This window comes from Blautia sp. An81 (assembly GCF_002161285.1).
Lineage (GTDB): Bacteria > Bacillota > Clostridia > Lachnospirales > Lachnospiraceae > Blautia > Blautia ornithocaccae.
Genome location: NZ_NFHH01000002.1, coordinates 172,152 through 227,564, shown reverse-complemented (window position 1 = coordinate 227,564; position 55,413 = coordinate 172,152). Strand labels below are relative to the sequence as shown.

At 45.8% G+C, this 55,413-nt stretch carries 68 protein-coding genes and 3 pseudogenes (2 of these 71 running past the window's edge); 27 read left to right on the top strand and 44 right to left on the bottom strand.

The annotated features are described in order from the left end of the window. The 11 genes from B5G33_RS03060 to B5G33_RS03010 all read left to right on the top strand — a co-directional run. A protein-coding gene (locus B5G33_RS03060; RefSeq protein ID WP_087416689.1) for an AAA family ATPase crosses the window boundary here: on the top strand, window positions 1-1,156 show its 3' portion. It extends 659 nt beyond the left edge of the window; 1,156 of the gene's 1,815 nt are visible here — the last part of the coding sequence; the start codon falls outside the window, past its left edge; it ends in the stop codon at window positions 1,154-1,156. 19 nt (window positions 1,157-1,175) lie between these two features. Further along, on the top strand, window positions 1,176-1,427 hold the full coding sequence (locus tag B5G33_RS03055; RefSeq protein WP_242974469.1) for a helix-turn-helix transcriptional regulator: 252 nt from the start codon (window positions 1,176-1,178) through the stop codon (window positions 1,425-1,427). 4 nt (window positions 1,428-1,431) lie between these two features. Then, on the top strand, window positions 1,432-3,549 hold the full coding sequence (locus tag B5G33_RS03050) for a nitric oxide reductase activation protein NorD (protein WP_204247328.1): 2,118 nt from the start codon (window positions 1,432-1,434) through the stop codon (window positions 3,547-3,549). 23 nt (window positions 3,550-3,572) lie between these two features. After that, window positions 3,573-4,259, top strand: a complete 687-nt coding sequence (locus B5G33_RS03045) for a hypothetical protein (protein ID WP_087416687.1) — start codon at window positions 3,573-3,575, stop codon at window positions 4,257-4,259. Window positions 4,260-4,341: 82 nt separating this feature from the next. Further along, window positions 4,342-4,869, top strand: coding sequence for an AbrB/MazE/SpoVT family DNA-binding domain-containing protein (locus tag B5G33_RS03040; protein ID WP_158229573.1), 528 nt, complete (start codon window positions 4,342-4,344; stop codon window positions 4,867-4,869). Window positions 4,870-4,884: 15 nt separating this feature from the next. Then, on the top strand, window positions 4,885-5,421 hold the full coding sequence (locus tag B5G33_RS03035) for a sigma-70 family RNA polymerase sigma factor (protein ID WP_158229572.1): 537 nt from the start codon (window positions 4,885-4,887) through the stop codon (window positions 5,419-5,421). A gap of 7 nt (window positions 5,422-5,428) precedes the next feature. Continuing rightward, a complete protein-coding gene (locus tag B5G33_RS03030; protein WP_087416685.1) occupies window positions 5,429-5,677 on the top strand; it encodes a hypothetical protein in 249 nt (82 codons plus the stop codon). Further along, entirely contained in the window at window positions 5,674-6,237 is a 564-nt protein-coding gene (locus tag B5G33_RS03025) for a hypothetical protein (RefSeq protein ID WP_087416684.1), read from the top strand. Before B5G33_RS03030 ends, B5G33_RS03025 begins: the two co-directional genes overlap by 4 nt. 2 nt (window positions 6,238-6,239) lie before the next feature. Beyond that, entirely contained in the window at window positions 6,240-6,779 is a 540-nt protein-coding gene (locus B5G33_RS03020; RefSeq protein WP_087317431.1) for a hypothetical protein, read from the top strand. A gap of 14 nt (window positions 6,780-6,793) precedes the next feature. Continuing rightward, the gene (locus B5G33_RS03015; RefSeq protein WP_087317433.1) at window positions 6,794-7,372 is read left to right on the top strand and encodes a hypothetical protein; all 579 of its coding nucleotides are present in this window, start codon (window positions 6,794-6,796) and stop codon (window positions 7,370-7,372) included. Between the two features lie 23 nt (window positions 7,373-7,395). Next, on the top strand, window positions 7,396-7,656 hold the full coding sequence (locus tag B5G33_RS03010; RefSeq protein WP_087317435.1) for a hypothetical protein: 261 nt from the start codon (window positions 7,396-7,398) through the stop codon (window positions 7,654-7,656). A 129-nt stretch (window positions 7,657-7,785) separates the two neighbouring features. Here B5G33_RS03010 and B5G33_RS03005 read toward each other — a convergent pair whose 3' ends face one another. Further along, window positions 7,786-8,010: a hypothetical protein gene (locus B5G33_RS03005; protein ID WP_242974467.1), complete on the bottom strand. Its 225-nt coding sequence runs from the start codon at window positions 8,008-8,010 to the stop codon at window positions 7,786-7,788. Window positions 8,011-8,146: 136 nt separating this feature from the next. Beyond that, window positions 8,147-8,434, bottom strand: a pseudogene (locus B5G33_RS03000) (Y-family DNA polymerase); the annotation flags it as partial. A gap of 414 nt (window positions 8,435-8,848) precedes the next feature. On the opposite strand from B5G33_RS03000, the gene ligA reads away from it, so the two are divergent. The 9 genes from ligA to B5G33_RS02955 all read left to right on the top strand — a co-directional run bounded on the left by ligA (window position 8,849) and on the right by B5G33_RS02955 (window position 15,097). Then, window positions 8,849-10,846 (top strand): NAD-dependent DNA ligase LigA, encoded by a 1,998-nt coding sequence (gene ligA, locus B5G33_RS02995; RefSeq protein ID WP_242974461.1) that lies wholly within the window; start codon window positions 8,849-8,851, stop codon window positions 10,844-10,846. Window positions 10,847-11,001: 155 nt separating this feature from the next. Beyond that, entirely contained in the window at window positions 11,002-11,691 is a 690-nt protein-coding gene (locus B5G33_RS02990) for a DUF3990 domain-containing protein (protein WP_204247327.1), read from the top strand. 3 nt (window positions 11,692-11,694) lie between these two features. Then, window positions 11,695-11,943 (top strand): hypothetical protein, encoded by a 249-nt coding sequence (locus B5G33_RS02985; RefSeq protein WP_054353166.1) that lies wholly within the window; start codon window positions 11,695-11,697, stop codon window positions 11,941-11,943. Window positions 11,944-12,020: 77 nt separating this feature from the next. Then, complete coding sequence (locus B5G33_RS02980; RefSeq protein ID WP_087163006.1) at window positions 12,021-12,527, top strand: NADAR family protein; 507 nt, start codon at window positions 12,021-12,023, stop codon at window positions 12,525-12,527. Continuing rightward, window positions 12,524-12,916, top strand: a complete 393-nt coding sequence (locus tag B5G33_RS02975) for a DUF4262 domain-containing protein (RefSeq protein ID WP_158229571.1) — start codon at window positions 12,524-12,526, stop codon at window positions 12,914-12,916. The genes B5G33_RS02980 and B5G33_RS02975 overlap by 4 nt, the downstream gene beginning before the upstream one ends. Window positions 12,917-12,924: 8 nt before the next feature. Further along, complete coding sequence (locus B5G33_RS02970; RefSeq protein WP_087416682.1) at window positions 12,925-13,371, top strand: LPD11 domain-containing protein; 447 nt, start codon at window positions 12,925-12,927, stop codon at window positions 13,369-13,371. A gap of 66 nt (window positions 13,372-13,437) precedes the next feature. Further along, window positions 13,438-14,169, top strand: a complete 732-nt coding sequence (locus tag B5G33_RS02965) for a YodL domain-containing protein (RefSeq protein ID WP_087416681.1) — start codon at window positions 13,438-13,440, stop codon at window positions 14,167-14,169. 19 nt (window positions 14,170-14,188) lie between these two features. Then, entirely contained in the window at window positions 14,189-14,857 is a 669-nt protein-coding gene (locus tag B5G33_RS02960; RefSeq protein WP_158229570.1) for a macro domain-containing protein, read from the top strand. 6 nt (window positions 14,858-14,863) lie between these two features. Beyond that, window positions 14,864-15,097 carry a hypothetical protein gene (locus tag B5G33_RS02955; protein WP_087416679.1) on the top strand — a complete coding sequence of 78 codons (234 nt, stop codon included), beginning with the start codon at window positions 14,864-14,866 and terminating at the stop codon, window positions 15,095-15,097. Window positions 15,098-15,134: 37 nt separating this feature from the next. Here the strand turns inward: B5G33_RS02955 and B5G33_RS22710 are convergent, their stop codons facing one another. From B5G33_RS22710 to B5G33_RS02910, 9 genes and pseudogenes are all read right to left on the bottom strand, one after another. Then, a complete protein-coding gene (locus tag B5G33_RS22710; RefSeq protein WP_087416678.1) occupies window positions 15,135-15,290 on the bottom strand; it encodes a helix-turn-helix domain-containing protein in 156 nt (51 codons plus the stop codon). Between the two features lie 81 nt (window positions 15,291-15,371). Next, window positions 15,372-16,022, bottom strand: coding sequence for an ABC transporter ATP-binding protein (locus B5G33_RS02945; protein ID WP_087416677.1), 651 nt, complete (start codon window positions 16,020-16,022; stop codon window positions 15,372-15,374). A gap of 2 nt (window positions 16,023-16,024) precedes the next feature. Then, entirely contained in the window at window positions 16,025-17,989 is a 1,965-nt protein-coding gene (locus tag B5G33_RS02940) for a hypothetical protein (protein WP_087416676.1), read from the bottom strand. A gap of 89 nt (window positions 17,990-18,078) precedes the next feature. Continuing rightward, a pseudogene (locus B5G33_RS02935) lies at window positions 18,079-18,305 on the bottom strand (helix-turn-helix domain-containing protein). A gap of 119 nt (window positions 18,306-18,424) precedes the next feature. After that, window positions 18,425-19,639, bottom strand: a complete 1,215-nt coding sequence (locus tag B5G33_RS02930; protein WP_242974459.1) for an ATP-binding protein — start codon at window positions 19,637-19,639, stop codon at window positions 18,425-18,427. Between the two features lie 104 nt (window positions 19,640-19,743). Next, window positions 19,744-20,589 (bottom strand): tyrosine-type recombinase/integrase, encoded by an 846-nt coding sequence (locus tag B5G33_RS02925; RefSeq protein ID WP_087416674.1) that lies wholly within the window; start codon window positions 20,587-20,589, stop codon window positions 19,744-19,746. A 243-nt stretch (window positions 20,590-20,832) separates the two neighbouring features. Further along, the gene (locus B5G33_RS02920) at window positions 20,833-21,318 is read right to left on the bottom strand and encodes a hypothetical protein (RefSeq protein ID WP_087416673.1); all 486 of its coding nucleotides are present in this window, start codon (window positions 21,316-21,318) and stop codon (window positions 20,833-20,835) included. Further along, the gene (locus tag B5G33_RS02915) at window positions 21,315-21,620 is read right to left on the bottom strand and encodes a hypothetical protein (RefSeq protein ID WP_087200876.1); all 306 of its coding nucleotides are present in this window, start codon (window positions 21,618-21,620) and stop codon (window positions 21,315-21,317) included. Before B5G33_RS02915 ends, B5G33_RS02920 begins: the two co-directional genes overlap by 4 nt. A 19-nt stretch (window positions 21,621-21,639) precedes the next feature. Further along, a complete protein-coding gene (locus B5G33_RS02910) occupies window positions 21,640-21,870 on the bottom strand; it encodes a DUF5348 domain-containing protein (protein ID WP_087162982.1) in 231 nt (76 codons plus the stop codon). Between the two features lie 468 nt (window positions 21,871-22,338). On the opposite strand from B5G33_RS02910, the gene B5G33_RS02905 reads away from it, so the two are divergent. Continuing rightward, the gene (locus B5G33_RS02905; protein ID WP_087416672.1) at window positions 22,339-23,184 is read left to right on the top strand and encodes a hypothetical protein; all 846 of its coding nucleotides are present in this window, start codon (window positions 22,339-22,341) and stop codon (window positions 23,182-23,184) included. An 82-nt stretch (window positions 23,185-23,266) separates the two neighbouring features. On the opposite strand, the gene B5G33_RS02900 is transcribed toward B5G33_RS02905, so the two are convergent. The 7 genes from B5G33_RS02900 to B5G33_RS02870 are packed head-to-tail and all read right to left on the bottom strand — an operon-like array spanning window position 23,267 to window position 30,334. Further along, entirely contained in the window at window positions 23,267-23,671 is a 405-nt protein-coding gene (locus B5G33_RS02900; protein ID WP_087416671.1) for a winged helix-turn-helix domain-containing protein, read from the bottom strand. Beyond that, on the bottom strand, window positions 23,661-24,050 hold the full coding sequence (locus B5G33_RS02895) for a metal-dependent transcriptional regulator (protein WP_087416670.1): 390 nt from the start codon (window positions 24,048-24,050) through the stop codon (window positions 23,661-23,663). Before B5G33_RS02895 ends, B5G33_RS02900 begins: the two co-directional genes overlap by 11 nt. 12 nt (window positions 24,051-24,062) lie before the next feature. Next, window positions 24,063-25,772, bottom strand: coding sequence for an ABC transporter ATP-binding protein (locus tag B5G33_RS02890; RefSeq protein WP_087416669.1), 1,710 nt, complete (start codon window positions 25,770-25,772; stop codon window positions 24,063-24,065). Continuing rightward, the gene (locus tag B5G33_RS02885; RefSeq protein ID WP_087416668.1) at window positions 25,765-27,528 is read right to left on the bottom strand and encodes an ABC transporter ATP-binding protein; all 1,764 of its coding nucleotides are present in this window, start codon (window positions 27,526-27,528) and stop codon (window positions 25,765-25,767) included. The genes B5G33_RS02890 and B5G33_RS02885 overlap by 8 nt, the downstream gene beginning before the upstream one ends. 3 nt (window positions 27,529-27,531) lie before the next feature. Next, window positions 27,532-29,004 (bottom strand): ABC transporter ATP-binding protein, encoded by a 1,473-nt coding sequence (locus tag B5G33_RS02880; RefSeq protein WP_087416667.1) that lies wholly within the window; start codon window positions 29,002-29,004, stop codon window positions 27,532-27,534. After that, complete coding sequence (locus B5G33_RS02875) at window positions 29,001-29,726, bottom strand: energy-coupling factor transporter transmembrane component T (protein WP_087416666.1); 726 nt, start codon at window positions 29,724-29,726, stop codon at window positions 29,001-29,003. Before B5G33_RS02875 ends, B5G33_RS02880 begins: the two co-directional genes overlap by 4 nt. After that, entirely contained in the window at window positions 29,723-30,334 is a 612-nt protein-coding gene (locus tag B5G33_RS02870; protein WP_087416665.1) for an MptD family putative ECF transporter S component, read from the bottom strand. Before B5G33_RS02870 ends, B5G33_RS02875 begins: the two co-directional genes overlap by 4 nt. Before the next feature lie 186 nt (window positions 30,335-30,520). Between B5G33_RS02870 and B5G33_RS02865 the strand changes: the two genes are divergently transcribed. Then, window positions 30,521-31,495, top strand: a complete 975-nt coding sequence (locus B5G33_RS02865) for a helix-turn-helix transcriptional regulator (protein WP_087416664.1) — start codon at window positions 30,521-30,523, stop codon at window positions 31,493-31,495. Window positions 31,496-31,549: 54 nt separating this feature from the next. Here B5G33_RS02865 and B5G33_RS02860 read toward each other — a convergent pair whose 3' ends face one another. Then, window positions 31,550-31,738, bottom strand: a complete 189-nt coding sequence (locus tag B5G33_RS02860; RefSeq protein WP_087416663.1) for a helix-turn-helix domain-containing protein — start codon at window positions 31,736-31,738, stop codon at window positions 31,550-31,552. A gap of 1 nt (window position 31,739) precedes the next feature. Further along, window positions 31,740-32,180, bottom strand: a complete 441-nt coding sequence (locus tag B5G33_RS02855; protein WP_087416662.1) for a sigma factor-like helix-turn-helix DNA-binding protein — start codon at window positions 32,178-32,180, stop codon at window positions 31,740-31,742. Window positions 32,181-32,633: 453 nt separating this feature from the next. On the opposite strand from B5G33_RS02855, the gene B5G33_RS02850 reads away from it, so the two are divergent. Further along, window positions 32,634-32,936 (top strand): helix-turn-helix transcriptional regulator, encoded by a 303-nt coding sequence (locus B5G33_RS02850; RefSeq protein ID WP_242963817.1) that lies wholly within the window; start codon window positions 32,634-32,636, stop codon window positions 32,934-32,936. Between the two features lie 130 nt (window positions 32,937-33,066). On the opposite strand, the gene B5G33_RS02845 is transcribed toward B5G33_RS02850, so the two are convergent. From B5G33_RS02845 to B5G33_RS02805, 9 genes are all read right to left on the bottom strand, one after another. Further along, window positions 33,067-33,468: a hypothetical protein gene (locus tag B5G33_RS02845; protein ID WP_087416660.1), complete on the bottom strand. Its 402-nt coding sequence runs from the start codon at window positions 33,466-33,468 to the stop codon at window positions 33,067-33,069. A gap of 4 nt (window positions 33,469-33,472) precedes the next feature. Then, window positions 33,473-34,405: a ParM/StbA family protein gene (locus B5G33_RS02840; RefSeq protein WP_087416659.1), complete on the bottom strand. Its 933-nt coding sequence runs from the start codon at window positions 34,403-34,405 to the stop codon at window positions 33,473-33,475. A gap of 205 nt (window positions 34,406-34,610) precedes the next feature. Continuing rightward, on the bottom strand, window positions 34,611-34,964 hold the full coding sequence (locus tag B5G33_RS02835; protein WP_087416658.1) for a GntR family transcriptional regulator: 354 nt from the start codon (window positions 34,962-34,964) through the stop codon (window positions 34,611-34,613). Next, window positions 34,957-35,184 (bottom strand): helix-turn-helix domain-containing protein, encoded by a 228-nt coding sequence (locus B5G33_RS02830; protein ID WP_087416657.1) that lies wholly within the window; start codon window positions 35,182-35,184, stop codon window positions 34,957-34,959. The genes B5G33_RS02835 and B5G33_RS02830 overlap by 8 nt, the downstream gene beginning before the upstream one ends. Further along, window positions 35,174-35,464, bottom strand: coding sequence for a metalloregulator ArsR/SmtB family transcription factor (locus B5G33_RS02825; RefSeq protein WP_087416656.1), 291 nt, complete (start codon window positions 35,462-35,464; stop codon window positions 35,174-35,176). The genes B5G33_RS02830 and B5G33_RS02825 overlap by 11 nt, the downstream gene beginning before the upstream one ends. Before the next feature lie 5 nt (window positions 35,465-35,469). Further along, window positions 35,470-37,050, bottom strand: a complete 1,581-nt coding sequence (locus B5G33_RS02820; RefSeq protein WP_087416655.1) for a hypothetical protein — start codon at window positions 37,048-37,050, stop codon at window positions 35,470-35,472. Next, window positions 37,034-37,756 carry an ABC transporter ATP-binding protein gene (locus B5G33_RS02815; protein WP_087416760.1) on the bottom strand — a complete coding sequence of 241 codons (723 nt, stop codon included), beginning with the start codon at window positions 37,754-37,756 and terminating at the stop codon, window positions 37,034-37,036. Before B5G33_RS02815 ends, B5G33_RS02820 begins: the two co-directional genes overlap by 17 nt. Window positions 37,757-37,771: 15 nt before the next feature. Beyond that, window positions 37,772-37,972 (bottom strand): hypothetical protein, encoded by a 201-nt coding sequence (locus tag B5G33_RS21580; RefSeq protein WP_087416654.1) that lies wholly within the window; start codon window positions 37,970-37,972, stop codon window positions 37,772-37,774. 102 nt (window positions 37,973-38,074) lie between these two features. Then, complete coding sequence (locus tag B5G33_RS02805; RefSeq protein WP_087416653.1) at window positions 38,075-38,611, bottom strand: hypothetical protein; 537 nt, start codon at window positions 38,609-38,611, stop codon at window positions 38,075-38,077. A gap of 294 nt (window positions 38,612-38,905) precedes the next feature. On the opposite strand from B5G33_RS02805, the gene B5G33_RS02800 reads away from it, so the two are divergent. Beyond that, window positions 38,906-39,187, top strand: coding sequence for a hypothetical protein (locus tag B5G33_RS02800; protein ID WP_087416652.1), 282 nt, complete (start codon window positions 38,906-38,908; stop codon window positions 39,185-39,187). A 67-nt stretch (window positions 39,188-39,254) separates the two neighbouring features. Here the strand turns inward: B5G33_RS02800 and B5G33_RS02795 are convergent, their stop codons facing one another. The 11 genes from B5G33_RS02795 to B5G33_RS02745 form a co-directional block, all read right to left on the bottom strand. Further along, window positions 39,255-39,437: a hypothetical protein gene (locus B5G33_RS02795; RefSeq protein WP_242974455.1), complete on the bottom strand. Its 183-nt coding sequence runs from the start codon at window positions 39,435-39,437 to the stop codon at window positions 39,255-39,257. A gap of 31 nt (window positions 39,438-39,468) precedes the next feature. Continuing rightward, the gene (locus B5G33_RS02790) at window positions 39,469-39,975 is read right to left on the bottom strand and encodes a hypothetical protein (RefSeq protein WP_087416651.1); all 507 of its coding nucleotides are present in this window, start codon (window positions 39,973-39,975) and stop codon (window positions 39,469-39,471) included. After that, complete coding sequence (gene srtB, locus B5G33_RS02785) at window positions 39,972-40,745, bottom strand: class B sortase (RefSeq protein ID WP_087416650.1); 774 nt, start codon at window positions 40,743-40,745, stop codon at window positions 39,972-39,974. The genes B5G33_RS02790 and srtB overlap by 4 nt, the downstream gene beginning before the upstream one ends. Beyond that, window positions 40,742-41,956 carry a CHC2 zinc finger domain-containing protein gene (locus B5G33_RS02780; protein ID WP_204247326.1) on the bottom strand — a complete coding sequence of 405 codons (1,215 nt, stop codon included), beginning with the start codon at window positions 41,954-41,956 and terminating at the stop codon, window positions 40,742-40,744. The genes srtB and B5G33_RS02780 overlap by 4 nt, the downstream gene beginning before the upstream one ends. 60 nt (window positions 41,957-42,016) lie before the next feature. Continuing rightward, a complete protein-coding gene (locus B5G33_RS02775) occupies window positions 42,017-42,955 on the bottom strand; it encodes a hypothetical protein (protein ID WP_087416649.1) in 939 nt (312 codons plus the stop codon). An 81-nt stretch (window positions 42,956-43,036) separates the two neighbouring features. Then, window positions 43,037-45,271: an SF1B family DNA helicase RecD2 gene (recD2, locus tag B5G33_RS02770; RefSeq protein ID WP_087416648.1), complete on the bottom strand. Its 2,235-nt coding sequence runs from the start codon at window positions 45,269-45,271 to the stop codon at window positions 43,037-43,039. Then, a complete protein-coding gene (locus B5G33_RS02765; RefSeq protein WP_087416647.1) occupies window positions 45,234-45,650 on the bottom strand; it encodes a DUF7768 domain-containing protein in 417 nt (138 codons plus the stop codon). Before B5G33_RS02765 ends, recD2 begins: the two co-directional genes overlap by 38 nt. Further along, window positions 45,650-46,693, bottom strand: a complete 1,044-nt coding sequence (locus B5G33_RS02760) for a YqaJ viral recombinase family nuclease (protein ID WP_242974453.1) — start codon at window positions 46,691-46,693, stop codon at window positions 45,650-45,652. Before B5G33_RS02760 ends, B5G33_RS02765 begins: the two co-directional genes overlap by 1 nt. 10 nt (window positions 46,694-46,703) lie before the next feature. Next, window positions 46,704-47,843: a transposase gene (locus tag B5G33_RS02755; protein WP_087416646.1), complete on the bottom strand. Its 1,140-nt coding sequence runs from the start codon at window positions 47,841-47,843 to the stop codon at window positions 46,704-46,706. Then, entirely contained in the window at window positions 47,840-48,088 is a 249-nt protein-coding gene (locus B5G33_RS21575; RefSeq protein WP_087200770.1) for a hypothetical protein, read from the bottom strand. Before B5G33_RS21575 ends, B5G33_RS02755 begins: the two co-directional genes overlap by 4 nt. Window positions 48,089-48,273: 185 nt before the next feature. Next, complete coding sequence (locus tag B5G33_RS02745) at window positions 48,274-48,480, bottom strand: hypothetical protein (protein ID WP_087416645.1); 207 nt, start codon at window positions 48,478-48,480, stop codon at window positions 48,274-48,276. Window positions 48,481-48,677: 197 nt separating this feature from the next. Between B5G33_RS02745 and B5G33_RS02740 the strand changes: the two genes are divergently transcribed. The 3 genes from B5G33_RS02740 (at window position 48,678) to B5G33_RS02725 (ending at window position 50,783) form a co-directional block, all read left to right on the top strand. Next, the gene (locus tag B5G33_RS02740) at window positions 48,678-48,995 is read left to right on the top strand and encodes a helix-turn-helix domain-containing protein (RefSeq protein WP_015573094.1); all 318 of its coding nucleotides are present in this window, start codon (window positions 48,678-48,680) and stop codon (window positions 48,993-48,995) included. Between the two features lie 377 nt (window positions 48,996-49,372). After that, complete coding sequence (locus tag B5G33_RS02730; RefSeq protein ID WP_087416643.1) at window positions 49,373-49,564, top strand: DUF3173 domain-containing protein; 192 nt, start codon at window positions 49,373-49,375, stop codon at window positions 49,562-49,564. Window positions 49,565-49,601: 37 nt separating this feature from the next. Next, entirely contained in the window at window positions 49,602-50,783 is a 1,182-nt protein-coding gene (locus B5G33_RS02725; protein ID WP_015573092.1) for a site-specific integrase, read from the top strand. A 456-nt stretch (window positions 50,784-51,239) separates the two neighbouring features. Here the strand turns inward: B5G33_RS02725 and B5G33_RS22550 are convergent. The 4 genes and pseudogenes from B5G33_RS22550 to B5G33_RS02705 all read right to left on the bottom strand — a co-directional run. Further along, a pseudogene (locus tag B5G33_RS22550) lies at window positions 51,240-51,645 on the bottom strand (plasmid recombination protein); the annotation flags it as partial. Between the two features lie 17 nt (window positions 51,646-51,662). Next, window positions 51,663-52,049 (bottom strand): hypothetical protein, encoded by a 387-nt coding sequence (locus B5G33_RS02715; protein WP_087156612.1) that lies wholly within the window; start codon window positions 52,047-52,049, stop codon window positions 51,663-51,665. After that, window positions 52,034-52,237, bottom strand: a complete 204-nt coding sequence (locus B5G33_RS02710) for a site-specific integrase (protein ID WP_158229568.1) — start codon at window positions 52,235-52,237, stop codon at window positions 52,034-52,036. Before B5G33_RS02710 ends, B5G33_RS02715 begins: the two co-directional genes overlap by 16 nt. A gap of 223 nt (window positions 52,238-52,460) precedes the next feature. Then, window positions 52,461-55,413 carry the 3' portion of a YhgE/Pip domain-containing protein gene (locus B5G33_RS02705; protein WP_087416641.1) on the bottom strand. Its footprint extends 194 nt past the window's final position, so the window shows 2,953 of its 3,147 coding nt (coding positions 195-3,147); the start codon falls outside the window, past its right edge — the gene reads right to left on this strand; its stop codon occupies window positions 52,461-52,463.

Here is a 55,413-nt window from a genome sequence, read left to right as displayed (position 1 = left end):
TGCGCCTACGGAAATCATCCACGGGGCTTTCCAGGTACTGAAACCCGGCAACACCTTTAAGAAGAAAGCGGAAGTCATAGCGAAAGCGGATTTTGTGGGACAGTATATCCTGTCACCTGCCCGTGTACTGACTCCGGAGGAGGAACTGACCGTCCCGGTACTGCCGGACTGGTATATCATCCCGAAGGAAGTCAAACGGATCTGTGAACACGCAAAAGTCACTACGGACACGGTACAGCCCATGCGGAACTTTCTTCTGCGTGGCCCTGCCGGTACGGGAAAAACGGAAGGAGCCAAAGCAGTTGCTTCCGGGCTTCATCTTCCCTACCGGTGCCTGACCTGCTCCGCAAATACAGAAGTATTCGATCTGCTCGGGCAGATCCTGCCGGATGTGGACGGGAAGCGCACTGCCCTGGAGCGGCAGTATCCGTCTTTCCAGGATATCATGCTGGATCCTGCCGGCGCTTATGAAAAACTGACAGGAACCTATGATGAAACGGTTTCCGAGGATGATGTCTACAAGCAGCTCATTGATACTATTTTTGATGAGATGCACGAATACTACGCCTCCAAAACCAGCCAGCAGCATTTCCGCTATGTAGATACGCCGCTGGTGGAAGCAATACGGAACGGATACTTGATAGAGATCCAGGAGCCGACGGTCATTGCAAATCCCGGTGTGCTGGTGGGATTAAACTCCCTGATGGACCGGTGCAACAGTGTATTTCTCCCCAACGGAGAGACGGTACAGCGGCATCCGGACATGGTGATCGTCGTAACAACCAACAATGACTATGCTGGCTGCAAGCCCTTAAACCAGTCCGTAATCTCCCGTATGAGTATGCTCATCGACCTGATGGAGCCGGATGAGGAGACACTGGTGGAACGGGTGGTTGGCGTTACCGGCTGCAAAGAGAAAAAGACCGTTCAGACAATGGCACGGATCGTCCACTCCATCTCGGAATATTGTCGGGAAAACCTGATCACAGATGGATGCTGCGGTGTCCGGGAACTGATTTCCTGGGTGCAGTCCTATATGGTCTGCGGCGATATCCGGGAGGCGGCCCATTACACCATCCTGCCTTCCGCTACGGCAGATGCCATCAGCCGCGCGGAGGTTGAGGAAAGCTGTCTGGATACTGTCCTGCCGTCCTGAAAAGAAAGAAGGCGATCCAGTGGGTAAAACGCCTCTTACAGAACCAGAAATGTATGCACTTCTTGCAAAAAACCTGTCCTACTTACGCAAATCTCAGGGCGGGCTTTCCCAAAGAGCGGTGGCACGGATCTTACACCTGCCGCCAAAAACCATTATGAATTACGAAAACTGCAGGGCCACTCCGCTTGCCTATGCTGTCCTGAAACTGGCAGATTATTACGGCTGCTCCGTGGAAGACCTGCTGACAAAAAATCTCATAGAAAGGAAATAGAATTTTGAACAGCAACCAGAAAAAATTAAAGCAGATGATCCGGGAAGAGGAATCTTCCATTACCGATCAGGAATTTTTTACGTCCTCTGCCTTCCATCAGTATCTGACCTCTCAGGCTCGTGCTGCTACCGGGCGTTACTGCTACGGCCTGCAGGCACTGATTTCCTGGGACGAATCCGATGGCGCAGCACTGGCTTACACAGACTCTTATAAGATCTACCTGAACGCAGCAAACCGTGTTACCCAGAGCTTTCCGTCCCGCTTCCTGCGGGCGCTGAGCCTGGTAGGGATGACCGGACATGAGACGGCACATCTTCTGTTTACGGATTTCACCACCCGGAACCTTTACCTGACAAACCTGGGGAACGGCTCTTTTTACCCGGAAGATCCTTCCGTGGAGCTACCGGCCTATCAGAAAAACCAGACGGAAATCCTGGACGCCCTGCAGGAAAAAGACAAGGCCGTATCTCTGACCTTGCAGACCTGTGCGGCTTCTCTTCAGAACATCCTGGAAGACATCTATATTGAAGCAAGGATGTGTGCTGCCTTTCCCGGCAGCTTCCGAAAGGGTATCCAGCTCAATAACCTGCGGATGCTGGAGCAGATCCCGGATCTTCACGAACAGCTCAGCCGGAACTACCAGCCGTTTACGATTGCCACCAACCTGCTTCTGGCCTATTGCCGGTCCGGCACCATCAGTAACCGCTTCCACAGCGACAGCGAATACCTGGATGTGCTGGCCGATGGTATGGAGTATATCGACACGGCGCTGGAAGCACCATCGATCAAAGAACGGCTGACTGCGACAAACTGCCTGCTTGTCCTGTTCTGGGACTTTATCAAACCGCTGGTAGAAGAAATGCGGGAAAGACTGGAACACCAGGATGAACTGGAAGCAACAAAAGAACTTCAGGATCTTCTGGATCAGCAGATTGCAGGCGGCACGCCCATTCCTCTGGGAAAAGGCGGTGGGGAGGCAAAAAATATCCCTGCAGCCAAAGGAGGCGCAGGCGCCGATCCGCAAGACGCAGATTTCTTTTCTTCCAAAGGCCGTCAGGAAAGCCTGAAGGAAGCGGAAAAAGTGATGGCGGAGGAAGGCGGGCGGATTGCCCTTGCCAAGACCAGCGCTATTTTAGACGGCAATGATCCGGGCGTAACCTACGCATCCCAGTATGCCGGCACCGGCTATGAGGATGCGGCATCAGATATTGCCCGTGTCTTAAATGAAGCCGCAACAGAAAAAGCGCAGGCAGCCTATGAGCAGCAGCTGACAGAAGAATTACAGAAAGCAGCAAATGATATCCATTACGGAAATGCCCATGCCGGTATCCATGTGACCATTCATCGGGTACAGGACATCCCAGACCGGCTGATCCGGCAGTATGAGGAAGTTGCACCTCCTCTTCTCAGGGCGTCAAAACGCCTGCAGAGTTCCATCCTTCCTCTCTTAAAAGAGGAGGCGGAAGGCGGAACGCAGAAGAACCTTCTGTATGGACGGCGGCTCGATATGCGCTCCTTCCATCACCAGGACGGTTCTTTCTTCATCCGGACCAGGCTCCCGGCCGATGAACAGCGGCTGGCAGTAGGGCTCCTGATTGACGAAAGCGGATCTATGGGCTGGGGTGACCGTATCACTCATGCCAGAAAGACAGCCATTGTCCTTTATGACTTCTGTGTCAGCCTGGGGATCCCGGTGACCATCTATGGCCATTCCACGGATTACCGGGGCGTGGCCCTTTATTCCTATGCGGAGTTTGACTCTGTGGACGAGAATGACCGCTACCGGCTGATGGATATGATAGACCGCAGCGGCAACCGGGACGGCGCAGCGCTCCGCTTTGTTGCAGAGCATCTGGCCAAAAGACCGGAGAACCGGAAACTTCTGATCCTGATCTCCGACGGTCAGCCAGCCGATACCGGTTATCGCGGCACGGAGGCAGAGGCGGACCTGCGGGGAATCAAGAAGGAATACGCCAGACAGAATATTGTTCTGTTTGCGGCAGCCATTGGCGAGGACAAGGATGCCATCCAGCGCATCTATCAGGAAGGGTTTCTGGACATTACCCGTCTGGATGACCTGCCGAAAAACCTGACGCTCCTCGTTAAACAGTACCTCAAATAAATCATAGAAAGAAGGGATAACTTATGAGCCAGTCTTATCAGAATCTGGCATCGGACCAGATCTGTAAGGTCCAGAATGACAAAAAACTGATTTCTTTTCATGACCGGCTGCGGGCCGCTTTGCCTGGCAGCTATGCACAGATACACGCCAAGGGAGAGTTCTCAGAGAACAACCATAAGGTTCACTCTCTCATCGGCGTATCTATCCAGGATTATTCCAACGGTACCGGGGAACGCAATATCATCACCCGGTTCCATTTAAGCCCGGAGCAGGTGCAGTTTTTCCTCACCCGCCTCACCGCAGGCTTTCAGGAATTTGAATGGAGTACCAGCAAGATCTTTGGGGAACCCGATCAGTATGGGTACTCCACCGCACAGCAGTTTTCCATTTCCAGGCACGCTCGGGCATCCGACGGCAGGGAAATGAAGAACCCGTGGCGGATCCAGATCATAAACGGAAGGGGGATCAAAGTACAGAATCGAAACGGCGGCTCCTATATGCAGTCCGGCAGCTTTCAGATGGACAAATCTGCCTTTATCCAGCTCACGGACATGGATCTCTACCTGCTCTTAAAGCGGGTGGATGTGTATGTGAGCGAGTGGGAGCGCTGCATTGCCCCGCCGCTGATCTCAAACGGGAAAGAGATGCTCGCAAATCAGCAGGCCCAGCGCCAGCAGATGCAGCGGCAGCCTTACCCATACGCAGCATAGAAAACACGATACAGCCATGCAGGAAAGGAAGCGGAAGCCCCGCTTCTTTTTCTGTTCCGACGTAAGAGAAAGGACGGTTTTTATGAGTATTGCCGTGATACGAAACATGGATACCCAGGGGCGCATCATCATCCCTGCGGATATCCGCAAAGAAACAGGCATCCGCAGCGGCAGCACCCTGGAGATTGCCACGGATGGGACAACCATCCGCATCCGGAAGTGTACGCCCCGGAATACCGGTTCCAAAGAACTCCGGGATTTCCTGGAGCCTCTCTATAAGAACATCCGCTGCGGGCTTGCCATCAGCAGCACTGACTGCATACTGGCATCCAAAGGCTGCTATCTGCCAGAAGGTGCACAGATCACAGAGGAACTGCGTTCTTGTATCGAAGAGAGCAAAGAAATCTTTTCTCAATCGGGCCTCTGCCCGCCAGTTCCCGACTACTCCCGGAAGGTTGCCGCACTGTTTCCGGTCACTTTAGCTCTGGCTTCTAAAAAAGCAGCGCTATTGCTGATCCCGGAGCCAGGACGGTGCTTATCGGGCGCCGAGTGTAACTGCACACGCCTGATAGCAAACATGATTACCCGGAAATTCAAACCGAATGAATAGAAAGGACGAATGATTATGAAAGCATTGCACCCATTAACAGAAGAACAGAGAATTTTCGCAGAGAAGCACCATGATTTTATCTATCAGTATCTGAACGGACGCCACCTGAATATCGAGGATTACTACGATACCGCTGTCTTTGGCTATCTGAAAGCCGTACAGGATTATCTGGAGAAACCGGAACTTCAGCAGTACCGCTTCTCCACCATCGCCCGCATCGCCATGCGGGATGCACTGGCAACGGAATGGAAAAAACAGAACCGGCCCATGAGCCGGGCTTATCTGGAGGAGTATCAGGAAGATACCGTTGAACTGGACGTTTTCCTTCCTGTCCGGCAGGAACGTCTGGCAGAGGCAATGGATGACCGGAACCGCCTGCTGGCGCTTCTGGCTTATCTGACGCCGAAGGAGCGCCAGGTGGTCCATCTGCAGGCGGACGGCTACACCTACCACGAAATTGCCGAGATCTGTAATATTACATCCCACGGGGTACACAGCCGGTTCTACCGCCTCCGCAGAAAAGTACGGAGTCTGGATGGAATGGAGGTGTGACTCTTTTATGACGAATGAAAAAATCACGGCTATGCCAGTAAAAAAGACACAGATCCATCTGACCGCCACTCTCAGCCTGACCCTGCGTCTGCACGAGCGGGCCTGGATCCTAACAGGCTCCCGGTCCCTGTCTACTTCCCTGGTCCAGCAGATCCTGGAGGTATCGCAGGACGGCGTCGTATTTGAAACTGAAAACACCGTTTACTATTTGACCTATGCTCGCCGTCCGGCAGAGATTGAGGTGATGTGCGCTTGACTGATATTTATGAACGGGGGAGCAGCCTGCAAAAGCTGCTCTCCACCCTAAAGCTCAACCGGGAACGGGTTCCTCTGGAAACTTTAAAGAGCGTATACCGTATTCCTTATGAGGAGCTGAAGGCGCAGATCCGGGAAAGCGTCCAGGAATTTGTCCTTCTGGTCGCCTGCCACCACCTTCTGATCAATCCGAATTTTTCTCTGGATGAACAGACAGCTGTGGTACAGGCTGCCATTGACCGCTCCCGGATTCCAAAGGAGATTGGAAAAAGCCTGACCAGAGACTATGACGTGTCGAAGATCCACCGGATGGCACTGAAGCTGCGGGAAGAGATCGAAGCGGCACTCTGGCCCTATATTGACCGGGAAACCTGTCTGGTGGCTGACCTTGCGGATATCGAAAAAACGCCGGTCATCTATAATACCCTGACCAGACAGATCTACCAGGACGGGGGATGGATAGACCAGCCGCTGGATCTGCGGGGAACATTACTGATTTACAGGAAACAGGAGGATGCTGTGCTGCCAGGCGCAGCCCTCCTTCAGAAAGGAGAACAATAGTTATGATATTAGAAAGAAATGAAACACCAGAAGAACTCGCTTTTGCACTAACTTTTCCGCAAATACGGGAAGCGCATGAAATCTACAAAAAGCATTGCTTTTTCCAGGATTTTATCGGGCAATGCGAAGACCGGCGACAAGACAGGATCGGACTTTGTAACCTTCCTTATCAGACACTGGAACATGAGACAGATATCCTGTGTACAGCCTATGAACTGTATGAGAAACTGGAGGACAGCAATGTTTCCTATCATGTTACGATGGAGAACGTGATCGATGCAATCGAGAAACAGATTTTAAACGGCGAACTGCGCCCGCATCCAGAACCGGCGCCCCGTGTGGTGCTGATCATGGAGGACGGCATTGTTACCGCCTCGTATACAAACACTCCCTTTATTCAGGCAGAAGTCATTAAACTGGACAAGGAATATGATTCCGCCGAAGAGCGGGAGGCAGTTTATGGAGCTTTAGAGCACGATCCTGAGCTGACCGAATGTGAGTGCCATATTACCTGGCCCGGACGTGAAAAGGAGGCCGCCTGAAAGGAGGATGACTGATGGCAAATATCTGCTGTGACGATGTGTACTTTTTTTCAGATGACAATACAGAGGGAATTGAGGCTCTCTGGAAAGATCTGCAGGCCTCCATTACTCCTGGTTATAAAGATGATCTGGGACAGATAGAACGGTTGTTTCTCCATGCGGGACTTTCTACGGAGGGGATCAACCTGAGAGGAACTGTTGTCGCCATGGAACGGACGGATCATGCGGTCCAGCTTTCCTTGGATACCGCATGGAGACCGCTTCATGACGCCTATACAGCACTTACAGCAGCCTACGGGATCCAATTTGTCATGGAAAGTATAGAACCAGGCTGCGGGATCTTTTTTAATACCGATGATGACGGGATTGCATTTTCTGACCGATACTGCGTGACCGGCGATACATCTGTTGTTACGCCCAGCGGTTTGGTTCTCTGGGAAAAATTAGAATATGGAGATACCTTTTCTTCTGAAAATGTACTCCTTCAGCATTTCCGGGATCTCGGCTACAAGGCCGACACACTGGAAACACTGACCAAGACATTGGACGAACAGGAGGTATATATCCACTCGTTCATCAATCCCTACCAATAATCTCTCAGAAAGGATACATACCAATGAAGATTTATGTTTTACACGGGTATACGGACGGTCTGACAGATCCAATCGTCAGTACCGACTATGAGGAAGTGTACGCAGCAATGAAAGCCGCCTATGAAAACGCCCTGGACGGGGTAGAGCAAGAAGATTCTGACCGGGAATACAGCTTTCTGGAAGGCTGGTCTGCTACTGCTGTTGTACATGGAGACTGGATGGAATGGCAGATTGCGGAACTGGAGCTGAAGGTTCCCGAAGAACAGCCGACTCCCTCTGTTTGAGATTTCTATCAGTTCCAACTGATAAGCCTAACTGGACTAAATGACATCGAGCCGTCTTATGGACGGCTCTTTTTACGTTTGATTAAATTTATGTAATAAATATGGCGGTCAAAAACGGATTAGGAGTTGTTATTCTATACGAACATTAACTGGTCTCACTGTAAGTTCTCCAACACCTTCAACCCTGTACCATTTTCCTCGTTCAAGTTTAATTGTGCCACCTGTCCCAGAAGTAATGTAACCTATTGCATAAGTTTCTCCGCTTTCAATATCCGTAAATACAACATCGGTATCAGCAGTACCAGTAACTTTTACACTTCCGGTAACAGGTTGTATCTGTGTTGCTGATTTCATGAGCTGTCATCAAACTGCTCTCATGAATTGTCTTTAAGCTGCTATGTTTGTTGTCGCCAGGATGCCCGGTGTATGGGCCGTCCGGAATCCGGACGGCACCTTCTCTATCCGGTTACGGTCCCAAGCATTTCGTGTTGGAGCACTTTTCATATAGCCCATAGTTAGGCGGAACCAGGATCAACTCCGGACATTTCTGTTTCGCCTCCAGAATAGTTTCTCCCGTTTTTATATGGAACTTTTTGGCCGGAATAGATTTGGCCAGAATAATCCCGTGCCGCATTGCCATATCACCGCCAACAGCAGACACCTTTTCCCGCAGATCCTCCTTCCCGCCTAAATGGTGGAGGCGGTAAACAGCTTCCCAGCTCAGAAATGCGGAATTTACATCAATATGAAAAATAACGTTTCTTCTTCCCAAAGTCATGTTCGCCTCCTTTTTTCTTATATTATGGCGAACATATGTTCTTTCGTCAAGAGGATTTTTCTGTCAAAACCTGACGTACAAAGGGGTTCTGCTTATTTGTTATGCTATATATAGGTGTGTAAAGCTATTTTTTATTTGACCACTACTATATCTAGTGTTATACTAAATCTGTACCATATATTTTGTGTCTGTCCGGAAAGGATTTATCACACGCTGTTTAGGTTTGTAATCAGTCAGAGGGATATTCTGCCACCAGGGCAGTACCTTCTGGCTTTTTTTATTTTGCAGAGAACTGCACGCTGTCAGAGAATGAACATTTTGCGTCATTCTCTTTTTTTATGCCTGAACATTGGAAAGGAGGGTTGTTTTTCAATGCTCCGGATGGACATGGTAACAGAAAGGAGAAACAGAACAATGAATACAGCAGACAAGATCAAGGAACTGGTTCAGACGCTCAACCGGCACCGGCACGCCTACTATAACCTGAATGCACCGGAAATCTCCGATGCGGAGTATGACCGGATGTACGAGCAGCTGGAAAGTCTGGAAAAGGAAACAGGGATCATCTACTCCAATTCCCCAACCCAGACCGTAGGCTACCCGCCGGTCAGCGAACTGGAGAAAGTACCACATCCCCATCCGCTTCTGTCCTTGGATAAGACAAAGCAGGTGGAAGATTTGTGCCGTTTTTGCGGCAATCACGCAGCTTTGCTTATGCTGAAGCTGGATGGCCTTACGGTAAAACTCACCTATGAAAACGGCTGGCTGGCAGAGGCATCCACACGGGGAGACGGAGAGATTGGCGAAGATATCACCCATAACATTCCCGCCTTTGAGAATGTGCCACTCGCTATCTCTTATAAAGAGCGGCTGGTTGTCACCGGGGAAGCCTTCATACACAGAAAGGATTTTGAACGGCTGAACACCACACTCCGGGACAAGAACGGGGAACCTTATAAAAACGCCCGGAACCTGGCTGCCGGATCTGTGCGAAGCCTGGATCCTGAGAATTGCAAGGACCGCTGTGTCACCTTCCTTCCCTTCAACGTACTGGACGGGCTGGATGAGGGAGAACACAGCAACAGCCGGGAGGAACGTCTGTACCAGTTATCAAAGCTGGGCTTTGGTTCCTGCCCGTATATTCCTCTGAACCCCAATCAGATTTCACCGGAATACATGGAACTTCGTATCCAGGACCTGAAGGAGAAGGCAGAAACACTGGATCTTCCCATTGACGGAATGGTACTGATCTTCGATGACCTGGCGTATTCCGCAAGCTGCGGAAGAACCGGACATCACTACAAGGACGGACTTGCTTTCAAATTTGAGGACGAAACCTATGAAACCGTTCTCCAGAGTATTGAATGGACGCCTTCCCGTTTCGGGGAACTGGCACCTGTGGCAGTCTTTGACACCGTGGAGATTGATGGGTGCTCCGTATCCAGGGCCACGCTTCATAACCTCACCTTTATCCGGGAACTGGAGCTGGTGCCGGGATGCCGTATCCTGGTATCCAAACGGAACATGATCATTCCCCATGTAGAGGAGAACCTGGACCGTGGACATTACCGGGATGCAGCCCCTGCTATCTGCCCGTGCTGCGGCGCTCCAACAGAACTCCATCGAAAAAAAGGAGAAAAAGGACGGATCATTGAAACCGTACACTGCAGCAATCCATCCTGTGAAAGCCAGCAGTTGAAAAAATTCGTCCATTTCGTATGCCGGAAAGCCATGAATATTGAAGGATTAAGTGAGGCTACTCTGGAGAAATTCCTGAATCTGGGATACCTTCAGACCTTCCATGACATCTACCATCTGGATCAGCACCGGGAAGAAATCATCCGGCTGGAAGGGTTCGGGGAGAAATCCTTTGACCGGCTCTGGAACGCAATTCAGGCCAGCCGCAGCACCATCTTTGTCCGCTATGTGGTCAGCATGGATATTCCCATGGTAGGCCGTACAAAAAGCCGGGTATTGGATACCGTATTCTCCGGCAGTCTGAATGCCTTCCGGGCGGCTGCCACCGATGACTATGACTTCACACAGTTAGAGGACTTTGGCGCTACACTGAACCGGAACATCCATGACTGGTTTGCGGATGAAGAAAACCTGATGCTCTGGGACACGTTACAGAAAGAATTTACATTTGAAGAAAGAAAGGAAGAAACCACTATGGCAAAAAATACTGAATTTGCAGGAAAGACTATCGTAGCAACCGGAAAGCTGGAAAACTTTACCCGCTCAGAGATCAACGACCAGATCCTGGCGCTTGGCGCAAAGCCGGGCAGCTCGGTATCCAAAAAGACCGACTACCTGATCTGCGGGGAAAAAGCTGGCAGTAAGCTGGCCAAAGCCCAGGCTCTTGGCGTCACGATCCTGTCAGAAGCAGAGTTTTTAGCAATGATTGCATAAGATTGTACATGATCCACTTGGGGAAGCTGCCTGACAAGCAGCTTCTCCAAAAATTACCTGTCTGGCAGTATGGAAAGGGCAGATACGCTTGTTTTTTGCGTTGAACATCCCGTTTCCTTTGGGTATAATAGAGGCAAATGGAGGCAATGATGAGTATGAGTATTCAATCCGATGTGGAAATCTTATCTGTACAAGCAGTCGAGTATTACGCACAAAAGCATCATCTGTCTGAGGGGGACGTCTTTGATCTTTTCTGTAAGCATCAGGTTTTTGAAAAAATCCTGATACAGCACGAAATGCTTCATCAATTAGATATAGAAGAGACTTTTCAATATGTGGAGGAAATCATCAAAGAAAATGCTCCGGAACTGGTGCTTTACCACGGTTCCAACATCGCATTTGATGAGATTGACCTGGGAAAATCCCATAATCGCCGTGACTTTGGCCGGGGATTTTACTGTACCGTCTTGGAAAGCCAGGCGGAGGAATGGGCCAAACGTCTTTATCTGCGCTCCCACAAAGGCGGCAGATATGTTTACCGTTACCTGTTCCACCAGACAGAGGACCTGAAGATCAAGCACTTTGCTGCTCTGGATCGGGAGTGGCTGGAGTTTATCAAAGAAAACCGCACGAAAGGCGGCATCCAGCACGCTTATGATGTGGTCGTAGGGCCTGTTGCAGACGACAATACAATGGAGACTGTGCAGTTATACCTGTCAGGTATTTTAAAAGCCGAGGAAGCAGTGGAAAGGCTTCGCTATAATAAAGTCAACAACCAGGTGTCTTTCCATACGCCCCTTGCCCTGGAGCACCTGACGCTGGAATCCCGAAGGGAGGTTTCGTAAACTATGGAAGGAAAATATTTTTTCAATAACAAAGATATCACGATGAACCTGTGTATCCAGATCCGGGATGTGATCGACATCATCAAGGAACGGAGCCATCTTTCTTTCCAAGATGCCGCCGGAGCCTTTTACCATTCTAAGACGTATCAGGCTCTGCAGAATACCGAGAATACGCTTTGGGCGGAGTCAGCGGGCTATATCGCAGACCGGTTCTACGAAGAACAGGAACAAAAAGAATTACAGACAAACTGAAGATTTAAGCACTTTGTTTAAGAAGGGAACTACCTATAGGATAGGCGGTTCCTTTTTTTGTGCGGAAAGGAATGTGCATGAAATCCAATGATCAACCAAAAGAAACTATCCATAAACAAACTCACAGGAATGTCATCTCCTCTTTTACAGGAAAATACGCATTTCTCAGTAATTTTTATCCGGCTCCTGTTACCTACATGGGGCAGACCTACGCCAATAATGAAGCAGCTTTCCAGGCGCAGAAGACCTGCTGTGCAAAAGAGCAGCAGCAATTCTCTATTTTCCGCCTGCACAATCCGGCAGAAGCCAAAAAGCGTGGAAAGAACCTCACGCTGCGCCCGGACTGGGATAAGGTAAAGATTTCCCTGATGTATGAAATCTGTATGTGTAAATTCATGCAGAACCCAAAGCTGCGGGATGCCCTGCTTGCCACAGGAAACAGTCTTCTCATAGAAGGCAATACCTGGGGCGATTACTTCTGGGGCAAGGTCAACGGCCACGGAGAAAACCAGTTAGGGCTTATCCTTATGGATGTACGAGAAAAGCTGAAATGGAGCCTGGAAATGGAGGACGAAACAGCATGAGTGGTCTTTGGAAATGGAACAAAAAAGAACGATATAAGATTATTTGTGACATAACAGAAAAAGAATTTCCTCTTAATAATGTGCATACCGAAGGAATGAACCGGTATCAGCATCCAGAGTTCCAGGTGATTCTGAAGCTGCCTCCTGCTTTAATCCATTACCTTTTAAAAGAACTGATGAAAAAAGTGGCAGATGGGAAACAGTTTCAATCCGGAGATCTGGTGGAGGATTTACTTCCCCATGTCCCGATTCGTCTGGACACTTATCAGATGTACGGCCAAGAGGTTCTACGAGTCATAATTCCGGATAAAAGAGGTCGCTTCCCGGAAGATGAAAAATGTGATTTCTGGTTTAAGTTGCAGGCAGCCCATATTTTTGAGAAGGAGTGACAAAAATTATGAAAGAGAAAAAATCGACGGTCTTGACGCTGAAATTCATCGGCATAGATGATTTTTCTTGTCCAACTTATGAGGATCAGTACGGACAGTTCTGGAAAGACCTTAACCTGGGGAAATCCGAAACCCCGGACTTATATTCTACTACGAGGAACGACCTGGATGGGGAACCAGTATCCCACATCCAGCAGGAATATACCTTTGAGCCAGAACCGTTCCGAAGATCCCCGTATGAGTTCCAGTATATGATGTTAAGCCGGATGCAGCGTGACTGCGAATATTTTCTCGGCTACGGGAACCGGAGCGTTACCATCTTATCCGAAAGTGATCCCCAGCATCATATTGACCGTATGAAAGAATTGTGGAAGGAGCTTCCTGCTGACGGGAAACCGGAATGGCTGACCTGGGAGCAGCTCCTGAACTATGAAAAAGAATTGTGTAACGAATAACCATAATGATTACGAAGGATCTTCCAACCAGGGAGGTCCTTCTTTTGCAAAGGAGGACGATACCTTATGAAAATAACGATCTATCAGATCATCCCGGAATTGGATCAGGACCGGCTGATGTTTATGCCCCTTTCCTATTTTCAAAAAGCCGGGTATCCATCACCGCCTGCAGAAATTTATGAATCCGTATTCTGCGGAGAAACGGAAGTCGCCACGCTGGAAGAAATCTACCGGATATTCAACCGCAAAGATGAAGCGGATGCCCGCTATTTGGAAAAGATCGGTTTCACCGGACATTCCATGTCAGTCTCTGACATTCTGGAAATACAGCACTCACCGGGAGAAAGCCGTTTCTATTTCTGTGATACATTTGGTTTTTCTCAAATAGCATTTCAGAAGGAAAACGCCATGCTGCCAGTTCAGAACCATGACAATATCCCTTTTGAGCAGGTCAATCGGTCCAAGCCAGGTTATCTGGCCTATATGGATAACGGGGGAATTTCTATTCATCCCTGTATCCAGGTCCAGCTCCAACGCTGCAAATACAGTCAATGCCAGCTCGGATACCGGCTCCGTTACCGGGAGAAGGAAGGGTTATCTGCACGGCAGAAAGAATTTCTGGAACGTCCTGTCGTCCTTCTGTTCGAGGATACGCAAGGGCCGGCTCCGGAAGATTTATGGTATCACAGCCCTAAACCTTCGGTTTGGATTTCCCGGCACCCGGCGCACAGCCCGCTAAACCTGAAGCTGGTGGAAGAATGGTGCCAGAGCCAAAATGTAACCTATGAATATCTTTAAAAACAAATGGAGGAAATCTATGATCAAAGAAAGGAAAGGGGATCTGCTTCGTTCTGATGCTGCCATTATCGCCCACCAGGTCAACTGCCAGGGTGTTATGGGGGCAGGCGTAGCCAGGCAGATCCGGCATCGTATTTTGACGGCAGAACAGTATCGAGCATATCAGCAGATTTGCAGGAAGAATAAAGAGGAACTTTTAGGATTCTGCTCTTTGATGCTGCGGATGGATACCGGCGCCACTCAGTATGTGGCACATCTGTTTGCCGAGAATATTCCCACAGGCAGAGGATTAGATACCGATTATGCAGCACTGAGACAGAGCCTGACTGCCATGATGTTCCTGGCAGCACAGCGGGAATTGTCGCAGATTGCCATTCCCGGTTATCTGGGATGCGGGCTTGCAGGCGGCGACTGGGAGACGGTCTACAGCCGTATCCTCATCCCCCTGTTTTCCGAGTCTTGCTTTACCCTTACCATCCTGTACCTGCCGGACAGCATCCGGCGTCTCTGGACAGAATTTGGAGACATCCCTATGAACCCGGAAACAGAATGTATTGAGCAAGCCTGGCACGGATTTTCAGCTGGAACACACCGGGAAGAAATCTGGCACTGGTTTGAAGAGACATTTCAGATCAGCGTGGCGGAAGCTCTTATGTACTCAGGCAATCCGAATAGAATAATGAGGTGATCGAATATGAAAGAAAAGATAAAATGCAGTGATTGTGAATTTTGCAATTCCTTTCGTCCCTACGGTAACATCCGGGCTTCTTTTCGCTGTCAGCATCCGGATCAGCATTATATTTTAGATTATTTTCAGGAACATAGAATGTCGAAAGCTCCCGGATTCCTGGATTATGGAAAGGCCTGGTCCGATGAGGTTCCGCTAAAGACCTCTCCGGCATGGTGTCCGAAGAAGAAAAGCAAATAACAAATGACTTGGAGCCGCCCTCAAGGACGGCTCCTTTCTATGTTTCCGGATCGAATTTGTAGCCTACACCCCAGACAGTCCGAATGTATTGCCTGTCAGTATACTCCCGAAACTTCTTCCGGATGCTGTAAATCATACACTCAACCTTGGCATCCACACTTACAGGGATGTCATCCCAGACTGCATCGTGGATTTATTCTCTTGTAAGTAGCTAATCATCCGTACCTACTTACCTTGTAATATACAATCAGCTTTATCCTTCTTTTTAAATGTCTTACCTATATTTTTCTACATCTATTACTCTAGAAAAATAGTCGCACAAGTTCAGATTGTGAGTTACCATGATTATGGTAATTCCTCTTTCATTCAATTTTTTTAAAAGCGACATCACTATTGCTTCGTTATCTTTATCAAGTCCAGAGGTTGGTTCATCAGCTAATATGATTTTACTTCCTTGTAAAATCAACTTAATAATAGCAACACGTTGTTGTTCACCTCCACTTAACTGATATATTTTTTTGTTGAGCATTTCGCTCAAACCAAACTGTTTTAAATACTTATTGACTCTCTTTAGTTTTTCTCCCTTGCTCATTTTTTTGTATTCAAGAGCCAATTTTAAATTCCATAATACACTTTCATCTTCTACCAACCCGTAATTTTGAAAAAGATAACCTATGGTATGTCGCCTTAGGAGCATAGCGTTTTTACTTTTCATGGACAAATTTTTGTAATTGCCAATCGCTATCGTTCCCGCCGATATATCAGTAATCAGCCCGATGATATTTAGAAGTGTTGTTTTGCCTGCACCGCTTTTTCCAATGAGACCAACAAATTCTCCTTGGTCTATCTCTAAAGACAAATCATTAAATAAAACTTGGTTTTTCCCATATTCCTTTTTAATATTTTTCAATACAATCAATGACATACTTATGCCCCCTTTTCGATTTCATATAAAGCCTTTCTGATATAAGCCTTATATAGCAATTCACAAAACAGGAAGTCCAGCAGCATGATTGCAAAAAAACATACAAAGTAATAATTTATTGCAGTCAGGGCTACTGATACGATTATTTCTATTGCCAAAACAATATAACGGCTCTTTAGTATTTTTAAATGAGAAAAGCCCATAATCTCTTTTAAAGCATATCGTTTCCGGTTAACAAAAACATCTACATAATTTGAAATATATAAGATAAACACCAGTGAAACCACAAATACAATAGCGAACATCGTAAGGGTTTTAAGTACAAACGTTACGCTTTCTAATCGTGTTAAATACGGAGTCAACAATGTTCCTGCCACGACTAACTGTGCCAGATCATATTTAATTAACAGGGCAGAGAACTCTTCTCTTGATTGTACTGAAAAGAACAAACTTCTATTATTTAAAGAATCTAAATAATAAAGGCCTCCAAAATCTCCTGTATCGACAATGATAATACCGCCAGTTATATCCGAAAAGCCTTCCTCTGTATTGACCTTTATAGTAGAATTATCATCAATATAAACAATATTAAAATCGTTTGTACGTGTTTCTTCTTGTATCCCGTAATTTTGATTATAGTTCAGCAACAAATCATATTCTCCGACAAGATGTTCTTTTATAAGGCTTTCGTCATTTTTATACATATCAGGAATCAATACAGTTGGTGTGGCAAAAGCACTTTCGTCTAATGAAGTTCCGTCTACGTGTATATTTGCAAATTCTTTTAAATAGTTTTCGTTTGCAATTATAGTTTGCTGCACATAATATGGACGAGACTCACCAAATGGCCCTTGCGCTTCACTGCTACCGGCATAATCACATAACAATGCGTGATGGTTATTATACAGTTCTAACATCGAATTAGAATATTCTTCAAATCGTTCTGGATTTTCTAACGCATAATCATGTTCTGCTGAATTAAACCCGTTGGCCGTATAATATCCATCAAGATATTTATAATCTAAAACCGCCTGTTGACTTTTCGTAAATTCCCCGCTTTGTTCAAGCAAAGAGATGATAGTAATAGCAATTACAACAGAAAACGCAACTTTTATAAACTGGACAATCACATTGGTACTTTTGTTTAATGTTCTATTTTTTATCATTGCTTCCAAACGAACAAATTTTATTAAAACGCTCGTAAGAAGCAAACAAAACACATTTACAACTAAGATAATTCCAAAGAAGAATATGCTCATAATCAAGTAGGAAAAATCAAAGCGGTTTGTAAAAGCGTAATACAAATTCAATACAGCCAACAAGGCAAAACACACAAGAGAGTAATACCTTACTATGCTGATGATCTGTTCTTTCAATATACGCAAGGTGGAAAAACCCATACTCTTTTTGATGCCGATTCTTTTTAAACTATAAGATGTATAAATACCGTATATTATCAGAATGACAATGAATAAAATGAGAAAATTAAAAAGATTTAATTCTAATATCATACTATACGGAATAGATTCATCTTCATATTTGATTATTTGTGTAGATAATTGCGTTGCGAGCTGACTTATTTCTTCATCAGATAAATCTGTGTAAAAGACACCGACACTATCCAAAAAATCCTCTTTTGTGAGTTTGTAAAACTGCAATTCGATTGTGCTGGATACGGGTTGCTTTTGTGAAAATTCATCAATGGGATAACAATATAAATCATAAACAGATTTATCTGTCGTAGTAAGTGTATTGTTTATGATTTCTAACTTGTTGTTTGGATAATTCTCAATGAATGTATTGTAAAATTGATTGAGTATTTCCGGAGATGGTTCTTCAAGCATATAACCACTTAAATTATCAGCGGCAATATTGTTTTTTTCATATATATTATAGATTGAGCTATTGAAAATGTATGCGAATAGCAATATCTCAAGGAAAACGAAAATCTTCAAAAAGTTTTTCATACGCTGTATCCCCCTCAAAAAAACGATGTCCTTCTTAATATTATAGCAGTACGCCTTAAATTTCTACTATCATAAGTCTTAAAAGTTTTTTAATATTGATCGCTTTCGTTGATTTCATCCTGCTCCAACTCAATCACATCCAAAATGCCACAATTCAGGGCTTCGCAGATACGAACCAGCGTTTCCATGCTGATATTCGTGCTTTGCCCATATTGGCAATCATATTCGTGGTAAGACCGGAGAAAATCCGCAAGTCCTCGTTCTTCATATTGCGCTCAATCAACGTCTGCCAGAGAGGTTTATAGCTTATGTGCATTTATCCTCCTGCCTTTTCCCCGAATGGTATTCGTATAAATACTCACTAACAGGTCAGCCTAATTCCCCCATAAATGACGACTCGGAGCCGCCCTCACGGACGGCTCCTTTTTTGCTGATTTATATATCTTTCCCATCCAGCAGAAAGTCAATGATATTATAATGGACAATTCCCTTCCTGCTCAGATCAACGATGTCGCTGCTGATCACATATTTGGGATAGTTGTCATCGATCTTCTCCAGATTTCCAAATTCTCTATCTATGCAGTCCTCTGACAATACATAGGCCACCTGGATATAGAGTTTCTTCTGTCCTTTGTAACATACAAAGTCAATTTCCTGGGTATCCAGTTTCCCTACCTTCACCTCATATCCCCGGTTTAACATTTCCAGATATACCACATTCTCCAGCAGCTTACTTGTGTCGATCTGCTCGCTGGTTTTGCTCACATTGCGAAGCCCGATGTCACCGGCATAATACTTTTCTGTGGATGCCAGGATGTTTTTCCCCTTAATATCATATCGTTCCGCTTTTGAGAGGATCATTCCAGCCTGCAGCTTATCAATATAATTCAGCACCGTGTCCACGGTGGTCGATTGCCCGGCGGATAGCAGGGATCGGCTGATCGAGCGTGCGGAAAACGGATTTCCGATGTTGTCCAGAAGAAATTCCAGAAGTTTCCTCAGCAGGCTCTCATTCCGGATTGCATACCTGGAGAGAATATCTTTCATCACAACAGAGTCATAGACATCCTCCAGATAGGTGCGGACAGAATGTTCATCCGGCAACACCAGGCGCATCGGCAGACCGCCATATTTCAGGTAATCCGTAAAAAGCTGTTCCCTGGTGTATGGGAGGCCATTGACCTCATAAAATTCCTGTATCTCCGACAACACAAAGGGATACACATGGAAAGAAACATACCTTCCGGCCATATTGGTCGCCAGTTCCCCGGACAGCAGCTTGCTGTTAGAGCCTGTCACATAGATATCACAGTCAAAATCAATCCGGAAGGATGGGATGACTGAGTGCCACTCCTTCACATGCTGGATCTCGTCAAAAAAGAGATATACTTTTCCCTCCGCCTGCTCTGCCCGTTCCATGACGTACTGATAGAAGTTATCCGCATCCTCCAGCCTTTTAAAACGCCGGGACTCGAAGTTGATCTCTATGATATTTTCCTCTGAAACGCCCCGCTGCAAAAGGACATCCCGGATCTGGGAGAGCAGGATCGTCTTTCCACTTCTTCTAAGGCCAATCAATACCTTGATCAGATCCTGGTCAATGAATGGACGTATCTTATTCAAATACAAATTTCGTCTTATCATCTCCATACATTCCACGTCCTTCGTTAGTTTTGTCATTATTATACCTCACACTTTTATTATAATCAACTTATTGTCTGTTTATACAAAGGCAATTTTATTCTTATAGTTACTTACAGCAGGTTCGATTTCTCCTTCATCTGTTCCCGGCTCGTATTGGTATAGATCAGCGTTGTCCGCTCGCTGGCATGGCCGGCCTGATTTGCGACTTCCGCAATCGTATATCCCATCTCCAGGGCATGAGAGCAGAAATAATGCCGGAGCTTGTGCGGGGTAATCCGGTCCGAACACTGATTGAAAAATCGGTTCACACTGCTGCGGTGGAGTTTTCCACCATTCCGGCTGACAAACAGATACTCAGACTGGGAGTTTCTTACTTTCAAATACTCCCGGACTGCATGGATGATCTTGTCATTGATGAATACGATCCGCTGCTTATTGCCTTTTCCAGTCACCAGCAGTTCCCTTGCCTGAAAGTCAATATCTGTCAGGCCGATGCTGATACACTCACTGACACGCAGGCCGGCATATGCAAGGATCACCGCAATCGCATAGTTTCTCTTTCCGGTATCCACAAGTACCTTCTGGAGAAACGCCTCCACATCTTTCTTTTCTATTTCCGCCGGGCTTGCAATTTCCTGCTGGAATTTCAGCCGGTCCTCTACCGTGATGACCAGATCTTTCTGAACTCCAATCTGCACCAGGAACTCATTAAAGCTGGTCAAAGAAGAAAGTTTCGTATCAATGCTTTTGAATTTCAACTTCTTGATGTTCTGCAGGTATGAGCGAAAATCCAAAATGTTGGTATGGTAAAGCAGCGTCGGTGCCTCCCCGAAGGTATCCATATACCACCGGTAATATTCATTTACATGACCGCTATAGGTCTTAATGGTATTCTCTGACTTGCCCCGTTCTCTCAGGAACTTTTTATAATCATCCAGTAATGGCACAATTCTCATTCCTCTCTGCGATTATGTTGCGCTCACTTCTCCGTAAGATGTGTGTAATTATGTTGCGTCCAGATAGGATTTCTTTTGTCTTTCATGCCTCCAACACAACATAATTGCTATTATGTTGCGTTCAGAAAATGGCACGGTTCTGACACGCTTCCTATATATATTCCATACGTTTCACAGCATAAAAACGCAAAAAGGACAGCAGATTTTTTCCGCTGTCCGATCTGGATGATTTCAGGGGGCAGCTTAGGTGCCGCTCACCCTTTTGAAAATCAGCTTCCCGTCCTTTACCTCAACGGTGAAGCGCTGGGCTGGTTTGGACTGTTTCTTCCGTCTCTGACATCCAAGCAGTTCTTCGTTCCTCAAATATTCACACCGGAAGTCATTTAGATGATAATACCCCCAATATATGTGGAATAAATGTATATAATACTCCTTCTTCCGTGTGAAGATGAAATCAGAGTCCCTGTTGATAGAATTTAGAAGACTCCTCAGCTGTCTGGTGATCCGATAAGGATTGCCATGCCGGTTCGTATAAGGTTTTCCATATTTGGCAGAGATCTTTAAAACATTCCTCCCGGAAAGGTCACTTTTCCGCAGCTTTATCGCATCCCCTATCCGAATCGGCATCTGGTACATCAACCCGATTAACGCTGCTTTTTCCAGTTCCCCTTCCGCAATGAATTGTTTCATCAGCTGCTTCCCCATTTTTGCTTTTTCATAGGAAATCATCCACCATCTTCTCCTTTCCTGACAGCTTCCAGGATTTTCTCTCCCTGCTGTACAAACACCTGCTTTTCCGGTTCTTTTTCATATATCTTCCAGAGCCGCTGATGCAGAGCTTCCAAATTCCTGACATCTCCCTGTGTGTTATTTGCCAGCATCCGGAGAAAAGGGAAGATCATCGTATGCCGGATATTCTTCCCAGCCAATACAGACTTCTGTTCCTGTCCATACACTTCATAGAGGCATCCCAGGATAATATCCGGATCCGTGATAAACTTGATCTCAGGTTTCACCCATTCCTTTTTCATGTTCGCCCTCCTGACAAGATTATTCGTACCAATCCGCCCGGACTGTCAGGCCGTCCAGCCGGATCTTCGGAACTCCCACAAGATACCAATCATCATCCATTTCAATCCGAACCGGCACCCAGTCTCCATCCATCTCCACATCAAAGCAGTCCCCACAATGCAGACCGCCGTAATAGCTTCCGTTTCCAAAGTAGATGTCATACCTCCCAGATTCCCGGTCATAGCATAAAACGCCTTTTTTCTTTACCATAGTAATTTCCTCCTGTATTTTTACTTTTCATAAGAATAATAGGGCTGCATTTTCGCAGAGTGGATGATTTTCTGTTTGTTCTACTAAAACTTCCCTTAACGCTTCATATGGCTCTGTTACTTATTTCATACGTATGGGATGCGTAAATAGCAACTTTTATTGAAAAAATCCGAACCAAACTATATTTTGTTGTATTTTTGTTTGACACATACCATATATGGTAATATACTTATTTTGTAATCATTATTTGTGTTTATCCGGAAAAGGATATGCTGTTTAGGTTTGTAATCAGTCAGAGGGATATTCTGCCACCAGGGCAGTACCTTCTGGCTTTTTTTATTTTGCAGAGATTTCTGTATGAAGTTTGAGAATGAGCACCCGGCATCATTCTCTTTTTTTATGCCTGAAAGCAGGAGAGGAGGATTGAATTAAATTTCCGGAGGAACACCCACAAGAAAGGAGAAAAGAATGGATTTAGAATTTAGTATTGTATTATTTGAAAATGAAGGTTATGCGACAGCAAGAGGGGATAAAGGGGTACAGGATATTCTGGCAACCAAAACCGATTCCGGATATATCAAGGAGGGCACCTTTCCCATAATTATCACATTATATCAATCTTGCTGGAAATGGTGGATCAGTCCAAAGCACCAGAAAATCGATTTTTCTATGTTCTCTGCTGATTCCTGGCTTGACAGACCTTTACGGAAGAACAAACCTATCCAACAAAGAATAATTGCCGCACTGGAGGATTGGCAGAAAAAATACTTACGGGCAAATGAGACAATCAAGATGATCAGCAGCGGTAAGCATATTTTGTATCACTGTAACGTAACGAACGTTTGTGGAGATGCAGAAATCTATTGTTTTGATTCTGTCATAAATTCTATGTCTGATCACGCTCAGGCAGAGTTGATCACAGGGAACTCTTTGATTCGATATGCTTGTGGAAACGTTCAGATTCAAAATCTGGCTGACCATTCCATAATCTGTGAATTGTGTGGAAATGCAGTCGTCCATAAGATGAAAGGCATTTCGCTTATTCGTAGTGTATATGAAAACAGCCATATACATAATATGTTGGACAACGCCCATATTCTGCGCCTGAATGGGAATGCACGGATTGGAACAATGGGCGGACAAACAATCGTTGACCGGGCATCTGGTCGATCAGGCATTGAAAACGTTTCATGTGGCTGCGTTGTCCTGGGCTATTCCCATGACGTTCAGATTAAAAAAATCGAAGCCGGATCGGTAGTCCTTCCTCTTCATGTGGATGGCTACTATCGCCCGACTTTGCCGTTCCCAGAATAAAAATGTTGTAAATATCTTATGAATGAACTCAAGGGACGCTGTGTAAAAAGCAGCGCCCCTTGATGGTTATAACGATTATTATTTATGCAATCTCAAACCGATACCCGACACCATATACGGTATCAAGATACCGGGGGTGCCGTGGTTCCTTCTCCAGCTTCTTCCGCAGGCCGCTGATCAGACAGTAGGCACTGCTGTACATTTCTTCCCCTACATCCGTTTCTCCATAGATCATACGACAGATCTGAGCATAGGTATACACACGTCCCGGATGTCTGGCCATGACTGCGAGGACATCAAATTCCCTGGCAGTCAGCAATACCTCCTTTTCCTCCACCATGACCTTACGCTGGAGCGTATCCAGGAAAAATCCCGGATATCGGATCTGCTGCGGCTCCATAAAGATTTTCACACCTTCCAGAGTCTGGAGTTTTCTCTTGATACAGCAGATCTCCGGCAACCGTTCCTCTGGAAATTCAATCACCATTTGTCTCTTCAGGGTGCCCCAGCTCCTTCCATCTCTTCAGTTTCTGGAAGCTCTGCTCACTGATGTCATGCTCGATCCTGCAGGCTTCCTGTTCTGCAGTGGCATCCTCCACACCTGCCTCAATCAGCCAGTTTTTAAAATAGCAGTGCCGTTCATAGATTGCCTCAGCCGTCTCCCGGCCTGTTTCAGTTAAGTGAAGGAAATGGTCCTCATCTTTAACCAGGAAGCCGCCTTGCTCCAAAATAGAAACCGCGTGGCATACACTGGGCTTTTTCACACCCAGATGCTGAGACACATCAACAGATCGAACCATGCCTTTTTTCTGCTGCAGGACAAAGATAGCCTCCAGATAATCTTCTCCGGATTCATGAAGTTTCATTGGCACCTCCAATCATGCTGAAATTTTTTGTTCTGCGTTCCACATAGCCGCATACTTTCCGCCTTTAGCCAGCAATTCATCGTGAGTACCGGCTTCAGCAATCTTTCCGTCAGATACCACAAGGATCTGATCTGCATTTTTGACAATGGAAAGGGTATGAGCAATCATTACCACAGTCTTTTTCTCTTTCAGCAGATTGGCGATGGCCTGCTTTACGGCAAGCTCGTTCTCGATATCAAGGGACGCTGTTGCTTCATCCAAAAGCAGGATCGGGCTGTTTTTCAGGATAGCGCGGGCGATGGAAATCCGCTGACGCTCACCGCCAGAGAGAAGGTTTCCGTTCTCGCCGGTCGGCGTATCGTATCCCTTTTCCATCTTGCGAATGAAACCGTCACAATTAGCCTCCCGGCAAGCAGCCTCGATTTCCTCGTCCGTGGCATTGGGGCGGGCGTGCCGGATATTGTCCCGGATGGTATCGTCAAAGAGAAATACATCCTGGTCTACCATAGAGATTTGTTCCAGTACACGCTCTGCGGCCACATGGTTAATCGGTTTGCCGCCGATTGAAATGGTTCCTCCATTCGCCTCGTAGTATTTTGCAATCAGGTTCAGAATGGTGGATTTGCCGGAACCGGAGTCCCCGACAATGGCAGTGAGCTTCTGGTCTGGCACCGTAAAGGTGGCGTGTTTCAGCACCGGCTCTCCGGGTACATACGAGAAGTCCACACTGTCGAAGGTGATTTCATGGGTGGCCGTTTGAAGCGGCTCCATACTGCCAGTTTCCTCTGGTTCGTTCATCACACCCAGGATTTTGTTTTTGGAAATCATCAGGTTCTTATAACTTGTCAGGTCTACAAAAATAGAGTTTGCCAGCTTTGCACAGAACAAAGGCAGCATACAGATCAGAAGATAAGATACGGTATCCAGTGTTCCGGCAGCCCAGGGCGCATAAGCTGTCCAGATAACAAGCGGGCAGGACAGCCAGCTTAAAATGCCAAATCCAGCGCCGATAGGAAGGACTTTCGCTTCATACACAAAGCTGATCCGGCAGAACTCCCGCATGGCGCCTATAACGGTTTTATTCTTCAAACCACCTACGCCATAGGCCCGGAAAGTTTGAATACCAGACACATACTCCACAATGCTGCTGACATTCTCCGCACAAATATCATTCTTTTCTTTACCATACTTCCGAACCATACGGAAGGAAAGCCACAGTCCGGGGATCAAAAGCAGGTCGGCAATCAGCAGGATAATTCCGGCAGGCACATAAATGGTCATCACAAAAATAATCAGCATGAGCGAAAGTGCAAAACTCTTTGCCAGATCACCGATCTTATGGGTCAGGATTTTTTCATAGTTGTTTACATCGCTTGTGATGGTATTGATATAATCGCCGGTCTGTCCCTGGGTAAACCGGGACAGCGGGATACGCTTCAAATGGTCGCCCATAAAAAGCCGAATGTTTTTGCTGACCTCTGCGCCGCCAATCTGCGCTTTGGTATAACCATAGCTGTAAATCAGAATACGAAGCAGGAAAATGACCGCAATTACACCAGTCAATATCAATGCCCGGTTCATGTCGAACTGTTCTGACCACAGAAACTGCATGACAGAGTAAAGAAGCATGAACAAACTGCCGGAGAGCAGCCCTTCCAGAACAGTACCGCCAACGCCAATATAAAAATTGCGGTTCTTTTTCAATACATCATGCTCACTCATGCTGCTCGCCTCCTTCCAACTGATAAGTAATATTCCGGGCTGTTTCGTAATCCTCCCACGCCTTCCGATAATAAGCATTGTTCTTTCGGACTTCCTCATGGGCTCCGACACAGGTAATTGTGTGATTTTCAACCACTGCTACACGCTCACACATCTTCAATGCGCTCAAACGATGGGCTACCACAATGACCGTCTTTCCCTTGCAGAGATTTTGAATGGCTTTGTCAATCTCCATCTGATTTTCCGGGTCAGAGGCGCTTGTGGCTTCGTCTAAAATCAAAATGGGGGCGTTCTTCAGGATAGCGCGGGCAATAGCAATCCGCTGTTTTTCACCGCCGGAGAAGCGAGAGCCGAAGCTGCCCACCTTCGTGTCATATCCATCTGGCAAAGACATGATGAAGTCATCAATCTGTGCCTCTTTTGCGGCAGCCCGCACTTCTTCCAACGTGGCGCCCGATCCCATGCGGATATTTTCCAAAACACTGTCACGGGTCAGGAAGGTCTTTTGAAACACAATGGCGACATTTTTTAGAATAGTATCATAATTGAGTTCCTTTACATTTTTCCCGCCAATCAGCACTTCGCCCTCCTGCACATCATAGAACCGAGAGATCAGCTCAATGACGGTACTTTTACCGGCACCAGACTGTCCCACAAGGGCCATGCGTTCACCATCTTTAATTTTCAGATTGACGCCTTGCAGTACATCGGTCTTGCCATCATAGGAAAAGCGAACATTCCGAAGTTCAATATCGTGATTTTGAGGAAAGTCCGTTCCACCCTCATAAATCGGAATATCCAGTATCCCTTTTGTCTTAGTAACAGCGTTCAGCACATTGGCAAAATTAGTACCCAGTTCCTGCAGAGGGCGGATTTCCGTCAGATACATAGAACCTACATAGACGAACAGCAAAAATGCGCTGGCTGCCAGCGAGCCTTTCAGGAAAAACATTCCGCCGATTGGAACCATCAAAAGCATCCCACATTCGATGATAACTACGAAAGCTGCATAAGGTGGCCCCATACGCCGGGAAGTTTCATTCCACATGGCATTTTCTTCCTGGATAGCGTCTGAAAACTTTTGAAACGATTTGCTTCCCATGTTATAGGCTTTAATCAATTTCATACCGCTGATGTACTCAATCATAACCGAGTTCAGTGTGGTAATGGAGCGATTGGCCCGTTCCATCAGGTCATCCGTATTGCGGAACATCATCCCCATTACAACAACAGCAAGGATCAGCGGAACCAGGGAAATCAATGCCAGAGGAATATTGACGGTCATCAGATAAATAAAGATGACTACCGGCCCAACCAGATAGCACACAAGGTCAGGAAGGTTATGAGCCAGGAACAGCTCCAGCTTTTCAATATCTTCATTCAGAACCGTTTTAATATCCCCGGTGCGCCGTTCATTCAAGGCCCCCAAAGGCGCTCTGGCCATGTGTTCTGCAACCATGCAGCGCACTTTGAAAAGAGCGCCATAGGCCCCTTTGTGGGCTGCTACGCCGGAACAGCCAAACAGGGCAAACCGCAAAGTTACCGCCACTGCAATCATTGCCACGGTCTGCACAACCAATTCCTGTGTGCAGGTATGATTGAATGTGGCGTCCATCAGCCGGTAAATCCCAATGTAAGGGACGATAATGCAAAGGCCGCTGACCGCCGATAGAAAAATCGCCAGGAACAGCCAGACTTTCTGCTCACCGGCCCAATGGAGCAGCAAAGCTACTCTGTTTTCTCTTTTCTGTTTCATAGATCACCTCTCCTTTCCATCTGAAACAGAGAACAGCTCTCTCAATTTCGGGAGGGCATCCATCACAACAGGTACATCATCTGGCATTTCGCCCTCGTCAAAATGCAGAACGCGGGAGCAGGTTCGGCAGACAAACTCAAAATCATGGGTAACGATGAAAATAACCTTTCCCATATCAGACAATCGCCGGATCAGCCCTGCCACCTGTGCCATACTGTCAAAATCCAGGCCGCTGGTCGGTTCATCAAATACCAGAAGATTTTTTCCGCAGATCATACTGACCGCCACAGCCACCCGCTGTTTTTGACCGCCTGACAGGGTGTTCGGGTGTCGTTCCCGGTAAGCGACAAGTCCCAATTCCTCCAATGTTTCCGTCACTAATTTCTGATTAGGATTGCGGATACCAAAGGAACATTCTGCCTCAACACTGTCAGCAAACAGTTCATAGTTTACATCCTGCATGACCATGTAAGACTGCTTCAGCCTTGCCTTTCGATCCATCGGCCTGCCATCCCACAGGAATTGTCCATCACAGTCCTTATGCAGTCCGCACAAAGCACGGGAGAAGGTCGTTTTGCCTGCTCCGTTATGACCAACTACGCCGATAACTTCTCCCTTTGCGGCAGAAAGGGCAATATGATGTAAAATCGTTCTCTTTTTGTAGTGGAGTGTTATATCTTGAAGTTCAAGTATGGGAGCTGAAACAGGCAGGCACTTCTGTGGGGGAAGTACCTCTGTCAAATCTACCGCCCGCAGCCCCATGTGTTCACGCTCGACTTCTGGCAGCTTGCGAAATTCCTCCGGCGTATAAATTTTTTTGATTTGCCCTTTTTCCAGATAAACAATGCGGTCTGCAAGTTCCATCAGGTAGTACAGCCGGTGTTCTGCAATTAAAATCGTTTTACCCTGGCTTTTTATCAGCCGCAGATGTTCCTTTAATTCCTGAATGGAAGTCATGTCCAGGTTAGAAGATGGCTCATCCAACAGATAAATTTCCGGGTTCATAGCGTAGACTGAAGCAAAAGCGATTTTCTGCTTTTCACCGCCGGACAATTCAAAAATATTTCTGCTCCGCAGCTTCTGGATATGCAGATCCTCTGTTGTCTGTTCTACCCTCTCGGCCAATTCCTGGGGAGGACGGGCCTCATTCTCAATACCGAAGGCAATCTCGCTGTCTGTGTCCACATTGAAAAATTGAGTCCGTGGATTTTGAAAGACCGAACCGACCTTAGCGGCAATTTGGTACATAGGCAGATTACTGATTTCCTGACCGTCTACCAATACACGACCATGAAGTTCCCCCTGATAAAACTGCGGGATCAATCCATTGACCAGGCGTGTAATCGTTGTTTTGCCACACCCACTGCGCCCACAGAACAGGACACATTCTCCATCTACAATTTTCAGATTGATGTCATGCAGGCCATCATGCTCCTGCCCATCATAAGAAAAGGATACATTTTCAAGTTCAATCAACCGATGACACCTCCCCGCACACACAATTCAAAAATCAGAAAAGCAACGGCAACCGTCATAATCATCCAATCAGCAATTCCGCACTTTATCTGAACAAGGCAGGTGCGTGGATTAGGATTTTCTATTCCACGGGTAACAGAAGCGATGGAAAGTTCATCTGCGGCTTTCGAGGCCGTCATCATTAACGGCACATAGATACACTCTACCGTCATTCCCGGATGGGATAGAAAGCCCCCCAAAGAAGGGGAAACATCTCTCATCCGCATAGCATCCTTGATATATCGCCAATCCTCCTGGATGGTCGGAATATAGCGCAGCATGACCGCCAACGGGATCACTAATTTCTTCGGCGCATGGACACGGTTCATCGCAGACAGAAACTCATTCACCTTTGTTGTGGAAAGCACAATTCCTGCCAACATCCCACAGGCATAGACCTTATGAAACAGACCTAAAAAGGCGATGAACATCGTCCGCAGCGTCCCTGTCATTTCAGCCATGATCCAGACCGTCAGAACGCAGATTACAGCATAGAAGCACACTGCCTTGATGACATATTTCCATTTTCCGAAGAATGTTCCCAATATCGCAATCAACACAACAAGTGCAAATTGGTATGCAAGGGAAGGGGCAAACATGGATGCCAAAACACAGATCAGGATAAGAAAGAGCTTGGTCCGTGGATCAAGCCAAAGCCCTTTCTTCCGGCGCTCACCGCTCATGCTGTGATCCCCGCCTTTTCGAACTGCTTTTTCAACATTTTGCAGCCTACAAAGGCACTGATTGCAGAAGTGATAATAGCTGCGGCAAACATGGCAATCAGGATGCCAGTGTTGGCGGTTGCCTGCATGGTGTCAATATAGCCCTGCTCGGTTCCGTTCCCCAGCATGGTCTGCGCCCAGCCGTTTGGATCAGCAAAGAAAACGATATACGATCCAGTACCGCCCAGGGAGAACAGTATGTAAGCCAAGCTGTTGAGCTTCTTGCTCTTATACTGTCCTGCGCCGGCAACAAAATCGGCAACCACTGCCATAATCAGATAGCCCAGCGCAAAAGCCCAGTGCATACCCGTAACGAACCAGATGATACAAATGACAACGCCCATGATGGAAAGGCTCCACCTCTTTTGAACCTTTGCGATCATCAGCAGAAAAACCGGCCCCGCAAGCAGACCGCTCCCGGCCGGCATAAAGAATGTAAGCACCGGGTTCGGGGCAAAAAAGATACCGCCTACCAGTACAAATACAAATACCAACGCAGTAAAAATACCAGTTGTTACAAGATCTTTTACGGTAAGACCTTTACCCATAGAATTTACTTGATTACTCATTTTTTCCTCCTACCTTTCGTTGTCTTGACTCGACAAAGGGTTTGTGATATTCTTTAGTTAGATGTTGCTAACCGTCATCTATTACACTACGCTTGCATCGAACAATATTCAATAGGTTCCGGCGATGTTCGTCCATTCCTTTCAAAAGTTCGTCCAATCGTTGCAAAAAGGAGGCGAGTTATTTTCATGTCCGAAATTATTGACAAATTTTACACACCTCTACTGACTGGACATGGCTTTATCCGTGACACGGACAATCAGCAGTATGGCAATTTAGGTGTATGTTGGAAACTTTCTCCCGAAGTTGGAGAAGGCACTTACTGGACTTATGGGCAGAAAGACCTTTATGACATTAAGATACACAACTTTTCGTTTCATGAGGATTTTATGCTGGAATTTTCTTTGCCGGAATGTTTGAGCATTACACGTTATGACTCAATTTCAGGTGAAGAACTATCTCCATACCGTAGACTGTCTGCAGGTTGTATCAAAACCTTTATTGGAGGTTATGCGCCCTATAAAGCATTGATCCACAAGAACATTCCGATCCGTTCGATTGGGATTGAGATTGCACCGGCATATTATGAAGATTACTTGAAAAAGCAGTACCCGGAAGAACAGATCAATCCAGTCGAAGCTTTTCGTAAAATTGACCAGACTTCAGATTTCCCAGAGATGTCACATCTACTCACAGAGATTAAGAACTATCGAGGGGAAGGAATTGCCGCAAAACTTTTTTATGAGGGAAAAGTTGCAGAAGCTGTTTCAATGGTTGTTGAATACCAAAAGAAACATCCTGAAAAAGCAACTCACAAACTCTCACTACAGGATATAGAAAGCATACAAACAGTTGCCTCCTATTTAAGCGATCATTATGCTTCTGATATTCCACTGGAACGACTGACACAGATTGCTTGTATGGGAACAACAAAGCTGAAGATCTGTTTCAAAAAATACTATGGCTGCACAATCACGGAATATATTCAACAACGGCGAATGAGCCAGGCGGAATATTTACTTGCACATACTGAACTGTCGATAGGGCAGATTGCTCAGACAGTAGGGTATTCCACATCAAGCCGGTTTGCGGAACTATTCCGCAAAAGTACAGGATTACTCCCCTTAGAATACAGACGAATGGCTCAAAAGAATAAGAATTAAGTGTGGGCTGTAGAATATAGACCGGGCAGCTAACGCCGCCCGGTCCCTTCTTAATTACTCCACATCCCGGAAATACCGGATACACTTCATCAGCTCTACTGCCAGTTCCTGGTACAGATCTTCATCAAATCTTCCGTTCACCAGTGCGTTCTTGATCAGCAATGGACGGTACATCGCAAAGATCTCTGCCTTCGCATCCATGTCCCCAGCTTTTGCCCGGAATAATAATTCATCAAAACTCATCTTAGTTATCCCCCAATCTTTTGCGTATTTTACGGATTGCATAGAAATAGATATCCTTGCATCTTTGTGTTGTCCTTCCGGTCATCTGACCGATCTTTTTAAACGAGCGCTCCTCAAATACGTGAAGATAGATCAGCTCCCGTTCTTTCTCATTGAGCATCAGCAGCGATTTCACAAGTTTTTCATCCGAGAGTTCGTTCCACTCCGGGAACTCACCTGCAGCCTCTTTGAGCAGAATCTCTTCCCGCTCCTGGTTCTCCATCATTTCTTCAAATGTGATCCGTTCTTCAATCTCCGCAATTTCCTCCATCAAGAAGGAGTCCTTCTCCGTCCGGATCTTTTTGTCCAGGTAACTGCTCCTGCGCCCTTTGATAAATTCCAGTAAGTATGCCGTAAAATGGTTCTTTGTCCGATCTCCCGTATAGGTATGTTTTTCATTCATATGTTGATTCCTCCTGAATTTCATCTGTAGTTTCAAAGAAATTCAGAAGGCAGGCGGCGAGCGGCACCCTGGCAGTCTTTCGTTCCGTTCCCATAGCAAAAAAATAAGATCGAAAGCTGCCAACGGCAGCCCGATCCTATCCGGCGGATTTAACTTTACATGAGAACACGCAGTATATGTGGTCGGAACCAACACATATACTGCGTGTAAAAGAGTTTCTTCACCTGCAAAAAGAAGCAGGATTTTTTTGATATTGTTTCAGATAGCGTCTGATCCATCCGGCTGTTCACACCTTATCTTCCGTAGATTCCCCCTCTATGTATGCGTTATATCGCCTGTCAACACGCATGATAGCACATTTCATATACTGCTTGTCTGCGGTAAAATATATGCAGGAAATGAGGTGATTGGATGTATAGACAACGATTGGGGGATGCTGTAAGAGAAGCCAGAATGAATTTGGATTTATCGCAGAATACGCTTGCGGAACGGTCCCACGTATCCCTTCGTACAATTTCAGATATCGAAACTTATAAGGCGAACCCTCGTTTTGACAGTCTCTGCTCCCTGGCGTCCTATCTGAACATTTCTATTGACGCGGTAATCAAAGACCGTAAGAACAATAGCGGCAGTACGACGATGCAGCAGATCCTGATAGAATTGGAGTCTTGCTCAGAAGAAGAGCAGGTAATTGTGCTGCAAACGCTGCGAGGCCTCTTGAAAGGACTACATACCCGGACAGAGAACCCCACATAACCACCTCTTCTGCCATTGTAAGATACACTTCTCGGAAATCTTTATAGAAGTTCTATGGATTTTCTATGGAAATTCTGAAAAAACGGTGAAAAGAGGGAGAACCGATGCGAGTTCTCCCCAAAGATCTGTATCACATATTTCTAAATGCCGCCATGGCATCCGCAATATCCTGCATTGTTCGTTCATCAATCGGCGGACCTTCCTCGTTCAGATCCTCGATCACGGCCTCTGTAGGCTTCTTATCTGCCTCCGGCTGCAGCTGCTGGCTGTTTAAAATTCCAATGTCTGAAACGGGAGCCTCACCAGCAATCCGCTCCATTTCCTGCCGTACCAGAAGACGCACCATCGCCTGGATGTTTTCCTGGGAGACTCCAGTATCTCCTCCGGACTTCTTCCCTGTATACTGCAGGATCGCTTCTGCAATCAGAGCTGCCTTTTTCTCCGTCCCGTTCAGGATTTCTACAACTTCCAAATGCTCCGGATTTTTCTTATCAAATCCTATTGTAAATACGTATGGATTTTTCTTTCCCACATCATCACTTCCCTGCTAAAGAACTGCGGTACAGGATGCCGTACCCTTTCGCATTTGCAAAAATATCATTCATAAACTGATACTTGTTCAGCCGGTTGGAGCTTTCCAGAAACCGCCGGAGTAAGATAGATCCGCCTCCGATGAATATAGTATAGGTAGATTTCGTGTCAATGCCCCGTTCCCGGACACTGCTGAGCAGGTCGGTCACAAAATTCCGGGCCATTTCTTCCACGGTATGTACCACCATTTCCGGATAATATTCCGTCTTGCCTTCCAGGATACTGTCAATGTCAGTTTCCTCCAGCAGCATATCGTGATCCCCGTTGACACTGGAAATGATATCGTTATACATGGTGATGACACCCTTTTCCATGGAATCGCAGTAGTCCAGACATGGGCTTCCGCTCCGCATCAGCAGAAAGTCTGAAGTAAATCCGCCAATATCAATCCCTACAGCCTTGGGGATCTGCCGGATTTTTTCTCCCTCTGTCATCATTGCGGCATACGCCTGGGGATATACAGCTACGTCCTGGATGCAGATATGGTAGGTTTTTCCGTTATACACCAGATCCTGCATCTTTCCGTCTCCCAGAAAATACTCCCGATACCGCTCCGCCAATTCAGCGTAATGCTTGGGCGGTACACCAATCGGCAGCGATACCTGCACCACGTCTTCTTCCGTTACCTGGCCGGTACGCTCCAGTTCCTTTGCAATAGCAAACCTCGTCAGGATGGAAAAACGCTCATCCTGCGTCTTGTCCCTCTGATACGGGATCCGCTTGTCACTCAAAACATAATACTTCCCATCAGTCTGAAGGAAATCCTCCCGTCCCGCAGGCTTACGGTCAGTGGATGAGAGTCCTGTGGTAAAAAGAAAATGGGTGGTCTTCATGTTCCGGTTCCCGTGATCCACGGGGATGGTCAGTTTTTTTATCATAATGCGTCACTCCTTATATTGTTTTCTACTTATTCCATACGTAGGAGGTATGTAGATAGCAACTCTGGAGAGAAATTTTTTCTATGAATTTCAAAAATTCTTCCGTGGCAACAATAAAGCAGTGGCATAACTATTCTTGGTTCTCTGCTTTCATCTGCGCATTTATTCAGTTAAAATGATTCTGCAAATCTGTATTCGAGCTTGATTATTCTTTGTATTTGCTGTTTATCAATTTCATCAATTCCTGCTGTGTTAATCCAATATGCTCTATTTCAGAAAGCAATTTGTTTATTAATTTCTTTGCCAGTGCAATTTTAATCTCCTCAATTTCCCCGGATATACAATAGCCCTTTGTGCGGTAAGTATATATAATATCTTCAGATTTCAATAAGTGAAGGGCATTAGCCACTGTATTTGGTGCAACATCATACTTTTCAGCATATGCTCTAATGCTAGGCAATGGTGTATTGGCTTTTAAATGGTTTGAAAATATATCTCGCTTAATATCTTCAGCAATTAGCTGATATTTATACTGTTTATCAAAAAATGTTCTATTCATACTTCTCGTTTCCAGTCAATAATTTTTGAATGGTTATCTTATAGAAATCAGCTATTTTAGGGAGCTGATATATACTGGGGCGAGATGTACCATTTTCCCATTTTGATACAGAGGATTTTGAAACACCGCAATACTCTGCCAGCTCTTCTTGTAACTTTCCAGCTTGTTTCCTTTGCTCTACAAGCATTTCTGCAATATATAATGAGTTATTATCTTTCATTTTCGCCACTTCTTTCAGAGATTTTATAAAGCCATTCAATTACTTCATCCATTTCGTCTAAATTAAAGTCATAATAAATAAATCCTTTTGAATGGACAGCAGAAATCAACTGACTTTCTTTCAAAATTGCCAGATGATAAGAAACAGAGGGAGCAGAAATAGGAAATTGTTTTGCAATATCCCCTGCACATTTTCTTCCACTCTTTAAATATTGAAGTATTTTCCGCCTATTTTTATCAGCTAGAGCTTTAAATTTCTTATCTAATAAGGATCTGCACATACTATTCACATATATAAACGAACTTTTGTTAAAATACGATATGCTATAAAGGTGATAATAGCCACAAATGCGGTAACGGCAATCACTATAAGCTGTGCATAATCACGGAAGAAAATACACAGATATACGGGAACAGCACTTAGCACTAGCCCGACACCAACCGTAGCCAAAACAGATACTGCACCACCTTTTACAGCATAATACTCACTTGTCCAATCGTATCGGGGGTATTTCACATTTAGCAACATTCCGATAATTGAAATGAACAGGGCATATATTGTAGGCGTACCGAATAGGAATATAGTCTGTATTGCTGTCTGTGGAAATGCAACTCTTAGTAATACAAGGCTTATCCACAAAATCGGTAAAACAACTGTCAAATTCACTAATATCTTTGCATTAAAAACAGTTATTGTTTTTACCGGAACAGAACACATAATCCATCTGCTTTTTCCCTCAAGAGAAAGGGATGCCGAAGTAGTGCAGCAAATGCAGACCAGTACAGAAACAACCAAAGGAATAACCGTTTCAAATATATTCATAATTCCCAGTGCTTCTAACTGCTCCACAATTACGTCTGGCAGATAGAATACAGATATGATTGAAATAACCAAAAGCAAAATGATAACGATACATGAATTTAGGGCATATATCGTACATGAAAAAAACCGGGCCAATTCTCGCTTATATAATGCCATGAACGGAGATGATACTGTTAAATCACCTAATCGGAAGTCTTTCCCTGCATGATGCGAAAAAGCTCTTGTATTTAGCTGTTTGTAAAAATGTGAAACAACGGCAATAAAAGCAAGTAATGTTACAAAGGAACTAAGCACAAATATCCCAAGACTAACCCAGTCGTTATACAATAATGCTCTTGAAAACAAGAAGGCTGGCGGATAAAACTGGTTAAAATAGTTTGTAAGCATAGTGCTGATATCTGCTATTTGCGAGGTATCCATTGTCTGTAATTTAGAACTAACATAAACAAAAAGCAGTATGCCCATAATACTAAACAGTAAAGCCAGTATATTATTATGTTTTGATTTTGATGAAACGGCTACAATGACAATACCGATTGCCAGAGCTATGATCATCGGAATGATTGGTGTTAATAATAGAGCAACAAACAACACAAAGAAATCGCTGATTACAACAGATGTATTCATACTGTAAACTACGATAGCTGGTATCAATGCAATCATTCCAATTACCAGGTTCATAATATAGAGCATGGTAAGTCTGCTTGAAACAACAGCTGTATTATTGACCGGCAACGACATTACCATATCGTAGTCTTTCAAGCCAACTAATGCTCCAGAACTTTTTAAAAAGGTCAGTAATAAAACTATTAAAGAATAAATCACGATCATCAATGTAGGAATTGCTTTCACTAATCCTGCATCTGCAAATACAGAGCATATATATCCACTTAAATAGACCAAAATTCCGATAATTGCCAAACCTGCTATTCCAATAACTAAAGTGCGATTTTTCTCCTTTTTATCATGCGAATGTAATAATCGGTTTATGCCGAATAGGCTGTATAACTGCATTTTTAATAAGAGCTTATATTTCTTTGCCATTTTCAACAACCTCCATAAAGACATCTTCCAGGCTGTGCTGACCTTTAATTTCCTCCATATTTCCACTTGCAATCAATTTCCCGCTGTTGATAATTGAGACAGTATCACATAATTTTTCAGCAACTTCCAATACATGAGTGGAAAAGAAAATGGCACTTCCATTTTGGCAGGCTTCTTTCATAATGCTTTTTAAATTAAATGACGCTTCTGGATCAAGACCAACAAAGGGCTCGTCAAAAACAAATAATTTGGGGGCATGAATAAAAGCTCCAATCAAAGCCAACTTTTGTTTCATTCCATGAGAATAAGAACTGATCAAATCCCCTAAGCTGTCTGTAATTTTAAAAAGGTCCGCATATTTTCGTATTTCAGAAGTTCGTTCACCTTCTGAAACGCAGAACATATCGCAAATATAGTTCAAATATTGAATACCTGTAATATATTCATACAAATCTGGGTTGTCTGGTATATAAGCAGTAAGTGACTTACACAAGACAGGCTCTTTCTTAACGGAATGACCATCGATTAAGATTTCTCCTTGTTCAAAATCCATGACACCGACAACAGCACGTATAGTCGTTGTTTTTCCTGCGCCATTATGTCCGATAAAAGCATGGATTTCTCCCCTTTTGACTGTAATGCTCAAATCATCAACAGCCTTTTTGTTCTCGGAATAGATTTTAGAATAGTGCTTGATTTCAAGAATGTTATTACCCATAATTTATTTCCTCCCCGAATTTTTCCTTTCATGCGACCAATAGCAAAGTGCAGGTATAGGTGATAGTAAAAGAATGAAATATACACTGATTTCCATGTCTTTACCGATGCCTCCATTTACGGATATTTGTTCTGGCAAAATGAATGTCATCAGTAGCAGGACAACAAAACTGATAATTGTAATGATGATACATTTTTTCTTCATGGAAAAAGCCCTCCTTATTATTATCGTTTTGATAATAATATCACTATGATAATATAAAGTCAAGAAAATACCGCCTAGCCGCTATTGGTAGACGGTAACAAATCATCCCATAGTTGGTGGCGCAATAATTAGGCCAATAGAATGTAACTTTCTGTTTTCTGTCGGTGTATTATTCCTATACTTTTCTGTAATTTGAGAATAACTCTTCATAAAAGAGTCCAATTCTTCATCAGATAGATAAAGAGGCACAAGAGAAAATCCCGACTTATCCTTTGATATATCAATTTTTTCTTTTTTGCAATATGTTTGAAACTGTTCTGCAAATCCCAGCATATATTGAATAAATGCCTGCATATACGCCTCACCAGAATTATTGTCCAGCATGTCATTCATTTCTTTTTTCAGATCGATAGCTAGAGCATATGTTTTTTCCATAGCTCCACGTACCTGTGTCTGATGAACTATTTTAAGCACTCCGTCTGTAGTCATTTTTTTTAAGTATCGGTAAAGTGTGGCGGGTGGTATATCAGAAAAGGTTTCAGATAAATGTTTCGCAGTGGTCTGTTCACAATTTAAAAATTCTAACAGCAATTTACACTTTACTGGGTTTTTCACTATCTCTAAAATGATCTTATTCATAATGATTCCTCCTAAACTGCACCGATATGATAATATTATCATCTTGATAATAGAAATTCAAGGCTAGTCTCATCTTCTCAACCAAGTAGTCTTCACATTCCGGTTCCCCTGATTTACAAGGGCAGCTCACATTTTATCCGGATGTGTCAATCATATACTTACTGCTTTCTACTTTTTCCATACATTGTTGCAACTCTGGCGAGAAAGTTTTTGAGATTATTTATTTAGGATAGTATTCGAGATGTGTCTATGGTAGAATGAACGAATCAAAAAAAATTTTTAGGAGATATTGAAATGGAATATGGATTTTTACTCATAATAATTATTATCTGTGCAGTAGAGTATATCGAAATTGCAAAATTAAAATCGCAGGTAAAAAACCAGCAACGGCAAATCGATCAGATATGTAACGCAACCACAAATGAACATATATCCGCAAATTATATTTCAGATGACTTGAAACAAGATGTAACTGAATTAAAAAGGGCGGGAAAAGATACCGAAGCAGTTAAGCTATTAAGAAATGCAACATCAATGAGTTTATTAGAGGCTAAAGAATACTTTGACAAATTGTAAATAACCATTCGTACACCGCAGGCGCCGGTTTCCCGGTGCCTGCGCTTCATTTACCGCTCCACATAAGTCACAGTATTCTGTCTGAATCCATTCTCTCTTTACAAAAATCCCTGTATAATTCCTCCAATTCCATCAGGTTGAAACCATCCAGTTCCGTCTCATCTTCCTGGCCATCTGTATTGATAAAGCCGATCCGGTAAGTACCTCCTCCGGTTGTCACAATCCCTTTCCCAGCTTCTCTGATCGTCATATTCACCCTCCATTCTTCAGGCCGCTTTTGCCTAATTATTTTCATTCATTTCCGGGAACAATATCTTTGCCTTTTCCGGTAACAGGCGGCAGAATAGCTCCCCGTACCGTTTACATCCCTCAGTATTTGGTACTTCTTTTAAAGAAGTAAGGCTCCAGACCAGCAATTCTTCTTCCTCCGTATCATACTTTCCGGCTGTAAAGCCATTGCCGTTAGAAACCGGATTTGGCGGTTTGCTGATTTCCTGCAGTTCGCCTTTTGTTTTAGCTTTCTCAATCATCCTTGTCTTTTTCCGGACAAAGCCCAAGACGAGCTCCTCCAGCATCCCCTGCTCCTGATAACGCCAGGCTCGCTGAAAGATTATCTGGAGTGTTTGTATCCGCTCATTCTTAAGCCTGTCATCTTCTTTCCCTTCAATTTTCTCCCGTTCTTTCTCATATTCAGCTTCCAACATGATCTTTTCCTCCATAAAAATGACCGGCATGGTGTGTTCCTTTCCCATACCGGCGCAGCCTTCGGTTACGTTTCTTTGCTTCAATTTTCTATTTCCTCTACCAGTTTCCCATGGACAATATACCGATAATCCCGTCTGGAGCTGACGCAGGTGGATAGTGTCACCACCCGGTCTGTTTCCCCGACTTCCACACCGGTATCATATCCCGCATAGGAACGGATCTTCCTCAGAAAATCCAGAAAGTCTGTCTCTTCCGGAAACGCATAGGTGTAAGCCTCGCTCCCCACATACCCGGCATAACAGGAGAAGATCTGATATTTCAGCACCTTTCCCGGCACATACAGGTAAAAGTAAGGAGATGTTTCCCACAGAGCCTGATCCTGATAATGGGAGAGGGTTCCAAACATACTGCCGTTTTTCATATTGTGGCCGTATACAATGGTGTTCGGATCCGCAAAATCCGGCTGGTTATGCCAGTCCGCAAAGATACTGCCGCTGCTGTTGTACTCCCCGGTAAACAGATGATGCAGATAATAAGCATTATCGGTTCCCTGTACCACCGGATAACTGATGGATAGGCCGGGAATATCAATCCAGGCGATCACGTCCGGGTTCACAGCCTGCAGTCCTTCAAAGTCAATCTTCAAATATCCGTCCGGTTCTGCATCTGGTTCGCCCCCGTCTGGTTCCGGCTTATCCTCCGGCTCCTCCACAAATGAAGCAAGCTCTTCGTAGGTATCCTCGCCTTCCTGGTATTCTCCATAGATTCCTCTTAGTTTCCATGCTGAAAAAGCAAGCGCGCCGATGGCAAGCAGGATCCCTGCCAGAAACAGCAGCTTTTCTCCCTTTTTCATATGTCCACTCCCTTCTGTTTCTGCAAAGGGGCTGTCTGTGCAGCCCGCTTTGCGTAATAATAATCATCTATACCTTTGAGTTTTCCATTCCAGTTACCATCTGCATCCTGGTCCCAGACCATACGGCTGACCGGCAGGGACAGCTCCTGGCAGATCCCATAGACTTTTCCACAGGCGTTCTGGATGATCCGGCGCTTTTCCACCTTGTACGGGCAGTTTTCCGGCGTTCCCTTTTCACTGCAGACCGAGCATTTATGATAATGCTTATCACAGTCTGTTTTCAGTTTCTTGTCCATATCAAACGCCTCAAAGAGAATTTTCATCTTTCTCTGCTGAAATTCCTCCAACACCGGGCGCAGGCTCCGGTACATATTCACACCTGCCAGGCAGATAAATGTATGCCCGGACAGATAATGAGCAATCGAGCCTTTCAGTCCGCCCTCTGTCAGATAGACGTTTTCCGCATCCATATCTCCGATCACATGAACCGGGCTTCCAGAGGAAACTCCGTTTGGATAGCCCGCACTGGAAAACCAGAGATATTTGTTGTTATCCCTTGGATGGTCCAGACGAATCTGACACGCCTGGATTTTTCCATCCATGGACTCCACAGGAACCAGGAAACCAGAGTTTTTTGCTTTGACATTCATTGTCCACTGTCCGTTTTCATCCCGATAGAAGCCTGGTACACCTTCCAGCTGGCACCCTTTCTTCAGCAGTTCTTCTATAATCAAATGGATGCCATAGAGGGGCATACTCCGGTACTTCCGCTCCTTAATCTGTTCCATTGTAAGACCACGGGAAAACAGGTTATCCCTATGTACTCCATATATCGGAAATATATTGAGCATTTCCGAATAGGTGTGATGCCGGACATCCAGCGGAGCCAGCTTTGACTGCACAGGTTCTTCCTTCTCTTCCTGTGCCTTTGCCTGACGCACCTGGCGGTATTCCCCCTTATTCAGAGCCTCCCGGATTTCCTCATTTGCTTCCCGGTAGGTCAGGTTATGCAAGTCCGCATAAAGCTGCAGCATCCCGCCGGATTTGTCACAGCGGTTACAGCGAAAGACGTTTTTTGCCGGATTGATATTCAGCCGCCCTTTGGTATCGCCACAGAACGGGCAGTCATAATAATTCCCACGGCGCTTATGCAGCCGCAAAAGGTTGGCGACATCGGTGATGTCATAATCAAACCCGGTCATATCATACATCCAGGTCCGACCTCCTTTCTCCCGCAGCCCTTTGACAGACTACGGGTATTGTGTATTACTTTATCCTGCAAGCGGCAACGCTTGGTTTAACAGCACCCTGGCTGCCGCCGGGATCAGGTTGTTATGCCCCCGGTAGCTGTTAGCGAAATAATCCAGGCTGGAAGGGCTCTCCACAGCCACTTGCCCCATAGATTTTCCGCCAAATTTTCCTTTGCCACCGATAACCACGGCTTTCGCCTGCTCATAGGTCATTCGGTTCACCAGCTCCTCCACGGGAAGATTTTTGTCCAGCGGAATATCCGGCGCAGCCACTGTTGGTTTCATCTGTTGTACAGACGCTCCCATCATATTTCCCTGCACCTGGGCCTGACGATAGAATTGGTTCATCATGCTCTGACTGGGATTGGTTTCTTCCGGTCTGCCTGGATACGGCATATTTCCAGCGGGAGTGTTCCCGGCATAGCCGTTCTGACTACTGTAGTCCAGCTGTCCGGCATAAACCGGCTGTCCTCCATAAGAGGGAGTACCTACGGTAGCTTCCGGATATTGCGGCGGTGCGGGGATTCCCGCATCCACCTGCGCCGGATCGTTGCTTTCTCCTACGTCCGCAAACTGGACACCAAAGCCCGAATCGGAGAGTGCCCTTCCCACGGCGGCAGTCTCTGCCATCTCTAAGAACTTGTCTCCAAACTTCGGATCCTCTGAGCGGAATTTCATGGAAAAAGCATTGGCAATATAGTTCTCCGGTGCATCTTCATGGTTCAGATAGATCCTTGCCTCTGCCAGCGCCATATTTTCGTTAAACCGAACAATGGTACTGGCGATCCGCCCCAGAGGATAGGCCAGACGGAACCAGAGTTTCCGGTACTTTACGTCCAGATAAAGCTGGTCTTCCTGATCCTCCTGTTTGATTGTCCGGGCAAATTCCAGAGGTTCAAATCCCTCCACCCGGTTCAAAGCTGCCACTGCCTGATTCTTCTGATACAGTAATTCGTTCATACATCTGCTCCTTTCACAAACAGGGCAGGATATCCCTCTATATAAGGAATAGCCTGCCTTTCTTCATAAGTGGAAATATTTTTATACTGCGAGCCGAAGCTGCTCCGGCTCACGCTCATCAAGGTACTGATAATAGTAGCGGGTAATCCGTTCTCCAAGAGCTGTATTGCGCCTGCCGGCATCGTCCGTATGGATTGCCTGGCAGACTGCGTTCCATTGACCAACCAGATACACCTTTTTCTTTGCACGGGTGATACCTGTGTACAGGATATTCCGCTTCAGCATCATATAAAAGGCTCTCACCCAGGGGATGATGACAATATCACACTCGGATCCCTGAGCCTTGTGTATGGTAATCGCATTGGCATGTTCAATCATCTCCAGATCTTCTGTCTCGTAGGTCACGATACGTCCATCCTGATATTCGATTACCGTTTTCGCGGCTCCCTCCTCATCCGTATAAAAATCCGTAATTCTTCCCAGGTCGCCATTGCTGGCCATCAATGTATTCTTGTTCTGAAGCACCTTATCCCCCTCCCGGTAGGTCTGCCCGCCTGCGGACAGCTCCTTTTTTCCAGGACTTGGGGGATTGATCAGGTCCTCCAGGCTCCGGTTCAATTCGTTTGCGCCATTTACCGTCTTTACCCGATAGGGTGTCAGAATCTGTACATGGTCCAGCCCATTCCTTGCGACCTCTTCCTGGTAAAGCTGGCGTACCATAGCCGCAGTCTCATCCGCTGAATTGCAGGAGACAAACTGAAAATCATCTCCAAATCCAAAATCCGTCCGGTTTGCCAACATTTTACGAGCATTTAGGTGGATGTTGCTGGTCTTACCCTGGCGGAATACCAGATCCAGCACCGTCACAGGGATCAGCCCGCAGCCGATCAATTGCCGGAACACATCACCGGCTCCCACAGAAGGGAGCTGATCTACGTCGCCTACCAGCAGGATACGGGAGGCAGGCTTTACCCTGCGGAAAAATTCATATCCCAAATGCATATCTACCATGGATACTTCATCCAGATTCAAAAAACCGGCTTCCAGATATTCTACTGCGTCTTCATAATCGGCAAAGTCACCCAGAAGCCCCAGAGCCATGTGCATCGTTGAGGCGTCTTCATGCCCGGTGCTTTCCGCCATCCGGCGTGCCGCACGCCCCGTAGGAGCCATGAGCTGCACCTGTGATCGGCAGACAATGGCATGGATATAAAGGATGACTTTTAACACGGTGGTCTTCCCGGTTCCAGGCCCTCCGGTAATAATACTGATCTGGTTCTGGAACACCATACGCACTGCCTGCTTCTGCTTTTCTGACAGGGTAATCCCCAGGGCAGTCTGGGCCTGCGCCAATTCCTTTTCGATGTCATACGCCTCGCCCTGATCCAACAAACGCCGGGCGATCATGGAAGCGGTCTGGTTTTCTTCCTCATACTGCTTCTTCACATACACCCGCTCGCCGTCTACCACAATGCTTTCCTGCATGACCAGCCGGTAGAGTACCCTCTGGATATCTGTTTCTGTTACTGCCTGATTCGGAAGATCCTGGTTCAGCATGGTATAGGCCCGCTGGATCAGCTCCGGGCGCTCCAGGTACAGATGCCCCTCCTCCTTCATAGCTGATTCCATGAGATGGGAGAGGCAGCCTGAAATCCGCATGGGATCATTGAGCGCCTGGCAGTTCTGCCGTCCAATAGCATCCACCGTTAAAAAGCCAAACCCTTTTACTGCACAGAGCTGATAAGGTCTGTTGCGGACAATCTCCACGGACTCATTGCGAAACCGCTGGAGGATCAGGTTCACCTTTTTAGGTGTTACCTTATAGGGTGCCAGGAACGTCATGAGTTCCCGGAACACCTTGTTCTTTCCGTAGGATTCCACGATCCCCTTCAGCTTTTTCTTGGAAATTCCTTTTACCTTCAGAAGCTCCTGGGGATGTTCCTCCATGATTTCCAGTGTATTAAGGCCAAATTCTTTGTAAATGGCCTCTGCAACTTTTGCCCCTACACCCTTTACAGAGCCGCAGGAGAGGTAGCCTAAGATCCCCTCCTTCGTGCGCGGCACGATCTCCATGAAATTTTCCACCTGATACTGCAGGCCGTGGCTGGACTTTTCCCACTGTCCTTCCATCTCAATCTCGATCTGGTCAGACTGGGGCAGGTCAAAGCCTATGGCGATAAACCCGATCACTTTCTGGCCCTGTAAGTATTTGTCTCTGGCAGCAAGCGGTACAGAAGCATCCTTCGTCGTAAACACCGCAATGGTGTATCCATTCTCCTCATTCAGAAATATGGTTTTCCGGTATCTGCACCGCATATTCGATCTCCTTCCAATTTTTTATCTTCCGTAACTGAAACGGATCCCGGCCTCCTTTGAGCCAGTACACCTCCTTCCCGGTATCATGGGCATAACGGATTTCTCCTTCCATGCCGGAAGAAATCCTCTCTCCACAGATAATCAGCACATCACAAAAGTCTAAAAGCTGTTTCCCAATGGAAAGCGCCAGCTTCCGTTCCTCTGGTATGGTGTCATCCAGCATCAGTGGCAGATAGGCATGGGAGGCATATGTACGGCAGTGGAATACCTGGCTGACCGTATCCAGATACGCCTTCGCAAGCCCCATGTTAAACATTCGTTCTTCCCGGGTTTTCGCAGACAACGGAGAGCAGATATACGCTCTTTTTCCTTTTAACATCACGCCGCCTCCTTCTTTAACCGGAAGATCCGGTTTTCTGTTTCTGTAGCATATTCTTTGAAAATATCCGGATGCTGCACTTTCAGCTTTTCAAGATTTTCTTTCCCGATCATCGTCCTGCGGGTCGGGTTAAAGGTAATCTTGTAACGGTTGGTTCCGTCTTCCAGAAATGCCTTGCATCCCTGTTCCATCAGCTCCACAAAAGGAACACTGATCGCACGCTGTTCTGCGTCAATTTCCTTCTTACGCTTCTCTAAGCGTGATTTTTCATCTGATAAAGCAAGATACTTTTCCAGGCTTTTGGAATCCAGCGTCGTGATTGGGATTTCCGGGATCGACTTATCAGCATAGCCGCTGTAACGGCGGATGCTGGCAAGCACCAGATCCGGTTTCCCCACCAGCGGCGGTTCCACCTTCTTCTCCACAAATTCACGCCAGAAATATCCTTCCTGCTCGATGATATCCTGCTCTTCCATAAGATCACGCTCCAGAGGACGGTATACAAAGTCGTTCTCGTTATTCCCCCACAGACACGCAATAAATGCATGACTGATGTTCACCACCGACATATAGTGCCGCACCTGATAGACATAGTGCTCCGGGATTTTCCCGTCATCCCACTTCTCTTTGGCGTTATAATTACAGGTTTTGCACTCCAGTATGGCAAAGCTGCCATCCGGCATACGCACAAAGAAATCAATATCGGCAAGCATAAACGGGTAAAGCGGATGCCGGAACATGATCCGCACGGGAAACACCTCCAGGCCGGTTTTCTTAGAGAAAATCTCCGCTACCAGATCCTCCAGTCTGTGTCCAAATTCCTTGGCAACCCAGTTGGCTTCAGGTTCCTCAATCACCGGGGTAACGCCAATCTTGTCATAGTAAAGATCACGGCTGGTAACAAAAGGCGAGATTCCCATGATAGCGGCTACATCACTGCCTCCGATCCCCAGACGGCGGAATGCGAGCCATTGCTCTCTGGAGAGGGTACTGATATCCACGACCTGTTCCGGTTCATAATCCATTCGTAACATCTGTTTCATAAGCTCCTCCTTAACACTTAACGGCGCCATATACATCAAATTCCTTCCAGTCCATGGCAAGGGCCCTGGTCAGGTTTTCCTCCATCCGCAAAAGCTGGCTGCCGGTAAATCCCTGGCAGGCGGCATAGAAGGGTGCCTCGTTCATGGCATAGTAAAGGTCATGGGCCGTACAGCTCTGTTCCCCGTTCTGTGCCACATACATCTCCACCACTTCATTACGGATCGCCGCCTTGATCTTCAGCTTTTTCATCAGTAACCTTAAGCAGTTCACCGGGTTATGGATCTCGATTTCCAGAAGCGCTGCCAAACGCTCTGTGGCATCCTGATATCTTGCATACACTTCTTTCAAATTGTTGCGGTAATCCAGGATTGTGCTGTGGTTCCTGTGCGCCAGAGTGATCGGGCTTCCCAGGCTGAGCGTATGGTTGTTCCCGTCTGTCAGCAGCATAGGATACAGATTGACACCGCTGGCTGCGACATCAGAAGTGGTCAGGCGCAGCGCCGGTGTAATATTCTTTCTGCTTACTCCGTACCGGTCCAGCGCATCCCTGTAGGTGTCCAGAAGCTCCTGGTTCCCGGAAAGCGTCCACATGGCACTCATAACAGAATGGTCATAGGTTCCAGAGCCTTCCAGATAAGTGCTTCCACTGAAATTCGTGTGGAGATATTCGCTGGTTATCTCAAAGATTGCCTTCATGTCCAGTACGCTGTAGTCATGGGCGTCTCCCCCGTGGACTGCAGAGACTTTTCCATCCGCAATCTTGATGAGGCATTCTCCTTTCGCTACTTTCAGGCAGCAATTCACAACCTTTGCATAGGTTGCCAGATCCAGCTTTCGCAGGCCGTCCCCGCCGATACCGGCACGTCCTAAGATCGTCTGGATTGCACAGTTCCGGACCGGATATGCCTCGCCTCGTACCTTCAGTACAAGCCGGGTGTGCTTTTCCGTATCCTTCAGGATCTCCTCCATCTCTTCGTCTCCGTTCTCCAGGTTGCCCGCCTCTTTTTCAAGCGGCACCAGCCGGAGGGCACGGATGGGCTTGCGGATCCACTCTGAGGCTTTCCCTCTTCTTGAAAGAAAATCAAGCATCTCCTCCGCCGTGGCAAATGTCTTTTCAAAACCATCTGCGTAAACCATTGTTTCATTCATTGTTTCTTCCACCTTTCTTTAAAATAATTATCCATAAACAGCCGAAGCTGATTGTGGCAGGCCACACACATACACAAAAATCCGGCAGAAACATTTTCTTCCGGATAAACGGCAACAAAAAAGGATGAGCAGAGAAACCTCTTGTTTTCTCCATTCATCCTTTTCCAATCTGGTTCTTCACCGATAAAACAAAAAAAGTGCCACACAGCCATTTCAGGCATACGGTGACACTTCACTACAAACATAAACAACTTATGCCGGGAAAAGCTCCTGCTTTTCCTCTTCATGTACGGGATTTCTCAAAATCCCAAAACATGATCCCCCGCCGGGGAACGCATAAAAAAGAACTATATCAGTATAGTAGCACAGGATATAGGTGCTGTCAATTTGTTTTATACTATATATGGTATGTGATAATGACATAACTATCCTATTTTGTGGCTTTTGTTTCCTCCTCGCAGACAAACGTGATCTGTCTTGACATAAATTCCTCACAGCTTGTCAGAGTTTTTCCATGCTTCTTCAGTTCCTCACTGGCATTTTGATTACATCGTTCTTCAAAGATACATCCCTCACAGTTATTTGCCAGCGCCCTGCGGACCCATTTCAATTCTTCCTGCGTACCTATGATTTTCATTAAAAACACCTCATTAACATCATACCCTAAAACAGCGCTTCTATCACATTTTTTTGCAATCAGGTATATAGCAGTAAATTCCGGTTATATTCCGTAATATGAGCATTTATATAGTGAATAACTCTATTTTATTCCGTAATTTGCCAGAAGTAAATAGTTTAAAATCGAAGGAAGATGTAGGAAGAGAGGTGGGTGACATGGAGAAAAAATTTATCGGTGACAGGATTACCGAACTGCGGATAAAAAAGAATGTATCCGAATATCAGATGAGCCTGGATCTCGGCAAAAACAAAAGTTACATCCAGTCCATTTCTTCCGGGCGCTCCCTGCCTACCATGGAGAACTTCCTGGAAATCTGCGAATATCTGGAAGTAACTCCCTGCCAGTTCTTCGATACAGCTCTTCACAATCTTCCTCTATACGAAAAAGCGGCTGACTTATTAAAGCAGCTCGACGATGAGGATATGATCGCTGTAATCAGTATACTACATCGGCTCGCTGCCAGACATAAATAATTTTCAGAGGCTGTCCACACGGGCAGCTTTTTTTCTATTTTTTTACACATTCTGCATTTTCTCCGCTATTTCCCTTACAAATGGCAAAATAGAGTACCTTGAAAATTTCATACCCTCCCGGAAGAGGGATACGGGTGCCTGCAGATAGTGCAGCATGATGCGTGCCTGCAGGCTTTAAGATTGCATAGCAACGCCGAAGACGCGGCTTGGGAAGGCGCAGGAACTGGCTTCCAGGGAGATAGAGAAAAACGGTATCTTAAACATAACTATAATTTATTTTTGCAAGAGGTATCTGAACCTAAAGACCTTTTACTCAAATTCTGGTATAATAATGAACAGGTATTGAGAATGGTACTCTGTTCATGGAAAGGAGGGTTATGATTACTGTAACGAAATCAGATTTAATTGCACTTGGATATGGTCCTTCTTTTGCTGCTGACATTATACGTGAGGCTAAAAAGTTAATGGTGGAAAAAGGACATACCTACTATCAGTCAAGAAAGCTGGACAGAGTTCCAAAAGAGGCCGTAGAAGAACTGCTCGGTATCAAACTTCCAGATGAGCAGTAATGACACACTTCTTGCAGAAATGTAAGGAGTAAACTTTATGGCAAAAGATCCAATTAAAAAAGCGGAAAACGGAACCTATTATTTCAGGGCAAACCTGGGCTATGATTCTGTAACCGGAAAGCAGATCCAGAAATACCGCAGCGGCTTTTCTACAAAAAAGGAGGCTCGTACAGAGTATTCCCGATTGGTGCTGGCGGCAGAAGAAGGACTGGCTATGGAAAAGAAACAGCCCTCGTTTAAGCAGTACATTGAGGAAATTTATCTTCCATGGTATAAAACGCAGGTCAAAGAAAGTACCTATAAAAACCGATTAAATACTATTGAAAAGCACTTTAAATTTTTTTACAGGAAAAAGGTTGCTGAAATAGAGCCGATTCATGTACAGGCATGGCAGCTGAAGCTGGCAAAAGAGTACAGTCCAAATTATGTACGGATTATCCAGGGCATGTTGTCGCTCGCTTTTGACCGTGCAATTATCCTTGGTCTTGCTTCAAAAAATCCGTCACGTATGGTCGGCAATATTAAGTCAAAAAAAGTGAAGATAGATTTCTGGACGCTGGATGAATTTCAGAAAGTCATTTCCCTTTTATACAAGGGTGACTACTATGAACATTATTTGTTCATCTGCTTCTGGCTCCTGTTCACAACAGGACTGCGGATCGGAGAGGCTGCTGCATTACAGTGGGATGACATTGATTTTGAAAGCGGAATAATCAGTGTAACCAAAACGCTGTATTACAAATCAATGACGGAATACAAATTTGTGGAACCCAAAACATCTGCCAGTGTCCGAACAGTTGTGCTTGATGATGATACTATCAGGGAATTAAAAGAGTGGAAAGAAGTACAGAAAAAAGTTTTGAAAGACTGTAACTTTGTACTAAGCTACAATGGGATTCCCACCAGCAAGCATACCCTGCCAAGAGCCCTGGAAAAGCTGGCAGGGCTTGCCGGCGTTCACCGAATTAAAATCCATGCTTTACGTCATTCTCATGTTGCACTCTTAATCAGCATGGGGGTGAATCCATTGATCATTAAAGACCGTCTCGGCCACGAAAAAATCCAGACGACTTTAGGGACCTATGGACATCTATATCCTAACAGCAACTTTGAGGTTGCTAAAATGTTAGGCGGAGTTATTAACTTCACACCTGCTACGGAAAGCGTGGCTGATTACACACACAATCAGTTCACCGCTTCTTATCACAGGCAAATGTAAAAATGCAATGATAATGCAATCCAGAGGCACCGGTGCCGGAAAAGCCCGTAAATAAAGGCTTTCTGGCCCACCGCCGACTATTCAAACTCGCAAAATCAAATTTAGTTCTATACAGTTTTGTATAGGAGATTTGGTTTTATTTGATTTTATTTATTTCCAACTGTCATATCTCTATGGCCTGTTTCTGCTAGTGTTATCAATCTGTTATCACGATTTTGTTATCAAAATTACAGCTATATTTCAAATTTTAAATCTAGCATTTGGCAAATTAATCAATACAACCACTTCCCAATACCACACTCGCAAAATCATCTCCAATAAGTAACGCTTTATTACTATTGTCTTTAAGTTCTAATATCATTTGATGTTTAAACTCATTATAGCTTAATAAAGTATATATCACCTCTAGCGAATCATACCCTTTTCCCACATAAAAATTAATTGTATCAATTAAGGAAAATCTATATGCAGGTGCGGTGTTGCCTCATCCAGATGGAGATGAGCGGAAAACACACGCAAGGCAGGATTCCGTTCCTGAAAACCTTTTATATATTCATCCCATATTCTTGCTGCAATCTGTCCATCAGGCGTTTCCGCTCCCATATCATTTTTATTTCCAATCTGAAGGATTATCTCATGAAATGGTTTTTCCTGCTTTCCAGAACGGATTTTTTCATAATGATTTTCGATCTTTCCTTGTCTGCTTTACATTATACCTTTCAAGTGCCTCATCAAATAATTCATGGTATATTTCTTGAATATCCTGATTGCAGTATTCCACATTCCAGTGACTCCGTTTCGGATCTGTATTCTTTGCATGGAATTTTCTGCTGTTGTGGTTGACAAAGCCTTGCCCTGTTATAAAGCTGATTGTCCTCTTCAATAACTCTCCTTTCTCCCTTTTCCACGAATCAGCACTGTATTCTCTTCCGGCCAGTAATCTGCCATATCCAGAGCGGAAAGTTCTCCCACCCGAAGCCCCAGACAGAAAAGCAGCTCGATTATACACATATTCCGGACAGCCAGTCTTTCTTTATATTCTGACCAGGCCTGCTGATACTGGAAAGTAGCCGCCAGAATCAGCTCTTTAATCTCTTCCCTGGATAATGTCCTGGGCAATGTCCTTGGCAACTGAAATTTTCTGGCCGTGAACCGGAAGAAAATCTCATTTAAGTTCAAAACCATTCTGAGATAATCACAATACTGCTGAATGGAAACATATTTTCTGCGGATAGAACGGGGTGCTAATTCTATCTCATTCTGCATATAAAAAAATATTCATAGATGCTCCGGTCATTGATATCCCCGTAATGCCGTCTTTCCAGCCACCTGGAAAAATTCTGCAGGTCATTTTTATAGGCATACAGGGTATTGGATGACAAGTTTCTCTGCACAAAAAGCATATCAATAAAGTCCTGGATCAGGACTTCCTGTTGTTCCTTATTATATTCCATAGGCCCCTCCATTTTTCTCCTATCTGTTCATACAATTCCAGTGATACCTTCTTATCCTTTTACTGTCCGGGGAGGGTGTCTGAAGAAAAATCCCGGAGGCTTCCGTTCCCGCTGTCTGTCCATATCATACCTTATATAAATTATAGTGTATGGATGGCCGAAAAAAAGGACCCTGCACTGTCTTTTCAAAGGCAGTACAAAGTCCTTTCCCTTCTTTTTTCTCTTATGCCAGTCCCTTTTCCTCTAACCAGTTATCCAGAGTCCTTTTTCCTCTTTTCATCTTAAGGGTTCGGATCTGGAACTCCAGAATGGTCAGCAGGGTAAAGACGATCCACAAAACGGTCAGGAATATTACGGCTTCCTGAATACTTTCTCCTCCTGATATGGTACTTCGGAAGGCTTCCACCGTATAAGTGAACGGTACCCAGTCATGAAGATAAGGGACAAAGCTTCCGGACAGTTCCAGGGGGTAGGTTCCCACAGAACCTGCCAGCTGGATCACCATAAATACCAGCATCAGGAAACTTCCCACTTTGCCAAAAGTATTGGTAAAGAAATACATCACAGACATAAAAGCCACCGAAGCCAGACAGGCCACCGCCAGGGTTTTCCCCATTTCCACCGGCTCAAAACCGTCACACAGATGAAGCATAAAGATCATCACCGCTGCCTGGAGCAGGGCAATCAGATACAGTACCGATGCCTTGCTTCCCCACCAGGCCAGACCGGATTTCAGCTTTCCGCTGTACTTTGTCAGCGGATACATAAGACTAAAGGCAATACAGCCTACCCAAAGTGCCACAGACATCATATAGGGGGCCATGGCATGGCCGTTATTTTCTACCCTGGTGATCTGTGTTTCTTTTGTTTCCACAGGAGCTGCAAACATATCCGCCGTATCTTCTCCTTTATTCGTATCCCGGATCTGTTTTGCCCCCTCTGCCAGACTGTCTTTTAAAGTCCTAGTTCCTTCCGCCAGCTGTTCAATCCCGGATCCAAGAGTTTTACTTCCATCATGAAGCTGGGAAGCTCCGCTGCTGATCTGGGAGGCTCCGTCCTCCAGCTGTACCGCTCCTCCAAGAAGAGCCTGATTGTTTGCAGTAAGCTGGCCGGTTCCCTGGGACAACTTGCTGGTTCCGGCTACCAAGGTATCCATACCCGCCGAAAGAGTTCCTGCTCCCTGAGAAAGGGTCTGGGCTCCTGTCTTCAGACTTCCAGTTCCCTGTTTCAGATCCTTTGCTCCCTGGGACAGCTGTTCCACTCCCTGGGAAAGAGCCGGAAGCTGTCCCTGCATTTCCTGTACTCCTTTATCCAGATCAGAACTCCCCTGTACCAGACGGCCAAATCCCTCATCCAGCTGCCCGGCTCCCTGTACCAGTGCTTCCGTTCCCTGTGTCTTCAGTGCTCCGGCTCCATCCTTTGCACTCTGGATTCCGCCGGCAAGTGCAGGTGCCGCCTCAGTCAGCTGTTCTACTCCCCGGTTCACTTCTCCACTTCCCTGGGTAAGACGGTCAGCACCTTCCCTCAGCTGAGACAGACTGTCTCCAACCTGTGTGCCGATTCCGCTCTTCAGCTGCTCCATGCCGTTGTCCACTCCTGCCAGATACTGTTCTCCGGCTGTTTCTGTCTGAGCAGACAACTGTCCCAGACCTTCTGATAATGCCTGAAGACCCTTTACCACACTGCTCAGGTCTGTAGAATTTTCCCCTGCCAAACCGGCCCCGGTCATATCCCGGGCCTGCCGGACTGCCTCTGCCATGGTCTGCTGATCCTGAGACAGGGCGGCACTGCTGTTCCCAAGAGCCTGAGAAGCTTCCTGGAGACGGCTTCCCGCCTCATTGGCTGCATCGGCGTTTTGCTGTGCAGCTGCCACTGCCTCCCAGGCAACGGATGCCACTGCATCTATATCTCCTGAATCAATTGCCTGCTGCAAGGAATCACTTAAATAAGAGGCGTCTGTACTTTCCACACCTCCCAGATTTTCTGCCGCAGCCTGGGCTGCCTCTGCCTGGTTTCCGGCTTCCTGGGCATTCCTCTCTAAAGTATCGCCCAGCTGGTCCCCACTTCCTGTTTCCTGGGACATGCTCTCCGTTCCCTGAATCCCCGCAAGGAGCTGATCGGCACTGGATTTTAACTGGTCCGCGCCCTCTTTCACAGAGTCAAAAACCTGTTTTCCTCCATCCTGCAGCTGTCCGTTTACCTGATCAATACTGGCAGAAATGCCGGGGACTGCCTGTTCTTCCAGAAGCTTCATTCCCTGGGAAAGCTGAGCTGCCCCTTCATAAACCTCATTTGTACCTTCCTGAAGTTTCTGTGTCTGCCCGGGAAGCTGGGATGCTGCACTGTTCAGCTGATCCAGTCCTTCCTGTAAAGATGCAAGACCCCTGTCTGTCTGTTCAGCTCCTGCCTTCAGACTTTTGCTTCCCTCTCCCGCTGTCTTGACACCTGCGGCAAGCTGGGAAGACCCCTGGGATAATGCCCGGACTCCCTGAGAAAGTCCCGGGATCTTTCCTTCTAACTGTCCCATGCCCTCTTCCAGGGACTGGGCTCCTGCATCCAGGCTTTCACTTCCGCCGGCAAGTTCTTTTGCCCCGCTGTCCAGGGTTTTCGTCCCCTTGTTCAGTTCACTGGCCCCATCCTGAAGTTCACGTGCTCCCTTGTCTGCGGCTGTTACTCCATCTGTATAAGTCTTTAGTCCCTCTTCCATGGTCTGACTGCCATCTCTGAATACCAGAGTACTCTCTGCCAGAACCTGTAAATTCTCTTCGATCTGTTCATTTCCTGAGGCAAGTTCCCGGATTCCCTCCTGGAGCTTCCCGGAACCATCTGCCGCTTCCTCCATTCCGTCCCCGGCCTTACCGATCTGTTCAAAAACCGCTTCTGCATAAGTGCGGGTAACTTCTTCCCGGACAGAACTCTGGATTTTCTCCATAGCTGTCTCACTCATCTTAGAAGCAATGTAATTGATACCCGGGTTTGTTTCATAAGAAAGTTCCATTTTTTCAGGTTTTTCCCGGGTAAGGGTGGCCGCATTGGCTGAAAAATCCTCCGGTATGGTAATGACCATATAATAACTTCCGTCTTTCAGCCCCTGCCGGGCCCTTTCCTTATCTGTAAAAGAAAAATTCAGAGAACCGTCCTCTTTCAGATTCTCCACCATTTCTTTTCCTATGTTT

Bases quoted from the DNA above. Each gene is read 5' to 3' on its own strand.
- B5G33_RS02725 (WP_015573092.1), top strand. From the start codon at position 49,602: ATGGCAAAAGATCCAATTAAAAAAGCGGAAAACGGAACCTATTATTTC.
- B5G33_RS02875 (WP_087416666.1), bottom strand. From the start codon at position 29,726: ATGAGCGGTGAGCGCCGGAAGAAAGGGCTTTGGCTTGATCCACGGACC.
- B5G33_RS03010 (WP_087317435.1), top strand. From the start codon at position 7,396: ATGAAGATTTATGTTTTACACGGGTATACGGACGGTCTGACAGATCCA.
- B5G33_RS02800 (WP_087416652.1), top strand. From the start codon at position 38,906: ATGGAATATGGATTTTTACTCATAATAATTATTATCTGTGCAGTAGAG.
- B5G33_RS02740 (WP_015573094.1), top strand. From the start codon at position 48,678: ATGGAGAAAAAATTTATCGGTGACAGGATTACCGAACTGCGGATAAAA.
- B5G33_RS02890 (WP_087416669.1), bottom strand. From the start codon at position 25,772: ATGAGTGAGCATGATGTATTGAAAAAGAACCGCAATTTTTATATTGGC.
- B5G33_RS03020 (WP_087317431.1), top strand. From the start codon at position 6,240: ATGATATTAGAAAGAAATGAAACACCAGAAGAACTCGCTTTTGCACTA.
- B5G33_RS02715 (WP_087156612.1), bottom strand. From the start codon at position 52,049: ATGCAGAATGAGATAGAATTAGCACCCCGTTCTATCCGCAGAAAATAT.
- B5G33_RS02775 (WP_087416649.1), bottom strand. From the start codon at position 42,955: ATGAACGAATTACTGTATCAGAAGAATCAGGCAGTGGCAGCTTTGAAC.
- B5G33_RS21580 (WP_087416654.1), bottom strand. From the start codon at position 37,972: ATGAAGAAAAAATGTATCATCATTACAATTATCAGTTTTGTTGTCCTG.
- B5G33_RS03035 (WP_158229572.1), top strand. From the start codon at position 4,885: ATGAAAGCATTGCACCCATTAACAGAAGAACAGAGAATTTTCGCAGAG.
- B5G33_RS02945 (WP_087416677.1), bottom strand. From the start codon at position 16,022: ATGTCATTGATTGTATTGAAAAATATTAAAAAGGAATATGGGAAAAAC.
- recD2 (WP_087416648.1), bottom strand. From the start codon at position 45,271: ATGCGGTGCAGATACCGGAAAACCATATTTCTGAATGAGGAGAATGGA.
- B5G33_RS02915 (WP_087200876.1), bottom strand. From the start codon at position 21,620: ATGAAAAAGGAATGGGTGAAACCTGAGATCAAGTTTATCACGGATCCG.
- B5G33_RS02900 (WP_087416671.1), bottom strand. From the start codon at position 23,671: ATGGTGATTGAATTTCCAGAGGAACGGTTGCCGGAGATCTGCTGTATC.
- B5G33_RS02905 (WP_087416672.1), top strand. From the start codon at position 22,339: ATGGATTTAGAATTTAGTATTGTATTATTTGAAAATGAAGGTTATGCG.
- B5G33_RS02820 (WP_087416655.1), bottom strand. From the start codon at position 37,050: ATGGCAAAGAAATATAAGCTCTTATTAAAAATGCAGTTATACAGCCTA.
- B5G33_RS03005 (WP_242974467.1), bottom strand. From the start codon at position 8,010: ATGAAATCAGCAACACAGATACAACCTGTTACCGGAAGTGTAAAAGTT.
- B5G33_RS02895 (WP_087416670.1), bottom strand. From the start codon at position 24,050: ATGAAACTTCATGAATCCGGAGAAGATTATCTGGAGGCTATCTTTGTC.
- B5G33_RS02985 (WP_054353166.1), top strand. From the start codon at position 11,695: ATGGAAGGAAAATATTTTTTCAATAACAAAGATATCACGATGAACCTG.
- B5G33_RS02825 (WP_087416656.1), bottom strand. From the start codon at position 35,464: ATGTGCAGATCCTTATTAGATAAGAAATTTAAAGCTCTAGCTGATAAA.
- B5G33_RS03015 (WP_087317433.1), top strand. From the start codon at position 6,794: ATGGCAAATATCTGCTGTGACGATGTGTACTTTTTTTCAGATGACAAT.
- B5G33_RS02975 (WP_158229571.1), top strand. From the start codon at position 12,524: ATGAGTGGTCTTTGGAAATGGAACAAAAAAGAACGATATAAGATTATT.
- B5G33_RS03045 (WP_087416687.1), top strand. From the start codon at position 3,573: ATGAGCCAGTCTTATCAGAATCTGGCATCGGACCAGATCTGTAAGGTC.
- B5G33_RS02940 (WP_087416676.1), bottom strand. From the start codon at position 17,989: ATGAAAAACTTTTTGAAGATTTTCGTTTTCCTTGAGATATTGCTATTC.
- B5G33_RS02910 (WP_087162982.1), bottom strand. From the start codon at position 21,870: ATGGTAAAGAAAAAAGGCGTTTTATGCTATGACCGGGAATCTGGGAGG.
- B5G33_RS03030 (WP_087416685.1), top strand. From the start codon at position 5,429: ATGACGAATGAAAAAATCACGGCTATGCCAGTAAAAAAGACACAGATC.
- B5G33_RS21575 (WP_087200770.1), bottom strand. From the start codon at position 48,088: ATGTTTGTAGTGAAGTGTCACCGTATGCCTGAAATGGCTGTGTGGCAC.
- B5G33_RS02795 (WP_242974455.1), bottom strand. From the start codon at position 39,437: ATGACGATCAGAGAAGCTGGGAAAGGGATTGTGACAACCGGAGGAGGT.
- B5G33_RS02930 (WP_242974459.1), bottom strand. From the start codon at position 19,639: ATGGAGATGATAAGACGAAATTTGTATTTGAATAAGATACGTCCATTC.
- ligA (WP_242974461.1), top strand. From the start codon at position 8,849: ATGAATACAGCAGACAAGATCAAGGAACTGGTTCAGACGCTCAACCGG.
- B5G33_RS02745 (WP_087416645.1), bottom strand. From the start codon at position 48,480: ATGAAAATCATAGGTACGCAGGAAGAATTGAAATGGGTCCGCAGGGCG.
- B5G33_RS02755 (WP_087416646.1), bottom strand. From the start codon at position 47,843: ATGAATGAAACAATGGTTTACGCAGATGGTTTTGAAAAGACATTTGCC.
- B5G33_RS02855 (WP_087416662.1), bottom strand. From the start codon at position 32,180: ATGAATGAAAAACATACCTATACGGGAGATCGGACAAAGAACCATTTT.
- B5G33_RS02920 (WP_087416673.1), bottom strand. From the start codon at position 21,318: ATGATTTCCTATGAAAAAGCAAAAATGGGGAAGCAGCTGATGAAACAA.
- B5G33_RS02830 (WP_087416657.1), bottom strand. From the start codon at position 35,184: ATGAAAGATAATAACTCATTATATATTGCAGAAATGCTTGTAGAGCAA.
- B5G33_RS02840 (WP_087416659.1), bottom strand. From the start codon at position 34,405: ATGATAAAAAAACTGACCATCCCCGTGGATCACGGGAACCGGAACATG.
- B5G33_RS02965 (WP_087416681.1), top strand. From the start codon at position 13,438: ATGAAAATAACGATCTATCAGATCATCCCGGAATTGGATCAGGACCGG.
- B5G33_RS02850 (WP_242963817.1), top strand. From the start codon at position 32,634: ATGAATTTGGATTTATCGCAGAATACGCTTGCGGAACGGTCCCACGTA.
- B5G33_RS02710 (WP_158229568.1), bottom strand. From the start codon at position 52,237: ATGGAATATAATAAGGAACAACAGGAAGTCCTGATCCAGGACTTTATT.
- B5G33_RS02765 (WP_087416647.1), bottom strand. From the start codon at position 45,650: ATGTTAAAAGGAAAAAGAGCGTATATCTGCTCTCCGTTGTCTGCGAAA.
- B5G33_RS02865 (WP_087416664.1), top strand. From the start codon at position 30,521: ATGTCCGAAATTATTGACAAATTTTACACACCTCTACTGACTGGACAT.
- B5G33_RS02980 (WP_087163006.1), top strand. From the start codon at position 12,021: ATGAAATCCAATGATCAACCAAAAGAAACTATCCATAAACAAACTCAC.
- B5G33_RS02760 (WP_242974453.1), bottom strand. From the start codon at position 46,693: ATGAAACAGATGTTACGAATGGATTATGAACCGGAACAGGTCGTGGAT.
- B5G33_RS02730 (WP_087416643.1), top strand. From the start codon at position 49,373: ATGATTACTGTAACGAAATCAGATTTAATTGCACTTGGATATGGTCCT.
- B5G33_RS02990 (WP_204247327.1), top strand. From the start codon at position 11,002: ATGAGTATTCAATCCGATGTGGAAATCTTATCTGTACAAGCAGTCGAG.
- B5G33_RS02835 (WP_087416658.1), bottom strand. From the start codon at position 34,964: ATGAATAGAACATTTTTTGATAAACAGTATAAATATCAGCTAATTGCT.
- B5G33_RS02780 (WP_204247326.1), bottom strand. From the start codon at position 41,956: ATGTATGATATGACCGGGTTTGATTATGACATCACCGATGTCGCCAAC.
- B5G33_RS02925 (WP_087416674.1), bottom strand. From the start codon at position 20,589: ATGAGAATTGTGCCATTACTGGATGATTATAAAAAGTTCCTGAGAGAA.
- B5G33_RS02805 (WP_087416653.1), bottom strand. From the start codon at position 38,611: ATGAATAAGATCATTTTAGAGATAGTGAAAAACCCAGTAAAGTGTAAA.
- B5G33_RS03040 (WP_158229573.1), top strand. From the start codon at position 4,342: ATGAGTATTGCCGTGATACGAAACATGGATACCCAGGGGCGCATCATC.
- B5G33_RS02860 (WP_087416663.1), bottom strand. From the start codon at position 31,738: ATGAGTTTTGATGAATTATTATTCCGGGCAAAAGCTGGGGACATGGAT.
- B5G33_RS02955 (WP_087416679.1), top strand. From the start codon at position 14,864: ATGAAAGAAAAGATAAAATGCAGTGATTGTGAATTTTGCAATTCCTTT.
- B5G33_RS02970 (WP_087416682.1), top strand. From the start codon at position 12,925: ATGAAAGAGAAAAAATCGACGGTCTTGACGCTGAAATTCATCGGCATA.
- B5G33_RS02885 (WP_087416668.1), bottom strand. From the start codon at position 27,528: ATGAAACAGAAAAGAGAAAACAGAGTAGCTTTGCTGCTCCATTGGGCC.
- B5G33_RS02870 (WP_087416665.1), bottom strand. From the start codon at position 30,334: ATGAGTAATCAAGTAAATTCTATGGGTAAAGGTCTTACCGTAAAAGAT.
- B5G33_RS02960 (WP_158229570.1), top strand. From the start codon at position 14,189: ATGATCAAAGAAAGGAAAGGGGATCTGCTTCGTTCTGATGCTGCCATT.
- srtB (WP_087416650.1), bottom strand. From the start codon at position 40,745: ATGAAAAAGGGAGAAAAGCTGCTGTTTCTGGCAGGGATCCTGCTTGCC.